Raw genomic sequence first — 57,671 nt, forward strand, 5'->3', positions numbered from 1 at the left:
TCCCATCGCCATATAGAAGCCAATATCGCAGTGAGAAAAGCGATTACCCCGCACCGAGTTATCCCGAGCACCATAGATAAAGATCCCTTTCCCCTCTTTACCAGGCATAACCTCCTGTGCCGGGTTGATAATCTGTTCAACCTTATTGGACTCGACGAGTGACGCTTTAGTCATATTGAGTAAGATGCCAAAATCTAACGCTTGCCATACCTTGTTATGGTGAAGGTGGATCTGTTCTGAGTTCATCAAGGCGTAACCACCGTCGACCCGATAGCTCTGATTATTCGCAGCCTCGTCAAATTTGGAGTACATATAGTGAATACCGTACTGCTGGTCAAAGAAGCGATTGCCAAACACCTTGCTACTCTCTGTCGACTCTAAATAGACACCGTCTCTGACCTGAGAGATAACATTGTCATTAATTACGGCGAAATGAACGTGCCTTAAGTGGATACCATCTCCCCTATCTAACTTAAAAAGCTCAAGGTTGCCCTTAATAACATTAGCGGTGATCTCTATATCTTTGACTTCACTGGCATAGATGCCGAAACCATCACCACTCATTTCGTTATTACTGACATGCAGACGATCAGCGCCCTTTAAACCAAGCACTGCAGCATCGCTCTCGTAGTGATCCGCTCCCCAGTTTTCTATCTTCAAACCCGCAATCGTGACATCAGGCGCAGATACGGTAAAAGCGCTTCCCTCACCAAGGGCGTCGATAGTCACCTGTTCGAGGCTAAAAATAGACAGGGTTTTATCGACGTTGAAATGCCCCTGATACAGACCCGCTTTCAATTGCAGTTGGTCACCAGACTGGGCATGTTGCAGATGATATGTGAGCGACTTGGCATCATTGATCTCAATAATCCTAGCCTGGGATAAACTAGTAAAAATCAATAATAGTATTAATAGTCCAGAGCGGAGCATGCATCACTCTCCAGAGACGTAACATGGCGGAAGCATAAATTATCTTAGTTCCCCATAATGAGTTCAAGGTTGATATCTTCAAACTGCAACACAGCTCCACCAAACTCTGTTGCAAACTGCTCAGCAGCCTCTTTGCTATTAAAAGGTGCCACGGCCGGCCCCATTACAGCCTGTTTGCTAGTACCGTACACATACCACGCTTGCTTAGCATCAATAAAGCTAGAGTCATCAGGATGCTGCCAATCCGTCACCGCCATGTCATGCACCATAAGCGCTGTAATTTGACGCTGATTCTCAGGCTGAAGCGCAAAGCTAAACATATCCCGCGTCGAGCAGAACTTAGGCACTAAGGTTTCACCTCTTAAGTGAACCTGACCTTTAGGTCCTGGGTACTTCTTTATCATCATGCCGCATTGGTGACAGCGGTCATGGGTGTTGATCGTTTCAGCTTGCTGCTTCACTGCAGCGACATCACCCTGACTACATGCAAAGAGTGATGGAAGAATTAAGCACAATATAAGGAATTTTTTCATAGCAGTTCCAACAAGCGATAGAGTGACTCAACACCTCATTTAGTACCTTGCAGGGAATAACCAAAGAGGTGTGAGTCATCGATAATAGCCTTGAGTGTTTTCTCTTTTTATCTCAGCGTGGCAATCCCACCTAATACTCACCTTGCAGGGACGGTGTATTAGGAGGGATACCTATCAAGACCCACTAGATAGCAAAGTTTTGACCCGCATAAATGATGAATAAACGTAGACACATCATGCCACTGACAGCACATACACCTGAGGCATAGAACGCCTTTGCTGAGTGACTAAAGCGTTTACTCGTTGCAAAGTTGAGCAGCAGCGGACCACCGAAACCGATACCGACAACACCTAGCCAGAACACTCCAGCCCATTCTCCAGTATGGAAAGCCGAGAAAGCACTTTGCATACCCGCATTACCACTAAATAGTGACATAGCGATCATGAAGATAAACAGGATTTCAGCCGCCATGATTGGCCATTCCGCGCCATGAAGCAGCTTCATATCTTGGCTGTGCAACTCTTCCTTAAACATCGATACTGCAAGCATTTTTGCACTTGCAGCGCCCGCTGAGATACCCGATGCAATAAATAGCGCAGGTAACACAGAGGTGTTGATTATTGGGAAGCGAATAAGTGCAGAGATCAAGAAGCCAGTATAAGCACACACCGCCATCGCCAAAATAAGCACGACCACTTCACAGGGGCGACGCACACCTTTTAGCTTCTCGATGATAGGCAGTAACACAGCTAGCGCTGGGATTTTACGGATCTCATCTTCAAACGCGAGCAGTGTAATTAAGGCAACCAGAGGGATATAAGCCGTCAGCGCAATCACACCTATCGACATCACTGAATTTAGGTTGTAGTAAACCAGTATTCGCCAGAAAAACAGTGGATTGGTTAGATCTAATACCAAACACAGCATGCCTAAACTAATTGTCACTAACGAGATCAGTGCAGCCGCTTTATAAAATGGCGTATTTTCAGTTTGCCCTTTATAGAAACGAATAAAAATCGCCGTTGCTATCGCACCACCTGAGATCCCTGCAAAAAATAGGTATACCGCAATAGGCCAGGGCCAAGCGATACCATCAGATAGCCCCATAGTGAATTCCATTGAACCATCCATCGCTATACCCCCACCTTATTATCGGAGAACGCCAGCATATTTGGGGAGCCCTCCATAGTGAACTCTATTGAAGCATTCATCTCTACACCCCCAGCTTATTAATCGCTATGTATCGTAGACTTAGCCTGGCGATACCATCGAGAGTGATTTTCATTGAAGCGTTCATCTCTACACTCCCAGCTTAACAATAGGTATGTATCGCAAACTCGGCTCGGTCCCAAAACCTGGCTTCATTCGCACAGAGTCCTTCACCCTAAGTAGCTTACTCACATAGGAGGTCGGATCGCTTGCATCACCAAAGATCAATGCATCATAACGGCACTGCTGAACACATGCAGGTAACTCACCCTTTGCAAGTTTACTGTTCAAACAGAAATCACAGTTATCGGCAACATCAGTCTCTTTATTGATAAAACGTGCATCGTAAGGACAAGCACCAATACAGTACTTACAACCCGCACACTTATCAGCATTCATGGTGACAATACCCGTTTTCTCATCTCTATGGGCTGCACCTGTTGGACACACAGTAACGCAAGGGGCGTTCTGACACTGTTGGCAAGAGACACGTACAAACTTACGTTCGCAATCACACTCAGTTTTGCCACAGTGAGGACACTTCTCACCAATCACACCACCAGATTGCTGCTCCAATAACATGCGAGACTTGCCCTCTGGTAAATGATTGGCCTTGTTACATGCCTCTTTACACTCACCACAACCTGTACACTTGTTTTGGTCGAATACCATTACATAGTGAGGCTTACTTGCATCAGACTCCTCTTTGACCGAGCTACACCCTAAGGGAGCTAGTATCAAAGAGCTGGCTCCTAAGCATTTTAGGAACCTCCGTCTCTCTATATTCTCACTCACATCATCCTCCATCTATCAGCTATTTTGCTGATCTGTTTTTTATTTCGGTTTTAGTGACTCTACTCAGTTGTAGTCACTGAACGATTAGATATATTTTGCTCGGCTTTCAAAATTGCATTATTAATTGACTCACGGTTGAAGCTTTGACTATCGCTTTTCAGTAGTAGCTGCCACTGCTCAATGGCATGCTCATAGTCACCATGAAGGTAGGCATGAGTTGCAAGCAGTAACCTTGATTGGTACTCATACTCATCGATAGCCAACGCCCTCTTTAATACTAAAGTGACGGCTAAGTTCATCTCACGGCCATCTCGGTAGTACAGTGCGCTAGCTTTCATGCCTAGGACTCCAGCATCCTCTCCAGTTAACTGCAGTAGCTCATCGAGCGTACTCACAGACTCGCTATAGAGCCCGCCATCAGCATAGGATTGAGCCAGATTTAATAATGCAATTTCATTGGTTGGTTGTTCACTTGCACGACGTGCATTTCGATTGATATCTGCGGCGATCAGATAATCAATACTTTCATCGACCACAGCCCTATCCCACTCAGAAAAACGCCCTAAGTGGGAATAAAGCGTGGTACAGATAAATATCAGTGCTATGGATAGTGCTGCGGGGATCTTGTAGTCAGCAGAGCTTGAACGCGGGGTCAACACCTGCAGATGCTCGGTTGAACTCATGTCTTCACAATGACGTAAACATTGGAGATGATGTCGCCATAGCAATGCTATAAAAGCTGACAGAGTAATTGCGATCCCAACAACAAGACTATTCATAAACACACTCTAAAACGGATTAATTTGCTCACACTTATTTGCTAATGGTGACTAGTGGCCCTTTCCACTCATCCCCATCATTCCACCCATGCCCATACCGCTAAGCCCCATACCGTGAGAGTTCTCACCTGGCTCCTCAACTTTTACCAACTCAACTTCAAAAATCAGTGTCGAACTTGGCGGAATAATACCGACTTGCTTGTCACCATAGGCAAGCTCTGCAGGGATTGAGAGTTTGAAGGTCGAGCCCTCAGGCATCAGGGTTATCCCCTCTTGCCAGCCTTCGATAACACTCATAAGCGCAAAGCGATTTGGCTCGTCTCTGTCATATGAGTTATCAAACTCAGTACCGTCAATCAGCATGCCCTTGTAGTGAACCGTGACGACATCTTCTGGGTTGGCTTTGCGGCCTTCACCTAGCGTAATGACTTCATACTGCAGACCCGATTCAGTCTCGGTAACCTTGGCGCTTTTTTTGTTGCTCGCTAAGTATTCAACGCCCGCCTTAAGGCTCGCCTGTGCAATTTGTGCATCTCTGGCTTCACGGGCACTGTTTAACTGCTCTGCACGTTGATTTAAAAGGGTTAAAATCTCCTCATCAGAGAACTTCTGCTCCCCCTTAAGCGAGTCCAGAACGCCTTGAATAACCTGATCAACATCGACATCCACACCTAACTGTGTCTGACTATATATCTGGCTTGAAACATACTTTCCTAATGATGCCCCTATGCTGTAGGACTCTTTTTGTAGGTCAGTGTTAGCCGCGTCATTTGCCATACTGAATCCAGATACAAACAGAGAGAGGCCAGTGATCACAGCAAGGGAAGTTTTAGTCATCTTTTTCATATCGTATTCTCATCTTTTAATCTAACTTGTTAATGCTTAGCTTTTCTGAACATCTTTCTGTTAAGGCTTTTCAGTGACTCGGTTTGATAAGCGCCACCCATAAATGCCGTCATACATATGCCTCACTCCGGTATAGCCCTCTTTCATTACAGCTCTTGCCGCAATTTCACTGGCATTACATAAGCGGTTAGCACAATAAAAAACCATGACGGTATCCTTGTTCTCTGGCAGCAGCTTTTTCCAATCTTTAACGTTGAAGTAGATAGCACCTGGGATATAACCTTCAGCCCAAAGCTCCAACGTATTTACATCATAAAAGTAGACTCCTTCCATACCCACTAGGGTTTCCGCCTCCATCATGGAGATAGGGTTAAGCTGGAACTCATAGACTTTGGCGGGGCCAAAATCTGAACCACTTCCAGCAAAACAGGTTGCAGTACTCAAGAGTAAAGCGATTGAAACTATGATTTGACCCAGTGCTTTTTTCATATTTATATCTCTTAATTACCTCGGTACTTTCAGCTGTATCGTCCGTGCTACACCATTGAGCACCGAGGTAAGGTTTTACTAACGAGTTAGGGCTTACTTAGCCGCGTAACCTGTACCATCTAGGATGTTTTGCGCTTGTGTTACATAAGTCAGTGCAGCATCTAGACGCTTCTGGGTGTAACGGAAACCGTGTACACCCCAAGAGCCATCTTTCTTGATGAGGTCAACTGTCTCTTGTGCCTTCTCAGCAAGCATAAGTACCTGAGTCTTGTCTTCAGTAGACAGCTTGGTGACTTCTAATAGCTGGTCAATACGAACAAGTGCTTGCTCAACCTTGGCGTAAACCTCTTTAACAGGGGTTTGCCACTTCATTACTTCACCGTAAATCTCTAACTGGTCTTCGTAATGTAGGCCAACTTCAAGCTCTGACTGGAACTGGCTGTGACAACCTTTGTTCTCTACAACGTCATGGTCAGATATTGCTGTACGAGCACAAGACCACATAAGATCTAGGTAGTTACGACCTTCTTCGTTCTTAGCAACTGTCCAACCTTTAACGCCATCTGGTCCGCCAGTACGAGGCTGACCTTCTGGTGGGTTAAGTGTCTTACGTGTTGGGTCAACGTCAATCTTCCACATGTGTGACTTACGAACGGCATCGAAACCAGCTTGATCAGGGAACTGCATCGCTTTGAAGTTCTCACAGCTACCCATGTTAGGCATGTGACAGCTCTGACAAGTCTGCTTGTTATGCGTGTCTGTGTTATCAGCAATCAAGGTTTGCGCTTCGTGACAATCTTTACAGTCTTTCTTCAGCTTTGGCTTAGTGAAACCAGACTTCCAATCGCCATCTGTAACTTCATGCGGATCGTGACATGTTGTACAACGCATACCTTTTTCGTAGTGCACAGAGTTATACATCTGCGAACCTTCGGTACCACAAGATGGACAAAGAGACTTCATCTTCACACCGAAGGCGTACTCACCCTTCTCTTGAGCTTCTGGCGTATCAGCTAGCGTATCGTCATACTGGAAACGCTGATGACAACGCTCACAATTAGATTGCATACCGCCAGTGCCACCGTCTAGATGACCACCTGCGCCGTGACACTCTTCACAAGCAATACCTTTAGAGATAGTGTGCTCTTGAAGCTTTTTAGGATCGCCCAGCGCATCGAAGTACTCTTGCTTGTTTTGAAAATCAAACTTAAACGTATGACAAACTTCACAGTAAGAACTCGCAGGCTGGAACAACATAGCTTCACGGTATTTAGCGCCGTATGAGCTCATGCCTTTCTGGTGAGAACCTGATGCACCAAAGGCTTCAAGTGTTGTAGGGAAGGCTGGAATTACATCGTTAATCTTCTTCGCCATCTCAGGGGTTAGCCACTCAGCCCAACCACGAGAGAACTGGTTAGCACCTGCAACCATCTTACCTGTGCCGTCTTTAAGTAGACCGCCTTCGATATGGTAAGTACCACGTACCATCCAAGCATCGATAAACCCATACTTAGTACGTGGTGTACCTACCGTTGCATAGATAGCATCAGGAGTAATACCATCAGGTAAAATAGAAGTATCTTTGGTGCCATACATCGCCTGCTCTAGGTCATTGTTAACCTCAGGGTGATCCCCAGGAAAACGAATTGTTTTAGCATGACGTGAACGCTGCCACTTCTCATATTGCGTAGCATGACATTCAGCACACTTCTCTGGACCAACGAAGTTGTTTGGGTAATCTAAAATTGATTTTGCACCTAAGCGATACTGCACGGCGCGAGGTGTTCCTGCACGCTTAGAGTATTTAGGGCTATGACCTGTATCTAAGTACTCTTCACCACGATCACTGATATGGTAATCACCAACTAAGTTGCCAGACTCTTGGTACTTAAACATTGGATGGTTTTCGAAAAGGAAATCAAATAACTCCTCCTCTTGCACGATATAATCATGCAGTGTTTTAACTCCATTAACCTGCTCTGTACCTTGGTAGTTGGCAATCGACTCTTTAGCCGTTTTTCCCATTTGAGGTATGCTGTCATATTTACCAGCAGCGTTCGCATTGGCAATGGCACCAAAACAAAACAGCACGCTTAGCGCTACCTTGTGTTTCCATCGTCTCATCATTCACTCCTACTTATCATTGTTTTATTTTTTTGCTTTTACCAGCATGTTTTTTCAACATGCTGTCACGAAATCTAACCGTTCACCGAACGTCTTGAACAACTGAGCAAGACCTATTTTCCATATAAAAAACAGTAAAAACCTGCTTAACAACACAGTTGAAAAATCATTAGAAGCAATTAGATGTAAAAGCAATATAAAACTTTAAATTCATAGGGTTAACCAGTTGCAAGTAGAACGTTTTAGATCTAAAAGAGAGATGTAAAAGGCCTTGAAGCAGCAAACAAGCTTAAATATGCTAAAAAACGCATGAGAGTTAAGAGGAGAGTTCAATTTATACTTGACATAAACATAGCTCCATTTGACAACAAGTCTGCTCACTATCACCTAAAAGCCTAAAGCTTAGGCGAGCCTATACCAGTGTCCTTGTCTATGCCTTCAAGGAGGGCTGGGGGCTTTCAAGCTGACTAATAACAATTGATACAGGGTTTTAGGTGCCGAAGCCCTAGCGAGCCCCCCTGAATGTGCCTATCGCGGTGTAACGCTAACCTTTAACGGTAAAAAATTGAAAGCAAAGTGAGTGTGGAAATAGAGAGCAGGAAGTAGAGAGTAGAGAGTAGAAAGTAGAAAGTAGAGAGTAGAGAGTAGAGAAAGATAGCAGTGTAAGCGTGTGCCATAAAGCTCTAAAGCCTAGTGCTTTAGAGCTAATACAAGATGAAGATGTGGGGTAATACTTAGCCCTACATAGGGCTAAATATCTACAGTGCTATAAGTAAACCAAGAGGAGATGCTACCAAACAGAGGGACAATCCAAACCGCAGTCTTGTCATCTTGATAGACACGATAGAAGTAGAGTTGTTTATCTTTAATATCACGCTTTCTTAGCTCACGATAAAAGGGGATGGCTGAGTCATTAAGCTGATCAGGTTTAAGCAGGTTCTTCTGTTGAACTTGTACCTGAAAAGCATCAATCTCAATGCCATCAACCGCCTCACTATACTGTTTAAACGTGCCACGGACTTGATACTTGATGGGTGTTGTTAAACAGTCTTGATCGGTAATACAGGTAGAGGAGTGAAACTCACCAGTATCGTCTGAGTTATAGATCAGCGACATACTGATATCGGCTCGAATGAGAAGCTCGCCTTTTACCGGAAAATACACATCGGTATGATAATGGTGCTCAATCAGCTTGCCCTCACCCTCTGCACTCGGTGGCAGCATGATACGGTTATAGCGAATTCGCTTCTCCATCTTCTTTGACAGCTCAATAAATTCGTGAATATCAAGCCCAGCAGGCTCTGAATCAATAGAGGTGACATTGATCAAGCCTTTCCCTTCACAGGCAGTGCCTATATCACCAGGGCAAATAGCCATGGAGTAGTTCTGACCATCTGTAGTGGCAAAAGCGTTAAAGCTATTAAATGGGGCCTCTTTACCTTCAACGGAACTCAGGTGCTTCTCCCACATTGAAGGGTGAAGGTGTTGTGCGCTATCGGTATAAATAAGCTGGGTACTGCCCTTAACCCCCGTAATATCAAGCTCAACTGTCTTATCGGCACTTAACTTAGACAGCTCCCGAGTTAGCTTGTGGTAATCACTGAAATACCAAAAAGTCACTAGAAGTAGCAGCGCAAGAACGATACCTGATATTTTGACTAGCAGAGAGACATCGATAATAGCCGAGCGCAGTGATTCTGCATCATTGACGGCAAGCATAGTAATATTTGATGCTTTAGATACATGAAGTTGATAACCTCGCCGCGCTAACGTTTTAAGCTGCACTTCCCGGTAAGGCTCAAGCTTTTTTCGTAAGGTACTGATGCATTGCGTTAAAGAGGTTGTAGCGACGACTCTATCAGGCCAGCCGGCTTCAAGTAGATCATCTTTTGAACAAACAGAATCTGAAGATAATAACAAACGTTTTAACACTGCAGACTCAGAAAAGGTTAATTTAATCGCCTGATCAGACTTTAGATCCACTAGCTGGTTTGCTGCAGCATCAAGTGATAAATATGGCGTAACTTTTAACACCTTAGCCCCCTAAATGTAATCTACTCATTAACCCTGACATACATGAGTATTTTACGCAGTTTAACGCATACTTGGTGTGACTGCTCACTCAAAAAGCGCAGTAACAATGCCAACTTAGCCAAGCAGGTCACAAATTTAGAGTTTAATAATATTACTAGGAGTTAGCTAAGGCTAGTCTCCTGCTAAAAGGGAGATATTAACTTGCTGATAACTGATCACGGCACCACCAAACTCTTGCGCAAATTGAGTTGCACTATCTTTAGTTTCAAATGAAGCAACCGCCGGCCCCATAACTGCCTTTTTACTTGTACCGTAAACATACCAAGCTTTAGTCGCATCAATAAAAGCATCATCTTGTGGCTTATCCCAATCAGTCTTTGCCATATCATGAACAAACAAGCCTGTCAGTTGACGTTGATTCTCAGGCTGAAGTGAAAAAGCAAACATATCTCTGGTTGAGCAAAACTTAACGCTATGCGCTTGCTGCTTGATAAACACCTGCCCCTTTGGGCCTGGATATTTAATGATCATCATGCCACATTGGTGACAACGTTCATGGTCTGTAATAGCTTCTGCAGTGTGGGTCGTTATTGGCTGGGCTTCTTGCCCACAAGCCATAAGTAGAGGCCATAAAACAGCCAGTATCAATAATTTTTTCATAGTAACTCCAATCACGACCTCTGTGCTTTCGGACAACTTATCACTACTAATAAGGGTGAAATAATCATAAGTTGCCCTACACACAGCTAATCTAGAATAGATAACTCAATCAGCCCACTGCTATACCTGCAGGGTAGTACACAGAGGCTGACATAGATAAAAGAGACTCGATTAGCAAAGTTGAGTCACTCAATTTACCTGACACACCTGGCATGATTGCAGGGATGTTCAGGGCGTCAGGCAATTATACCTATTGGTATATGACTCAAGACATCAGTAGGTGCGAATGTGGCCTTCGCACACTAGCAACGCCTATACTGCAAAGTTCTGTCCAGCATAAAGGATGAACAAGCGTAGACACATCATGCCTACAACCGCACACATACCAGACATGTACAGCGCTTTGGCTGAATGGCTAAATGTCTTACTGGTTGCAAAGTTAAGCAGCAGCGGTGCAACAAAGCCAATACCAACAACACCAATCCAAAATACGCTCGCCCAGTTACCAGTATGAAAAGCCGCAAACGCACTTTGCATACCCGCATTGCCAGAAAAGAGTGACATGGCTAACATGAAGATGAATAGGATTTCAGCCGCCATAATTGGCCACTCAGCACCATGTAAAGTCTTCATATCACCACTGTGCAGATCTTCTTTAAAGCCAGCAACCGCTATCATCTTCGCCACTGCAGCACCCGCTGATAGACCCGATGCAACAAACAGAGCAGGTAACACAGAGGTGTTGATAATGGGGAATCTGATCAAGGCAGAGATCAAGAAGCCAGTATAGGCACAAACAGCAAGCGCAAGCACCAGTACAGCCTTTTCAGCAGGTGCACGTAAGCCGCGCAGCTTGTCGATAATCGGCAACAAGAACTGCAGTGCTTTAATTCGCTTAATCTCATCTTCCATAGCAAAAAGTGTCACTAGTGCTACCAACGGAATATAAGCATTCAAGGCGATCACACCAACCGACATGACTGAGTTCAAGTTGTAAAAGACCAGAATTCGCCAGAAAAACAGCGGATTAGTCAAATCAAAAACCAAACAGATCATGCCTAAGCTGATTGTTACAAAAGAAGTCAGACACGCCGCCTTTAAAAATGGCGTATTTGTAGTCTGCTTCTTATAGAAGCGAATAAATAGAGCAATAGATAACGCACCGCCAGAAATCCCCGCAAAGAATAGATAAACGGCGATAGGCCAAGGCCATGCGATACCTTGGGATAGACCCATAGTAAACTCGATATTTCCATCCATCTTATACTCCTACCTTAACAATAGGGATGTATCGCAAACTTGGCTCTGTACCGAAACCAGGCTTCATACGAACTGAATCCTTCACTCTAAGCAGCTTGCTGACATATGAGGATGGGTCTTTTGCATCGCCGAAGATTAATGCATCGTATCGGCAGGCTTGAACACAAGCTGGTAGCTCACCTTTAGCTAACTTTGAATTCAAACAGAAATCGCAGTTATCAGCGACATCGGTCTCTTTATTGATAAAGCGCGCATCATAGGGACAAGCACCGATACAGTATTTACAACCGGCACACTTACTGGCATCCATAGTGACAATGCCTGTTTTCTCATCTCTGTGTGCAGCCCCTGTTGGACACACTGTCACACAAGGCGCGTTTTTACATTGTTGACAGGAAACACGTACATACTTGCGCTCACAATCACACTCAAGCTTGCCGCAATGAGGACACTTTTCACCTGCAACGCCACCCGATTGCTGTTCAAGCAGTAACCGTGACTTACCTTCCGGTAGGTTGTTGGCAGTAGTACAAGCAAGCTTACACTCACCACAACCCGTACACTTATTTTGGTCGAACACCATAGTGTAGTGGGGTTGATTACTCTCCCCCTCCTCTTTGACAGAGCTACACCCTAGCGGTGCAATGATCAAAGAGCTCGCCCCTAAACATTTAAGGAACCTCCGTCTCTCTAAATTTTCACTCACAGCATCCTCCGATATTCGCCATTAGGCGAATTATATTTTTAATAATTTGAATCATTTTTTAGCGATTAAATGCTTCTGTGCATTGTTAATCGCGAACTCAATTGCATTACGATTAAATGGCTGCTTAGTATTATCTAATAATATTTGCCAGTGATTTATAGCTAATTTATAGTCGTGATTAATATAGGCATCATTGGCTAATAACACTCTAGTGTTGAACTCTTGCTTATATAAAGCTAGCGCACTTTGTGTAAGCAGTTTCACGTCACTTGTCATTGACCTATGATTTTTATAATAAAGTGCTGTTGCTTTTAATCCGATAACTTCAGCATCATCATCCATATAAACCAACAACTCATCTAAAGCATCAATAGCTTCGAGGTATAGACCTCCATCCATTGAAACCCTGGCCAAACCCATGAGCACTGCTTTATTGTTCGGTTGCTCATTGGCTTGCCTTCTTGCTTTATTTATTTCTGCAGCGAGTAGGTAATCAACATTAATATCGGATCTAGCTAAATCAATATCATTATGACGACCTAAATATGAATAGGCGGCAATGACACTGATAATTACTGTTGCATTTAATAACAATACAAATGAAAAGCTAGCACCTTTATATTTAAAAGCATCAGAGAGGGGCTCATTAGAGTCACTAAAAAATGAAGTATATTTAATTCGATATAATGTGTGATGACAGAAAAAAGTCATCATCAACAAGGCACAAAGAACAAGTGTACTAATTAATAGTAAATTCATAATGCTTCTTCTCTTTAACTAAGCTGCTGGTACTTACTTGTGAGGGTTAGCACCCATCATGCCGCCCATACCCATGCCGCTAAGGCCCATACCATGAGAGTTCTCACCTGGTGCCTCGACCTTGACAAGTTCCACTTCAAACACCAAAGCTGAGTTAGGCGCTATCATGCCAACTTGACGCTCACCGTAAGCAAGCTCTGAAGGTATATTGAACTTATAAGTTGCTCCCTCTTTCATCAGTTGAAGCCCCTCTTGCCAACCTTCGATGACAGTCACTAACGAGAATCGGTTAGGCTCATCACGAGCATATGAGTTATCAAACTCAGTGCCATCAATGAGATACCCCTTGTAATGCACAGTCACAACATCATTAGCTTGCGGGGTTGCACCACTGCCTTTGTTAATAACTTCATACTGCAGGCCAGATTCAGTTGTTCTCACATCAGCACTTTTCTTGTTTTCTGATAAGAACTTCTCGCCAGCAACTAATGTTTTAATTGCCATCTCTTTATCCTTGGCTTCTCTAGCTGCATTTAGCTGTTCAGCACGGATATTGAGATAGGAAACAATATCTTCATTAGATAGTTTTGATTCACCTTTCAATGCATCAAGTAGCCCCTCAACAACGACATCAACATCAACATCGGCACCCAGTTGTGATTGGCTGTAAAGTTGACTTGAAATGTAGTTACCAAAAGAAGCACCTATGCTGTATGACTCTTTATTGTTATCAGGTAAAACCTCTGCTTCAGCCATACATTGCGTTGATAAAAATAGTGATAAGCAAGATAGTGCAACGATACTTTTCTTAAACGTCTTCATAAAATTTCTCTATTATTAATTAAGGTTTAATTTGGCCTAGCGAATTAATTCTACGCCTATGGTTTTTCTGTTTGACGGTTTGACAACCTCCATCCATAAATACCATCTGGCATCTGCCTCACACTGGTATAGCCAAGTTTCATTACCGCTCTTGCTGCTATTTCACTTGCATTGCACAGTCGATTAGCACAATAAAAAACCATTACTGTATCTTTGCTTTCAGGTAATAATTTTTTCCAATCTTTAACATTGAAATAGATAGCACCTGGAATATATCCCTCAGCCCACAGTTCCAATGTATTGACATCAAAAAAGTAAACTCCTTCCTTTCCTACTAACGTTTCTGCTTCCATCATGGATATATGGTTCAGTTGAAATTCATAATTTTTAGCCGGAGCCATATCTGAACCTCCACCAGCAAAACTATTTGGAGATAGTGCAGCTAAAAAGAAAGATAAAATAATTATTCCAAGTACTTTATTCATAGTAATTCTCTTATTTGCTTCGACCATATTGCTGTTTAGTTAATATGATCGAAGCGGGTAACAACTCAGTAGCTAGTGGGTTCTGATTTAGTAACCATTACCATCTAGAATATTCTGAGCTTGTGTAACATAAGTGAGTGCAGCATCGAGACGCTTCTGGCTGTAACGGAAGCCATGAACACCCCAAGAGCCATCTTCTTTGATTAGGTCAACGGTCTCTTGCGCCTTCTCAGCTAGCATAAGAACCTGAGTCTTCTCAGCAGTTGGTAGCTTAGTCACCTCAAGAAGTTGGTCGATACGAACAAGTGCCTGTTCAACCTTTGCGTACACCTCTTTAACTGGTGTCTGCCACTTCATCACTTCACCGTAGATCTCCATCTGATCGTTGTAGTGCATGCCAGTTTCAAGTTCAGACTGGAATGGACTGTGACAACCTTTGTTTTCAACGTTGTCATGATCCGAGACTGCAGTACGCGCACATGACCACATAAGATCTAAGTAGTTATGATCCTCTTCGTTCTTAGCAACAGTCCAACCTTTAACAGCAGAGTCACGCGGCTGACCAGCAGGTGGGTTCAGTGTTTTACGTTCAGGGTGAACATCAATCTTCCACATATGAGACTTACGAACTGCATCGAAACCAGCCATATCAGGGAACTGAACTGCAGTGAAGTTTTCACAGCTACCCATTGCAGGCATGTGACAGCTTTGACAGGTCATGTTGCTATGAGTGTCAGTGTTGTCAGCAATTGTCTTCTGTGCTTCATGACAATCAACACAATCTTTCTTCAGCTTTGGCTTAGTGAAACCAGATAGGAAATCACCATCAGTCACTTCATGTGGATCATGACAAGTCGTACAACGCATGCCCTTCTCATAGTGAGCAGAAGCAAACATCTGTGAACCTTCAGTACCACAAGATGGGCAAGCAGACTTCATCTTCACGCCAAAGGCGTATTCCATCTTCTCTTGGCCTTTCTCGGTCTCAGCAAGCTCGTCAACGAAGTTGAAACGCTGATGACAACGCTCACAGTTAGACTGCATACCGCCAGTACCACCGTCTAGGTGACCACCTGCGCCATGACACTCTTCACATGCAATACCTTTAGAGATAGTGTGCTCTTGTAACTTCTTGCTATCACCAAGCGCATCAAAGAACTCTTGCTTGTTTTGGAAGTCGAACTTGTAGGTATGACACATTTCACAATATGAGCTACCTGGCTGGAACAACATCTCTTTTTCGTACTTAGCACCGTAAGAGCTCATGCCCCACTGGTGAGACCCTGAAGCACCAAAGTCTTCAATCGTTGTAGGGAACTCAGGGATAACCTTGTTGATCTTCTTAGCCATCTCAGGGGTTAACCACTCAGCCCAACCTCGTGAGAACTGGTTAGCACCGGCAACCATCTTACCTGTACCTTCAGAAAGCAGACCATCACGAATATGGTAAGTACCACGTACTAGGTAACTATCAAGCAGACCATATTTAGTACGAGGAGTACCGATAATCGCATAAACGTCATCAGGCTGAATGCCATCTGGTAACATTGCTGCATCACTACCGTATAGGCGAGCAGACAGATCACCATTTGGTACTTCTTTATCGGTAATTTCACTTGGGAAGCGAACCACGTTTGCATGACGAGAGCGTTTCCACTTCTCGAACTGAACTGCGTGACACTCACCACACTTCTCAGGACCTACGAAGTTGTTTGGAAAATCCAGTGTTGATTTAGCACCAAGGCGATACTGAACTGCACTTGGACGACCTACTCGCTCACTATATTTAGGTGAATTACCTGTATCAAAATATTCTTCACCACGATCACTAATGTGATATTCACCAATAAGGTTACCCTCTTCGTGATATTTAAACATTGGGTGATTTTGGAATAAGAAATCAAAAAGTTCACTTTCTTGAACGACATAATCGTGAAGTGATTTAACACCTTTAGTTTCTTCTGTTCCTTGATAATTAGCAATTGCAGCTTTTGCTGATTCGCCCATTTCAGGAATGCTGTTGTATTTACCACCAGCGGCATTAGCACCCACTGCGGTGAAACAAAACAGCAAACCTGCGGCTGTTTTTAGTTTCCAGTTTTTCATCATCTCTCCTAGTTATCATCGTTTTATAATCATTCAACTAAGCAGCTCTCTTGTTTAGCCGAACAACTAGAACAATTGAGTTAACGCTATTGTCCATACCTAAATGATAAAAAAACATGAACTAAAACCAGATTTGTGAACACAGAAAACCCTGAGACTTTAAAACACCTAAAAATAAAATAATAACAACAAGATAGACCAACACAGCAGTGCTGTTTTTCAGATATTTTAGACGGCATTTAGATCTAAATAGATGTAAAAAACGTAACTTTAGATATGAAATAATACCAAAGGAGGATCTATCGATAATAAAGGATACAGGAGTCACAAAATTGATTGCTAATATACAATACCCTTTGCTTTAAGTTGAAAGGTAGAGTGGTTACCACTAACAAAACAGACCCGTCACCACAAGGTCAAACCTTAATAAAAACGACTAACAATATAATTAGAACACAATATATAAAGTAGCAATAAACATAACAAAAGATCAGACTGACTTAATTAACACCGACATAATTAATTAGGCAAGCTAAAATAGAGAAGTATCATTATGGTTCCAGAATTAGGCCTTATATTTTTAATTGTTAGTACAATTATATCGATATTACTTGGTATGATTACTTTTATAGGTTCATACAAGAATAACCATTACCTTCTTAGTTATGTTAAAACATTAACAGGAATAATGACCTTTTCCCTTTGCGCCTCTATTACTTGTTTGCTTATCTCTTTTGTCGTTGATGACTTTACCGTGGCATATGTGGCCAATAACTCAAATACTCAGCTTGCATTGATCTATAAAGTCGCAGCGATTTGGGGGGGACATGAAGGTTCGATGTTGTTCTGGGTTGTAGCTATGGCAGTTTGGGGCTGTATCATCACCTTCTCAGGTAAATATCAAGATAGAGCCTTTATCGGTCGCTTTATTGCTGTTTTGTCTTTTGTCATCGCAGGTTTTTGCCTGTTTATGCTGTTTACTTCTAATCCATTTGCAAGACTACTGCCTAACTACCCTATTGAAGGCAGAGATCTCAACCCTATCCTGCAAGACATTGGCCTAATATTGCATCCACCTATGCTGTTTTTGGGCTATGTCGGCCTTACCATATGTTTTGCCGCTGCCATTTCTGCACTGTTAGGTGAAGGCTTAACCAAACAGAAAGCGGCTTACTTACGCCCTTGGGCTATTACTGCCTGGGTATTTCTTACTGGTGGTAACGCATTTGGTTCATGGTGGGCCTATAACGAACTTGGCTGGGGCGGGTGGTGGTTCTGGGATCCAGTAGAAAATGCTTCATTTATCCCTTGGCTAGTCGCTACTGGACTCGTGCATTCGGTCAATATGACACATAAACGTGGGCTCTTTGGCTCAACAACTATCTTTCTCTGTATTTTAGCCTTCTCTTTGAGCCTACTTGGCACATTCTTAGTCAGATCCGGTGTGGTGCAGTCAGTACATGCGTTTGCTTCTGATCCCACTCGAGGCTTCTCTATTCTTGTGTTACTTCTCACTTATACAGGCGCTGCACTCGCATTGTTTGCCTATAAGTCTAGTAACCTTAATTTCAAAATCGACTTCTCTGCACTATCTAAAGAAAGCCTACTGTTACTCGGTAACTTGCTGCTCGTCGCCGCTGCGCTATCAGTACTACTCGGAACCTGCTATCCAATAATCTATGAAGTCGCTACAGGGGCCACTATTTCGGTGGGCCCGCCTTACTTTAATAGCATCTTTATTCCAATTGCTGTATGCGTATTTATCTTAATGGGACTGACCCCACTTATCAGGTGGCAATCGGCTCGGGTAGAAGCATTGCGAACTCCTGCAGTAATGGCCTTAATCAGCCTAACCTTAGCTTGTGTGTTCACCTTTACCAGCCAAGATGAGTTTTCTATATGGTTACTGCTTGGCGCTTTTTCTGTTTTATGGATTCTGTCCTGCGTACTACTGAGCCTGAAACAATTTTTATCCCACAGCGCTCACTCAAGCTATCAAGCTGTAGATAAACGCAGCCGAGCGCGATTCTTAGGCATGTGTTTTGCTCACTTAGGTGTTGCCCTCTCAGTGTTTGGCGCAACGTGCGTATCTAACTTCGAGCAGGAGGAGTTACTCAGGATGGGGCCGGGTAATGGCAAAGAGGTTGCAGGGTATACCTTTGTTTATGAAGAGACCCAGCACGTTGATAGAGCTAGCTTTACGGCCATTCAAGCCAAAATCATGGTGCTCGATAAGCATGAAAATATAGTCACCTATATCTACCCACAAAGACAAACTTTTAAAACCAATGCGATGGAGATGTCAGCTGCGGGCATTCACTCATCACTGTTTGGCGATCTGTATGTCTCTATGGGAGTGGCGTTAAGTGAAACTGAGTATTTAATTCGAATCAGCTATAAACCTTTCGTTAACTGGTTATGGATTGGCGCGCTATTTATGATGCTTGCAGGTTGCTCAATCATCTACAACTTACGTCCTGTAAAAAAGTCCAAACAAGCAAGGTGTGCGCGAAACATGCCCGGCCTACAAACCCGTGGTGAGGTGAAGCCATGAAACACATCGCCGTAGCACTGTTACTGGTTGTATTCACCTTTTCAAGCGCATTCTCATCGAGCTGCGCCGCCAGTGCTGAAGATAGAGTAATCCCTAAAGCCGATCCTATTACCTATACCAGTGAGCAAAAGCATAAGCTGAGATTAGAGATATCAAGAGAGCTTCGCTGCCCTAAATCAATCAACCAAAACCTGCTGGATTCTCAAGCTCCTATAGCCAGCGAGCTCAAAGCACAGATCTACCTGATGCTTGAGCAGGGCCATAGTAAAGTTGAGATAGTTAATTTTATGGTTGAGCGTTATGGAGAGAAGATCCGCTATATGCCATCTCTTTCAGGCGGCACTACCATCCTTTGGCTAGCCCCCTTACTCTTTGTCCTTATCGCGATTGCTAGCGTGTTCATATTCATTCGCCCAAGAATGATAAAACAGACAGAGCCAGTTCACCCTTCTCAAGTTGATGGAAGTCAATCATGATCAATTTTCGAAATGTCACATTATCAACAAAATTGGCGCTAGGGTTTACCTTAGCCAGCTCTCTATTGTTAAGCAGCATTACTGCAACTCAGGCCTCTATTCCAACCACTAAGGTCTACAGCACAGGAGATGCGATAGATAAACCTATGATCATGTCTCGGTTTATTGAGATGAGCTCAGCACGATCTGTACCTGACGTCTCATTTACGGACACCCAAGGTGATGAGATAAGCTTAAAGCAGTTCAAAGGCAAGGTGGTGATGGTAAACCTATGGGCAACTTGGTGCGCCCCCTGTATTAAAGAGATCCCGCAGATGGAGCAGATCCGCCAAGCTAACCTAAACAATAATCTCGTGGTTGTGCCTATCTCAATCGATGAGGAGCCCGAGCTGGTAAAACCATTTCTAATCAAACATGGCCTAGCCGATTATCAGACTTGGCTCGATCCAAACAAGCAGATAGATCAAGTGATGCCTGCAGATGTTGTTCCAGCCACCTACTTTTTTGATGGTTCAGGTAACTTAATCGGCTTTCTTAGAGGTTATCTCGACTGGGGTGATAAAGAGGTACAGCCCTATCTTGAAAAGCTAACGGCAAAATACGCAGGTAAATAAGGTTAAACAGGTTCTCACACCGTCCGGTATTTCTATCACTCTTTCACCGGACGGGTTTTTCTACTCAATATGACCTATTCAGCCTCTTCAGGGCGAAATTCAAGAATATCTCCAGGCTGACAGTTCAGATAACCACAGATACTGGCTAACGTCTCGAAACGCACCCCTTTTACCTTGCCCCGCTTTAACAATGACAGATTAGCTTCCGTGATGCCTATAGCTTTAGCGAGCTCCTTTGAACTCACTTTTCGCACTGCCATCATGACATCTAAATTAACGATTATTTGCATAATTTTTTCATCCAACACACGATAACGAACTTAGATAAACTCTTTGTTTTCGGCTTCAATTTCTCTCGCAGCCTTCAGCAGATAAACAATCAACAGCATCAACAACAGCGTCGTGATATTGCCAAAATCAAGCGGTAGCTCTAAGTGTGTCTTCTCATGAAACTGGCCATGGTAATAACCCGTCACTAAATGCTGGACTATTTCGATACAAAAATCCGCCAACTTAATCCAGACAAGCCACAGATAACAGGTCATTGCTTGCTGCCCAAAAAATAGCCCCTGTTGAAAATGACTCAGCAATTTCTGCAACCAATAAACACCCAAAATCAAACTGATTAAAATAGGGGATTGTATCGCTAGCAACACACTACGGCTCGCTCGATCATCAAACCAAAGCTCATTAAAAAGCATGCTATTAGCAAAGCGGATCTCATCATGAACCCAATAGCTATAGCCTAGGTAAACCAACACAACTGCAGTCGCGATTAAGACTACACCTCTAAAAAAACCACTGATCTTCATCAGCTTGTGCATATTTGCATTCATTGCGATAAATTTTCCCTGCCACTATTTTCAATAGATTATATCAGACAGAAACATTTCATCATAAAATAATATCAAATTATCGTTTTACAATAATTATTTTATGTAATAGGCTGATTAGCAATTCAAGAATAAAGGATCTGTAGCTAAAACAGATTAAAGTTTGAGCTGTTATAAAAGGAATGATTCATGAAAACGAATACAATTTTACCTAGCATACTGGCGACAACACTCGCCGCGACCTTGTTCGCTACGGGTTGCTCACAGACCCCATCACAATCAAAGCTACCGACTCAAACAAGCGCTCAACAGCAAGTTGCTCAGGTGCCACTTATTCCTGTTGAAGCTTTCTTTAATGAGCAAGGGATCAGCGGATTAAAAACCTCTAGCGATGGCCAATGGCTAGCCTTCTTTAAAGAGTACCAAGGTGCTAAAAATATCTACTTAATGCCTGCAGGCGCTGGTGTTGATAAAGCATTCCCCATTACCACCTCAAAGGAGCCTGTATTGAACTTCAGGTGGTCCAGTGAAGCTAATGAGATCTTCTATCTCAAAGACAGTGGCGGTAATGAAAACACTCAAATTTATAAGTTAACCTTAGATACTACACACACTAAGCCGGCAGCTAACACCACAGCGCTAACGAGCAACAATGAGATAAGGTATGACCTGCTCAAACAGGCAAAAGACAAGCCAGATACATTAGTGCTGATGTCTAACCAAGATAACCCGCAGCAGATGGATATCTATCACCTCAATATCAACTCTGGGGATATCAGTAATGTTTTTGCTAACACCTTTGGTTTCTCGCAAATCGAGGTTAATAAGTTAGGACAACCCGTACTCGGAACCAGCAGTAACCCAGACAATACCTCAGATCTCTACGCCAAAATCGATGGCAAGTGGGTTAGCCTCATCAAAACAGAATTTGGCGAAAGCATAGATATTCTCAGTTTCGATAGTAATAACAACCTTGCCTATCTCAGCGCTGATATTGAGGGCCGAGATAAGCAACAGCTGCTACGTCTAAATTTGGCAACAGGAAAGCTAGATACACTGCATAGTGACCCACTCGATGAGTCTGACGTCTCGGAAGTGATTTTCAACGATGACGGTGCGCCACTTGCCGTCTCCTATTATGGCGGCCGCCTGCGTACTTACCCGTTAGATGACGAGTTTGCTAAAAACTGGCAGAAGATTAATGACCACTTCAAACAAGACGTTGAGATAACCATCAGCGACAGAAATGAAAAAACCGGTCTATGGCAACTGCATGTCGCCAGTGATGTCGATATGGGGAGTGATTACCGCTTTGATACTAACAAGGGCAGTGTGACAGTATTGCTCAAGCAGGAAGCATCAATTGAACCTGAGCTGCTCTCTAAGCGTCAATCCATCACTTATCAGGCGCGTGACGGAGTAAGCATACAAGCTTACCTCACCCTTCCTAAAGGGCAGAGTAAAAACTTACCCACGGTTATCCTGCCCCATGGTGGCCCTTGGGCACGTGACTACTGGACGCTCAGCTCTGGTTACTTCAACCCTATAGCCCAGCTACTTGCTAATCGGGGCTACGCGGTTCTGCAACCCAACTTTCGCGCATCGACAGGTTTTGGTAAACGCTTCCTAAACTTGGGCAATAAGAACTGGGGCACAGGTAGCATGCAAGATGATCTCACTGACGGGGCAAACTACCTTGTAGAACAAGGGACTGCTGATAAGCAACGCCTAGGGATCATGGGCGCTTCATATGGTGGCTATGCTGCATTGGCAGGGGCAACCTTTACGCCAGATCTATACCAAGCCGTGATCTCATATGTCGGTCCCTCTAGCCTTATCACCTTGCTAGAGTCATTTCCGCCACACTTCCGTCCATACCTAGGACAGTTTTATAGTGCAGTGGGCGACCCTGAAATCGCAGCAGACAGAGAAGATATGCTAGCGCGTTCACCGATAAAGTTTGTCGATCAAATCAAGGCGCCACTGATGCTAGTACAAGGGGCGAACGATCCTAGGGTCACACAACTTGAGTCCGACAATATTGCGCGAGTGATGTATAAGCAGGCTCTTCCGGTAGAGTATATTCTGGCAAAAGATGAAGGTCATGGTTTTAGAAAGCGTGATAACAAACTGGCCTATATCGTCGCCATGGAGCAGTTCTTCGGCGAGCATTTAGGCGGTAGAGTCGATAAACGCGTCACGCCAAGTCTTGCCACTCACCTAAATACGCTTAAGGTGGATGTCAGCCAGTTGTAATTTATAGCGAGCCGAATAGCTAACTATTCGGCTCGCACTTTCATAAATTTTGCACTGCTTATCAATCATTAAAATAATACAAATTGCATCATCAAGGAGGTATACACTTGTCTATTCCAACAAAAACTTGTATAAATTGCCCCCATAAAAAGACAATCAACTGCTTATCAACATGCTTTCAATCAGAGCTATTATCCTTGCACTCTCTCTCTCGATATTTTGTTTCGAAATAGCAGCTATTTCAGAAGAAACTCAAGCAATTGATTTATTTAGCAATAGCCAGATTCCTCACTGTTCTATTTTAAGTGAAAACAGTACCGAACAAGGGATAAAAAAAGCAGAACTTCAGTTTATCTCATTTCCTGTGCTTTACGCCTTAACCAACAATACCGCATTCATATCCTCACCTTCCGATACCAAATTGAGATTGACGCACTCACTACAGATAATCTACTCAATCGCGCTTATTTTTATACTCCTACTTCTGTTTATGAAGCTGAGAACAAAGCGAAGAGAACACCGCAATGCTGCCAAAACAGTGCAAGCATCTGAAGAGAGGCTAAAACTCGCTTTATGGGCATCTGGCGATGGTATGTGGGATTGGAATATTGAAAAAAATGAGATCTATAGAAGTAATATCACTAACCCAGTTCTGTTTGGAAATAGCGCGAATACTCTGCTAAATATTATTCATCCCGAAGATCGCGATAAAGTCGAAAGCCTGCTCGAAGCCCATCTCGCAGGTCAAAGTGTCTTCTTCGAAGCTGAGTATCGTATAAAAAATGAAGATGGCAGTTGGATATGGTTATTAGACAGAGGCAAAGTCGCCGAAACCGATAGCCAAAATAGGGCCCTCAGAATGACGGGCACCCTAAGAGATATCACCACTAAAAAGCAGACTGAAAGTACATTGAGGTTATCCGCACAAGTACTTGATAGCATGAGAGAGGCCGTTATTGTTGGCGATCATAACCATCAAATAATCTCAGTTAACCCCGCTTTCTCATCCATCTCAGGCTTCTCTTTTGAAGAGGTCGTCAATAAGCACATTCTTGATTTTGCTTCGAATAAAAAAGCACTCTCACAATACCGAAAGATACAACGAGAGCTAGCCCGCAACCATTACTGGTCAGGAGAAAGCACCATAGCCCATCGTGATGGCAGCCAGATTTTAACTTGGCTTGAGGTCACTAAAATTGACGACCACCATGGCAAAAACGACTATTTTGTTGCTGTATTTAACGATATAAGCGCACGTAAAAAGGCCGAGGAAGATCTGCGTTTCTTAGCCAATTATGATGCATTAACAGGCCTGCCCAACCGCTGTTTATTTCAAGATAGAATTCAGCACGCGACTAAACAAGCTAGCAGAACAAACAGGCTTGTAGCGCTACTGTTTATCGACTTAGATCGCTTCAAATATATCAACGACTCTATGGGTCACCATATCGGAGATCTGTTATTAAAGTCTGTTGCCCAGCGTCTAAAAAGCATTGTGAGACAAGGTGATACCGTTGCTCGTATAGGAGGGGATGAATTTACCATTATTCTAGAAAACCTCAGCAAGCAAAGTGCAGCTAAGCAGGTGGCAGATAAAATTATTCAGGCCTTTAACACGCCATTTAATCTAGAAGGCAACAAGTTTTCAGTTTCCCCCTCGATTGGTATTAGCCTCTACCCTAATAACGCATCTTGCAGCGAACAGCTCGTCAAGTATGCCGATACCGCCATGTACCATGCAAAGTCTCAAGGACGTAACAACTATCAATTCTACCTTCCAGCCATGAATGAGGTCGCATCTCGGCACGTAGAGATTGAAGCAGGTTTAAAGCAAGCCCTCGACCGAAATGAGCTCTACCTTGTATACCAACCTAAATACACAGTCCTTGGACAGCAGTTAACAGGTTTTGAAGCACTGTTACGTTGGCATTCGACTGAATTAGGCCATATCAACCCTATGGAGTTTATTCCTGTCGCGGAAGAGATAGGTATGATTGAGAAGATAGGCCATTGGGTATTGAATCAAGCCTGCCAACAGCTGTCTCACTGGCATCATATGGGTTATACCCAGCTCAATATTGCAGTTAACTTATCGGCTAAACAGCTAAAGACAGAGCTCGTTGATATTGTCGAAGTGGCGCTAGGCGTCGCCAACCTTCCCGCTTCATCTTTGGAGTTAGAGATCACTGAATCCAGTATCATGAGTAACCCCACAGATGCGGTATCTATCTTTACTCAATTAAAAACTTTAGGCATATCACTGGCCATCGATGACTTTGGCACAGGCTATTCTAGCCTCAGTTATCTGAAAAGATTCCCTGTGGACACACTAAAGATTGATAAAGAGTTCGTACATGACATAGATAGCAAACAGGCTGATGCCACAATCACAACTGCCATTATCGCACTAGCAAAAAGCTTACAGCTAGAGGTTGTTGCTGAGGGAGTGGAAAATCAGCAGCAACTTGAACTGTTAACGGACCATGAGTGCGATCAAGTACAGGGCTTTCTGTTTAGCAAACCGTTAAAAGCGAATGCTTGCACAGCCTTACTGACTCCTGAACTTGTTCCAGAACGAGAATAGCTGCGCTTTGACAACAAAAAAGGCGCCGAAGCGCCTTTTACTATCTCAATAGGTATAAAGCTAAACTGGTGAGACTCGCTGCACCTGTTTGATCCAACCCGTTGGGCCTTCAAGCTTACCTTTTTGAATATCAGTCAACACCTGATACAGACGACGCGTATTGTCACCCACCTGGCCATCACCGACAGTAATGACTCTGTTATCTTCAAAAATGTATGAACCTACAGGTGAAACGACAGCCGCTGTCCCAAAACCACCTGCTTCAATAATTTCGCCCGACTCAACGTCTGCAATAAACTTATCTAGCATCACAGTCTCTTGGCGTACTTCACAACCAAGGAGCTCTCCAAGATCTAAAATCGACTGAGAGGTTATTGATTTTAAAATGGTATCGGTGAACTTAGGAATGATCACTGTGCCATCTTTTAAGATATGGAAGTGGTTCATCGCACCCACCTCTTCAATCTGCTTATTGTTAGCATCAAGATACAATACTTGAGCTGCGCCATATTCAGCCGCTGCTTTACCCGCTTTTAATGACGCTGCATAGTTACCCGCAGCTTTTGATGAACCGGTACCACCTGAAACTGCACGGTGAAAACGTTCACTGATAAGCAATCTAATCGCCTTATCGAAACCGTCAGCATAGTAAGGGCCGCTAGGGCTCAAAATGACACAGAAGGTGTACTGCTCACTGGGACTAACAGATAATCTGTCTTCAGTGGCAAAGATAAACGGACGAATATAGAGGCAGGCGTCTTCCTGCATTGGGAACCAAAGTCTATCAACATCTATCAGGGCGTTAATCGCCTCAATCTGTATGTCCTCGTCTAGACCTGGGATACAGATAATATCGGCAGATTGGTTGAGGCGCTCAGCATTTTTATCTAAGCGGAACGTATAGATCTCACCATCATCGTGCCTAAACGCTTTCGCGCCTTCAAACACAGACTGACCGTAGTGCAGTGCAATAGCACCAGGAGCGACCTCGAAAGGTCCATAAGGGACAACTCTTGGATCACGCCACTCCCCATCGCGATAATCCATTAAAAACATATGATCAGTTCTGAGATTACCGAATCCCACATTAGTTTCAGGCTCGAACTGTTCAGTACGGCGCTCAGACGCAGGTTTTAAATTATAGTTTATTTGCATTGCATACCACCTTGATTACTGAATAAGCAGCCTATGGATGCAAGCCTATAAAGTCAAGAAGTAAGGGCGTGACAATGCAGTGGTCCAGCCTTATGTGCGCATCAAGTTTTTCACTCTTTAACCCTGTTTATCCGCACAAGTAATAACCCATCACCTTTCAAACTATTCGACTTTGCTAGCATGATTGCAAGTTAGCTTTTGCCACCAGCGAATACATTCGCAACTAGCACCCAACTCACTGCATCAAACAAAGTAACTATTACTAAGCTTTGTGATTCACGTCATAGAAACATTACAACAATAATTGTTAACCCAATATAAAATTCACTTCACATTTTTTTAGTTACCAACCCGACATAAAATTAGCGATAAAACTTAATCCAGACTCCCCCGAAATAGGATTTAGCTCATAGGCTCATACCCCGAAACCCTATCGTGCTAGCTCAAGGTATAGCGACTCGCCATAACAGTTAATAAATAGCCCATTAGTAAATAGCCAATTATCTCAGAGTGTGGCAAGCCACTGACCCTGATTTGAGCTTATACAACTGATCCAAAAAATAAAATAGTAATAATAAATAGGTAATGATGATGAGAAGAACCACCCAATTTGTGTTGTCGATGGTGGCAACAGCAATAGCACTTTCAAGCTCTGTAACTTATGCAGAAGAGCAGGAAGATGGCATCAATATTGGCGGTGCAGTACGCGTTAACTACGCTTATAAAGAGTACGATGAAGCCTCAAAAAACAAGGGCGGTGACTTCACCTTCGATATTGCCGCAATTAAGTTTGATGGCAAGCTTGGAGACTGGGGCTTAGCCGCTGAGTACCGTTTCACCTCAAGCACTGACTTCATTAAATATGGTTACGGGTTTTACGACATCGACCCCCAGTGGCAGTTACAACTTGGTATCACTAAGGTGCCATTTGGTAACCGTGAGTTTATCTCAAACAGCTTTTGGTTTGGTCTACCTTACTACTTAGGCTTCGAAGATGATCACGATATGGGAGTTAAAGCGGTTTACGAAAACAATGGCTGGCATACTGATCTGGCTTTCTTCAAAAATGCGGAATATGGCCCTACTGAAAACAAGCGTTACGCAACTGACCTATACACAGGCGTCATTGCAGCTAGCGGTATCGAGTATCACAACGAAGAAACCAACCAATTCAACCTGCGCCAAACTTATACCGCAGAATATGAGGGTGGCTCTACTACACTAGGTGGCTCAGTGCAGTATGGTCAGATCTATAACAGCAAAACCGGCAACAATGGCGACCGTTACGCGGTAGCACTACACCTAGACAGCAGTTACCAAGGCTGGAACTTACAACTACAAGCAATGCAGTATGAATATGACGCGGCAGATGCCGTCGATGCGAACAAGATCGCGGTCTCGGTCGTCAGCTGGCAATATGAGATCGCTACCAAAGGTCAGGTCTATAGCGTAAATTTAGCTAAGAGTTTCCCGACCAACTGGGGTAGCTACAAGATATATAATGACTTTGGTTTGATGACGCCAGATGTAGCAGACAGTGATTATGATGACAGCTTACAAAATGTCACCGGCGTCGCTTTTGCTGCAGGCCCTACCTACACCATGTTCGATGTGATCTTAGGTAAAAATATGACCTTCTCAACCGCTAACAATGATCATGTCGGTCTGCCAGAAAATGGGGATGACTGGGATCTTAGGGTCAATGTTAACTTTGGTTACTATTTCTAGCCATCACAATTAGCATGTTTACTCAGGCCTTCGACACTCGTCGTAGGCCTTTAAAAATAAGGGCTTTAGAACGCCTCGTTGACGTTAAAGTAGAAGCCAGAATCACCATCGCCAAAGCCCATATCTAGCCTAAGATTCACATTAGGCTTAACTTCAAAGCGATAGCCAATACCAACATTGGGTAAGATCTCATCTGAGCTAAACTCACTGACTTTATCCGCCACCGTACCGACTCCTGCCCAAAACACCATACCGTTTCTGCCAGGTAGGTTGAGTCGATATTCAGCCTGAGTCAGTAGCATCTGTTTATCGCGATAACGCCCTGATGTGTACCCCCTTAAATGCCCGCCGCCTCCTAGCTTAGAGAGCTTATCCCACGGCACATCACCTTGTGTAAATCGACCGTGAAGTTGCCAAGCAATCACATTGCCACTACGGCCGACAGGCAGATATTCACTATAAAGGAAACTCTGTGACTCGAAATCAGTTTTACCGCCTAAGGCTTGACGATACCAGGCTGCATCTAACTGTAAAACACGCCCTTTTGATGGGTTGAGCACAGTGTCACGGGTATCGTAATTGATCATTACATTGACACCGACACTTCTCGAATCCTGAGCTAATATATCGGTATCAATATCTGACTCTAACAGCTCGATACTGCTCGCTTGTGCGTAGCTAAAATCAAAACCTGCGCCGATAAAGCTGGTCTCAGATAATCGCTCCAGCCACATAGGCCTGACTGAGAACTGCCTATTATTGAAGTCGCTACGGTTGTCATCATCATAATTATCTTGATAACCCACGCCATAGAAAACATCCGGTGCATCGGCAATTTCAGCATCCAGATAGAACCTACGCTGATCTTGATGCAGGAAGGTCTTGTTCGCTATGGTGACACCGAGGGCACCATTGGTCGAAGCGAAGCCATTTATCACCAATGACGATAGTTGAGTTTGCTTATCTTCGGGGTCGACACGATAGAGGCCGACAGCAGATAGGCCAATACCGAGATCCATCTCAGGGTTGTAAAAGGGGCCAGGAAGAAAACTAAAGTCGATCAGCTTATCTGGGTCAAACTCGCCATCTGCACCTAAGTTATTCAGGAAGTTATCTATCCAACTAAGTTCATCCTCAGGCACTGACTGATTAGCTTTTTCAAGCTTAGCTTCCGCTTCGTTATCAGCTTCCTCTGCAACAACCGAAAATGTCAGTAGCAGGGTAAGGATAATAAAAGGAGACGAAAACCTGTTAGCTTTCAACATTAGTTCGCTCCTCGCTGGTGAGCGTCTAGCTCCATACGATCGACTTGGGCATCATACTCAGCGATCTCTTTGAAAGACTCACTCGTAAAGCCATTGATCCACAGCGCTTCTGGAATATGGCTAAAGCTTGCCTGATATTTACCTGCAACAAATAGCCACTGCTGAGCAACCTTATCAATCTCTACCCCATGAATAACAGAAGGAAGAGAGAGTGGTTTAGCAGGCTCACTCATCGCCAGCAAGCCGGATAATTGCTCGCGCTGAGTGGATTGTTCAATCAAATCTGTGTCTACCAAGTAGGGAGCTTGATCATCGCCTAAATCATAGTGGCGCAATAACAGCATATATTTGCTCGGTAGTGCTTCACGAGAATCCCACCAGTGCCCATCAATCACATCAAACAGGGCGTTGGTCTGCGCTTTAGACACTGGACGCAACCAAGCTAATGACGCATTTAACCAGCTGGTCATATGTTGGTTGTATAACTCCCGATTCATGGTCAGGTTATTACTTAGCAGTGCAGTGGCAATCTTAGCGCCTAACATATTGGAGTAGAGATCTTCAGGCGAATAGGCTGATACCTCTTCAGACCAAGGCACCCAAGTACGATAGCCATGCCACTGTGCGACTTCATGGGCTTCTGCCATAAAATATGCAAGGCGCGCCGCCATATTAGCCGCAACCTCCTGTCGCTGCTTAACGCTCAGATGACTCACGTCAAATGCAGATAACTGGATATGCCTAGGGCCTATCTCCACAGGCAAGTCTATACGTGCTTCCTGTCCAAGTTTGCTATAGATTTTATAGAAGAGCGCCACGGCATTGTCGGCAGTATCTCTTACATGTGCCAAGTCGATAAAGCCACCTAGCTGGGTATACAGAATGCCATTGTTCTCGCCGCCACGGCGGCCATTTGGCGTGGCTTTTTGATGACTAAATGTACCAGCCTCATAAGCATGAGGGCCGATATCTTCTAAATTTATCGTATTAGACAAGCGGTAAAAAGGCACAGGGACTGAAGCCACTGTCACCTTTTGTGAATTGCCAAAAGCACAGCAGGGCCTTACTGCCTTTGGCATTCCCGCATTAGCAAACTCATGCAGCTCTACTTCATTCATGGTGGCCGAGTCAGGTTTATCATCCAATGCCGCACCGATGGCTAAGTCTGTAGGGGTGGCTCTGATCTGCCAGTCGTTACTGCTACAGCCCGTAATCAAGGCGATAAAGATGACTACACTCAGTGATGTTAGGCTGTTTTTCATTAGAATCTATACCCGACACTTAACATGCCACTGGTGCGAGTGCCAAAACCAATCTCTAGCAAGAGGTCGATATGTTTATTAATTGAGATCTGGCCACCGACTAGGCCGTTCCATTTGTCTTCTAGATGCTGGTTTACTTCAAATTTACCACCTGATAGAAAATCAAATTCGTTACCTATGCCGATATCATGCAGGTAACCGCTAAAGGTTTGCTCTACGTTTTGGTACATAGCACCAAACCAGATCTGCATATCGTTATTGCCATTTTGGAAACGGTAACCAGCTCGAGGAGATACGACTATGGTACTGATCTCACCATCGAGGATATCCAAGTTAGTGTTGGTGTAATTCACATCTAACAAGGCAAACCAGTTGCCAATACCACCCACTAAGGTGCCACCAACGCCATAGGTTAATCCTTTGAAATTCAATTCAAAATCGAAAGGTTCTGATTGAATATTGCATGGATTAAACTGGCAATATAAAGGTGGAAGAATCGATGACAGATCCGCATCAACTTGAACATTGGCTACACTACTGCCTTCTGTATGACCGAGCACAGCATAGAGATTAAGAAATGGCAGCAACCAAACGTCACCACGCAGCGTCAATGTTTGCGAATCTTGCAGCGCCTCAGAGCCTGTGATCGACAACATATCATCGATAGCCCCTAAGCCTGAAAAGCTAACCGAATCGACCACCAGAGGTTGATCCATCGTCATATAGGTCATGCTGAGGCCATAAGGTTTTGGCAACTCGTGACCTAAGTCTATCGCTTCTTGAGCCCAGATAGGCAAGGCTCTATTGTACTTTGTGTCAGCACTTTCGCGTTCGATAAGCTGCTTGTCTTCATCGCTATTTTCAATCGCGATCACTGAAAAAACAGTGAGTAGCCCGAGAAACAAGGCCACTCCCCTTTGAATAGAGTGGTTGAACATAATGAGATTTAACCTATTTAAATCGATTGCACTCAGCAGCTTAAGTGGCTGAGCATCGATGAGTGTTCTATAAATTGAGCTAACTTTTGTTAGCGAGTTTTGTCTAAGACAAATGAAAATGAATGAGCATTCATTTTATAGCGGCACTATGAAGCCAATCTGAAATGTTAAAAATAATAATTGCGAACTTTCAAATATGAGATTTACAGCACATTAGCAATTTGAATCGTCAGGCAGGTACACTCGTTCAACAAATGTTTAATCCTTATGTGGTATCACCTCACAGCGAATAAAAGCACCCATCAGCCTCTACGACTTAGCAGTAAATCCAGTCAGCGAGTCAAATGGGCCGCTCAGCTCTGTGTTCACGAGGGAGAAAGTTTCTTTGTGGATATGCCTCTTTAAGACGATATCTAGCATCAATGTTTGATCAGCTTTTATTAACTCATGCACGCTAATATCTTCACAGTGATACTCGGCGGCTTGATAATAACTAAAACCCGTATCGGGTCTGGCTATAATTTTAAAGCCTAATTTACCGTCGGCTATCTTGAGCAATTTACTTGAATCTAAATAGAGTGTGATGCAGTTACCATTCACACTGTTTTTCTGCTTATCTAACATAAATCCACTAGGTAGCTGGCCGGGGTGAAATGCCTTGCCACTAAGCAAAAATAGATCAAAGTCAGTCACTCTATGACCATGGTCATCGGTGACACGTACAACCAGCATGTTATAACTAGCCTTGCGCTTAACCATATTGGAGCGCTGCGCCATTAATTTCGACACTTGCTCATAATCACTAACAGAATCCACTGACAAGCATTGTAAAATAGCACTTACGACAGGCTTTCTTGACGCATTTCGTTTAGTGACTGAGTTCATTATTCCCATCTTACTTTGACTATGGCTAGCTCTAGGAATAATCTCAAAAGCACAGGGCGTCGCCGTCTGTATACCTGCCTTCATTGCCAGCTGAGAAACACATTCACCGTTGAAGCTATTACACTGAGTATCTTGCTGATGTAACTTGAGATGAGTAAAGTTCATATTGGCGGAGGCAACCCGGACCACACCATCGGAGCCTTTCTCTGCGGTATAGCTATTCACATAATCATATAAGGTTTTATCAATAGACTCCCCAGTCAGTACAAAGGGATAAGGGCCCGCTTCCCAGCTTTCCTGCTGAAGCCAGTGAGTATTCAACTCATACTGTCCATCACTGCCCAGCTCAAGCCAATCTAACACCTTCTGTCCGGGTTCAACGCCACTAAACCAAGAGGCTAGACGACTAATACGAGACTTTCCTATCTGAGCTAACGCAGAGCCATGATTTGCTGGAGCGAGCATCACCAAATGCTGTATAGGACATAGGTTCATGTTCTCACTATCGAAAAAGCGCGCAAGCCAGTTACGGATAACAGGTCCACCTGTAGAGTGAGTAATAACAGAGAAGGTTTCCCCCTCTAGTTCCCTTAAACGAGCCGACTCAAAGGCAAAGGCAATATCATCTAATGTCACCGCATCATTGAAACTAATATAGCGGCCTAGGTAGAGATGCTGGATTTCTAGGTTAAGATCATCACTAGCAAGTTTCATTAACGCTTCAGGTAGACCAGCATAAGTTTCCGTGTCTGTAACACTCCACCCATGAACGAAAACAAGCTTCATAACGACCTCAATTAAACATAAATTTCAGTCACTTAATATATCAACGCAGATAGAAAAAACAACGTTTATAGCGCTAAGAATAAATGTTTAGCAGGGCGATAAGACCCTATAGCCGACGGTAAAAGCCAATGAAACACAGACGATTAATAATAAATTAATATTCAGTTAAGGTTCAGCCTGCTTCACATAATATGCCCTCAACGAAACATACTTACCCTAAATGAGAGCACTTTTATGAGTACCCCAACTAGAAATAAAACGGTAATAATTGCAGCCCTAATCACCTCTGCGATCTCAATGCCAACCATGGCAGCTGATTGGTTTGTCGGTGGTGGTGTCGGTGCACAGCAAAATGGTTATGAAAAAGAGGTCACCGGTGGAGCTAGCATCCCTGAAAACTCACCAATCACATCGACCAGTGAAGAGAATGAGTTTTATATGATACGCGCCGGCGCATACCTCGATGATAATAATCGTATGTACGGAACGTACTCATACAATGCTGACGATAGCACCAGTCAACAAAGCTTCATCATCTCTTATGACTACTTAGTTCCACTGGGTAGCAGTAAACTAAATTGGTTTATCGGCGCCTCGGCAGGTGGCAACCATGTGAGTCCAGAGGCTGATAATATGAGCTCAGGCAATAACTTCGTCTGGGGTGGTCAAACAGGTATCATTTTCAATATTACTGAAAATCTCAGCACTGAACTCGGTTACCGCTATCTCGATCAAGATTACTCAGTAAGTAACGCACCGGATGAGCCAGTGGCCACGCCAAAAGCGACAAGTGAAGTCACAACTCTGTCGGCAACGGATTCTCAACAAGTTTACCTAAGTGTAGATTACCGCTTCTAATTTCCAGCAAACTCATCAGGTTAATAATCTTCCCGAGATTTAGCCTGATGGCATCATCGTCTAGCCCAATAATTAGTGGCTAGGCGATATGCTGCACTCTGATTAACAAAAAATTAGACTTTACTAAAAGACTACCTATCCCACGTCCAATCCCGCTCGTACCAAGCGTTAGCTCAAGATACCTACTCTTATATCAAAAGCATTAGGAACTCCGTTCCGTTATGTCATTCAGTTATTGTTCAGACTCATCGGATTAGTATGCCCTCAACGAAAACCGAATGACTTAAATTTAAGTCGCTTAAATCTAAGACGCTAAGCCCAATCCTTTTAAACAAGGAAAAAGAGCCAAAGCGACTCACATTTAAGTCACAGTAATTTTAAAGAGTGAGAATATATTATGAAAATCAAAACTATCGCATTAGCAACAGTAATCGCAACAGCAATGTCAGCTCCAGCAATGGCTGCAGACTGGTTCATCGGTGGTGGTGTCGGTGCACAGCAGAACACTTACAAAGGCTCTTCACAGGCCAATGTTGATCCAGGTTTTAACGCACAGAGCTTTAAAGAAACTGAAAACAATGAGTTCTATGAAGTTCGTGTTGGTGCATATTTGAATGATAACAACCGTGTGTACTCAACTTATAACTATAACTCAGACGATTTCAGCAGACAGCAGAGCCTCATGCTTTCTTATGACTATCTTGTCGGTCTAGGTGCGAGCAATAAGTTAAACTGGTTTATCGGTGCATCAGCTGGTGTGAACCACATTAGCCCAGACACAGATGAGCTTAGTTCAAAGAACCGTTTCGTTTGGGGTGGTCAAACTGGTCTAATGTACAAGATAAATGACCAACTAAGTACAGAGATTGGTTACCGCTACCTTAAGCAGGACTATGATGTATCTGAGACAACTCCAGTCCCATCTCCAACTGACAAAATTGGTTGGACAAACCAAGCATCACTAAATGACAGTCAGCAACTTTATCTTTCAGTTGATTACCGCTTCTAAGCAAAGCTGTTAATTAAAGCCCCGCAAGGGGCTTTTTTGTGCCTGCCTTTAAAGAGCGCTATGTCCGTAAGCGGCATATTTATCACTGATATAAAGATTGCACTTAGTTCAAATAACTCCCTCAAGTCCATTCAAACCCGTTAAAAATTTGTATTAACCCCACCCTGCGTGTAACAAGCACAAAAAAATCGCTTTTTCTTCCGATTTTCAGCGACTTTTTTCTACATTCAACATAATTAACTATTCACTACAGTACCCGCACTGATAGAATAATCAGACCATCCAGAAACTATTAGGACTCCCCATGAGCCTTGAACTACTGTCCAAGCTGGAGACAAAAATCCAAGCAGCACTTGAAACTATCGAGCTATTGAAAATGGAGCTTGAAGAGGAAAAACAGAAAGGGATTAGCTTGACTGAGCAAAACCAACAATTGAGCCAAGATTTAAACTCTTGGAACGAAAAAGTCACTGGACTTGTTGGCTTGCTCAATGAAGAAGTGAGCTAGTTAATAGCTTTATAGCATGAGCGAAGATTTAAGCCATCTTCGCTTCGCTACTTTGAGCCTCAATGAGCTCATTTAATTCTATGATGGCCTGCTTTACTTTAGGTACACTTTTCCTCGGTAATAAAAATCTCCCTTTTTCAAATTCTAATCGACCTAGGTCTTTAACCCAGATCACCCCAGATAAGAATATGCGCGCGTGTTTGACAATAAGCTTTGGTGCGTAAACAGGAAAAACTCTCACATTGCCTCCTTGTGCTGTACTTGTGCTTGCTTTAAGAAAATGAGCCCTGGCCACTTTGTATTTGTTGTTGGATCAGACTCTGTCTTTGACACGTGTTTTACCATGAGAGTTTCATTAAATTATGTTTTTTTTTGTAAATATTTGAAACCGTACCAGTAGCGGTAAAACTTTTTCTTGTCTATCAGACTTATAGCTAAGTCATTATTTTAAAATGTCACTTGCCAAAAAATTGACACCCTGCTAGATTAGAATGGTTACTCAGGGTAAAACTGAGCCCTATGGCTCGATGACCGTATTTCTTGCGACCAGGAAATACGGTTTTTTTTACGCTTTAAAAACTCGCCCACCCCCCTGCCTCACCTTGCATCAAGTCATTTAAGGCCTTATCGCAGCGCTTAATGAGAATAGGCTGACACAAAGTCGGTTGTTCAGCATCCATGGTCAACCGACATAACTCTCAGAAACAAGAAATCCAGACACAAAACAGATTAGTAACCTTGACCTACACGGTCTTAAATGTTCCATACATTTCAAAGACATTTCCCATATCCATATGGGGCAGATGTAGTGAATGCCAAGATGATGTCTGGAACATCATTGGCCCATGGCTAAACTGCATAACTCTTTATTACAAGAAGCCAGACACAAATACCAAAGCTATCCATCCATGGGCTTTGGCATAACTCTTTAATGCAGGGAAGCCAGACACAAAGCAGATTAGTAACCATCCATGGCTAATCTGCATAAGTGTTCCAGACACAAAAAAGGAGCCGTGAGGCTCCTTTTTAGATTTTAGTCTTACTCGACCGATATTACTTCATTGAAGTTAGGTAGTAAGCGATATCTAATAGTTCGTCATATGACTTAATAGCGCCTGTTTCTACGCGGTACTTGCCATTAACAACTAAAGCTGGAACACCAGAGATCTGAGCGTTCTCTGTCGCTCGCTTCATCTGTGACATCTGTGCACTGACCATAAACGAGTTAGCTGCAGCGTCGAAATCTTTACCGTCTACACCGTTGGCAATAAATACCTGACGGATATCATTGCGGCTAGTGAAACGTTGCTTCTTTTCATGAATAGCAGAGAAGATTGCCTTCTCTATCTTTTCATCAACTTTTAGCTGATGAGCAACAGCAAAAGCGCGAGACATCTCTACACCCATCTCTTTACCGATAAACTCAACATGCTTCTGCTTAAAGACCACACCTTCAGGCTTGTTAGCTTTAATTTGTGGCACTTGAGTCTTTGAGAAGTTGAAACAATGGCCACAATAGAAAGAGAAAAACTCAGTAATTTCAGGCTTAGCCGTTGCTGGTCCCTGATTGATCACTGTGTAGTGAACACCTTCTTTATAATCGGCAGCTAAGGCAGCCATTGGTGCCATTAACATAGCGACAGCAATTAATAATGCTTTTTTCATGGTGATTCCCTTATTTCTGCATTTCGCAGCGTATTTTGATAATTTGGAGGATAACATAATGTTCTTTCGAGTCTAGCTCAAGCCTATAAGTTCATTTTTCTGTTACAAAATGATAGATCAAACAGCTTATTAACCTTAATAACCCGGTATTAGACTCAAAGCTGGCTCATCTAAAACAGCCAATTGCTCTTTAAATCCTAAGATCTGTTGCTCCCAATACCTTTCTTCTGCATACCAAGGAAAGTTCATAGGAAAAGCCGGATCTTCCCAGCGACGACTCAGCCACGCATTGTAATGCAGCATTCTCATCGCTCTTAAGGGTTCTATCAGCTTAAGTTCACTGCTATCAAATTCGCAGAACTCCTCATAGGATTCTAGCAATATTTCGAGTTGCAGCACCTTCTGTGCACGGTCTCCGGTCAACATCATCCACAAGTCCTGCACTGCAGGTCCTGTACGAGCATCGTCAAGGTCGACAAAGCCAGGGCCGTCCGGCGTCCAAAGAATATTACCAGGATGCAGATCGCCATGAAGTCGAATTTGACTATGAGGCTGCCTAAACCAGATCTCTTTAGACTTTTCCAGCACTTGTTCTACGATAGTAAAATAGGGAGTAACTAATGAGCTAGGCACATGGCCAGACTCCTTTAACCAGCTAAGCGACTCATCGCCGAGCAGCTTAGGGCTGACGATATCACGATGAGCAAATTTACCTTGCTTAGAGAATTGGTGAATGCGACCTATAAACCTTCCGGTTGCTTCAAGCTGATCTAGGTTATCTACTTCAAACGAGCGTCCACCAATAGAGGGAAATAGCGCAAACTTAAACCCTTGATATTGGTGTAGAGATCGCCCATCAATAATCACAGGAGTGGCGACTGGTACCTCTTCATCCACCAGTGCTTGAGAAAAATCATGCTCCTCTTGGATCTGTTCATCAGTCCAACGCTCAGGACGATAGAACTTCACCACATAACGAACATTATTATCGCAGCGAAACTGATAAACTCGGTTTTCATAACTGTTGAGTGCTAACAAGCCTGTTTCGGGGTAGATGCCTAAGCTCTCAATGGCATCTAGAATCAGATCAGGTGTGAGCGCTTGGTAATGGAACCCTGAGCCCTTATCTGCTGTACTCATAAGTAACTCCGTAATAAACTCTCAAGGTATTCAAGTACCTCATAATCATCGTCTCGCTCAACGCTGAGCCAACAGATATCCCCATAGAACTCATAATTAAGCTGAATATAGGTTCCTTCAAAAAGAAGCAACCATTGATGTCTGTCGGCGCCATCATGCTGCTCAATCACTCTAGAGTCGATGGCGCGAGACAAAGGCTCGGCAAACTTTGCAAACTCATCAAAATTGATATCGGCTGCTATTGATAAGCTGCGCGCTTGAGCATCAAGCTTTAACTCGCTTAACTTCATTAATATATGTCTCTTCAAGCTGGGAGATAACTGCTGCAGACGAGTCTACAGCATTGAGAATTGTAAAAGTGCAGCTTCAGTGGTCGAGTTAACCACTCAAAGTCAGCTGGCTAGTGTACCAACTTGTCGACAAAGCTTTGGCAAGTTAATCCGCCAGTATCATTAGCCACACATAAGTGACCACACTGGTAACTTCCCACACCTGAATCACTAAGCCTTACTAGGCCAGAGCCTTTCAATAAGCACTGCTCCGAAGTCGAGTAATAACCAGAAATATGCGTGCTAAGTTCGGCATTTTCAGGGAGCTGCTCAACATCAGCGTAATAGAATAGAGTCCATTCAGGGTTTTGTGTACACGCAGTCAAAGACGAGATAAATACTCCTACTAAAACCCACTTCATGAATCTCATACAAACTCCATTAATTAACGGCAAAAAAATAGGCGAACCTTAAGTTCGCCTATTTTACACGTCTTTAAACCCGTTTGGGTAAACAATATCTGTCGCTAGATATTACCAATAGTTATTACTTCAAAGATTTAGCTTTTGCTTTCTCGATACGAGTAATACGTCCTTCGAAACCAGTTACGGTACCGTCAGTTAAACCGTACTCAATCGCCTTGTTACATACATCAATTGCGCTATCAAACTCGCCACTATCATTCAGTAGAGTAGAAAGGTGCATAAAGCCGACGCCCTTCTCTTTTGACTTAGTTTCAAGGGCTTCAAACAGCGATAGGTAATAGGGTGAAAGTGCCGCGCCATACTCTCTGTATTCAGCTTGCTTTCTCTGTTTATAACATTCTGCGATAGCCGCTAATAATCCAACATGTTTAATCGAATTACTTGAAGCACCTCTGTACTCAGACAGTGCCTGAGTCAGTTTATCGTTAGCCCATGATTCATCGGTCACAGCAACGGAAGCAACTTTTGGCTCTGGCTCTGGCTCTGGCTCTGGCTCTGGCTCTGGCTCTGGCTCTGGCTCTGGCTCTGGCTCTGGCTCTGGCACATCAGTTTGGGGCTCAGGCTCGACAACAGCAACATCTTGCTCCTGCTTAGGCTCTGAACCAAACTCTAGAGGCTGACTCTCCGATGGAGAGGACTCATCAGTTTTTTCATTGTCAGCCTTTTCTGCATCAACGGCTGATGAGCTAGGACTAACCTCAGGCTCTATAACATTATCAACCTGAGAAGCAGGCTGTTGGGTTTCTTCTACGGGTGAGTCATCGAAAACCTCTTTCTCAGCAGGCTTAGTTAGATCTTGCTGTTCATCTTCTGCTAGTCTTTTAGCGCGCTTATATAGATAAACACCTAATACAACTAGCAAAATAATGGCTATATATTTCATTGTCGTCCACCAGTGATTGACCTCAACCTTGTTTCAGGCTGTATGTATTTTATTCAAGTTTAGATAGTAACCGATATTAGTAATGCATTCTCTTACTTCAAATCAAGTATTTATATCTCTTTTTAACCCTATTTTTCAACTTTAAGCGCTTATTTACAACAATTCGCACAATCTAGGCTTGAATATGAATATCCATTCTGTCATTAAATTCATGCAGGCTCATTAAAATCAGATGAAATATAATTAAAGTTTAGTGCCGTTAAACCACTATTTTGTGCGCTTCTTCATAGTTTAAGCGACCATAATTGAAGCATACTCAAATCAAGTCATATAATACCCAAGTAAACTACTAAGGTATTAATCTTATCGATTTTAGCTCGATTGCGTTATCAGGATAGCATATGGAAACTCAAGAACTTCTCAGTGGAAAATTACTTAGAGAGTATCAAACCATCAAGGCTATGGTTCAGATCTACTGCAAAGCCCATAAGCAGATGGATAGCGCAGACTGTGACGAATGCCAAGAGTTTCTTGCCTATGCCCATACCCGCTTAGATAGATGCCCTTACGGCCAAGACAAGCCCACATGTAATAAGTGCCCAGTTCATTGCTATAAGCCGCACATGAAAGCCAAAGCAAGAGAGATAATGATTTTCTCTGGGCCGAAAATGTTACTGCCTCACCCGATAATGGCCATTCAACACCTTCTATCTGGCCGAGGCCCTGTGCCTGGAAAACCACCTGCACACCAATCTAATCGGCATATAAGAAAGCAGCAAGCTGAGCAATCATAATAAGCCCTTTAACTTAAGGGAGCAGCACATACGTTAAAGCATGTGCTGCAAAACTTGTCCTATCAGCTTTTTGCCAAGATGTATTGCATCTCAGTTATTGCCTAACTTTTATTGCCTAGCTTTACTCTACGATTTCGATTTATTTATTCATTTTAACTAAATTGTCGCTTTAATCATCTGCTGTTTATTTACTCTAATTAACTTGCTCTTGCTTTCAGTTGAGTTGACAATGAATTGCTATGAATGAATTTAGTGACTTTTTCTCACAGGGTTATTGGTGGTTATCACTACTCGGCGGTCTTCACTGCATCGGGCTGGGTCTTTATATTCGTTTTATCTATCGAGAGGGTAACGGCAACCACAAATTACTGGGTGGTATCTTTAGCTTATTGGCGCTGTATTTCTTTACTGGCATGCTTAACCGAGATAACTCCCCGGCTCCTATACACCTACTTTTTACGCTTATTGTTCCCGTTTACTTTCTCTTGATGCCACTCCTGTATCTCTACTGCTACCGAAGTTTGCATAATATTCGTCGCTCAATCAGCTTCTCGAAGCATTTTTACCTTGCTCTGATCGTTGCCGTTATTGTGCTGATAGCCGCTTTAGCCAGTAAAAACGTTATGCCAGAACCGAGTTTAATTGCATTAAGCAAAGAGACCAGATTGGGTTACATGGGCCAATTAGGCACCCTACTGCCGGGGTTACTCAGCATTCAAACCGCCACCTACTTTGTGCTGATAATACGCATGCTCATCAAAGCGCAAGGACATAAACCTAAGGTGCATCAAGAGAGCCTAAGGGATATAAAGTTTCGTTGGTTGTTAGTGCTGACCTTTGCAATGATGGCAAATTGGTTAATCCGCACCATACTTGTCATCCTTCCCTTCTATTTCGGCGATCAAATCTCCGAATTGACTCAAGTGTTTACCCGTTTAGCCCTACTACTAACCATCTATATTCTTGCTATCTATGGACTGCAACAGATAACCAGAGCCGCATACTTGAGAGGTAAACTCACCATAAACGTCGCTAATAACAGCAGTTTAAATAAGACAAACTCACAACTATTGAGCTCAGAAGAGTTGAGCTACCTGCACCAGTTGTTAAAAGAGGAACCCAAAAAAGATCAAGCAGATCATAAACTGTGATCTACTTGAACAAATATACCATCGCTTTTTAACTCACTATATTTCCGATCCAACCCTTTTACGCTATTGTGTCAGCGACAAAAATAATTATTACCAACCAAAGCATTCAGACATAAAAGGGATCAAGATGGGAAAGCTATGCCAAGTATCTAAACTTGCAGTGGTCACTGCAGGGTTGCTCCTAACCCCCTACTCACAAGCCGTAGAAAGAACTCATCAAATAACCACTGATGACTTTTTTGATATAGGTGGCATGCAAAGTGTTCAGCTCAGTCCCGATGGCAAGCTAGCGGTATGGCTTGAGTCTCGCTGGGATAAAGAGTTAGACAAGAGCCAAAAAGATCTGTGGCAGGTCAACACTAAAAACCGCAAGACGACTCGACTCACGTTCACAAACGAGAGTGAGTCTAGCCCTCAGTGGAGCCCGGACGGTGAATATATTTACTACTTAGGTAAGGTGACCCAGGAAGGAAAAAAAGCCCCCTTTAATGGTAAGAAGCAGGTTTTCAGAATCGCTAAATCTGGTGGTGATGCCGTGCCAATGACTAAAGAGGTCGAAGGTGTAAGTGCATATTCAATTAGCGGCGACGGCAAGAGCCTCTACTTTTTAGCCAATAAAACCGTAAAAGATAAAGACCTCTGGGCCTCAATGCGAGCAAGCCATAGCACGCCTAAATATGGCCACGGAGAACGCAAGACTAATCCATTATATAAACTCGACCTTGACCACTTTAAGCAACAGCTTATCTTAGATGACGACAAGGTTGTGTGGCAATTTAGTGTCAGTGACGATGGCAGTAAAATAGCCCGTATCACCACCTCAGATAACGAACTGGTCTACCTAGAAGGCTGGTCTGACGTAGAGGTTTTTAATACTAAGAATCAATCAAACAAAGTATTAGCAGACAAGGCATGGCGTGAGCAGGCTCCATCGCCTTACGGCTGGTTACTTGGGCTAGACTGGCACAGTGATAATGAGCAACTTGCGTTTAGAATCGACTTCGATGGCCACCCAGGTAAGCTCTTCATCAGTAATACAGAGACAGATAAGCTCCTTGAGATATCTCGCCCTGACGATGTCACACTAAATTCAGCCGATATTAACTGGCGCCCTAATAGCGATGAGATATGTTATCGAGGATCTGAGCACGCTCGAGTCAAACTGTTTTGTACAGAGGTAGACAAAGGTAAACAAGGCGACACTCGCACCGTAGTGAAAGATGATCTGGTTATTGGTAGCTATAGCTTCAGCCATAATGGCAAGAAGCTCGCTTTTAGTCATAACGGCTTAGAGCACTTCTATGATCTATTCATCGCTGATGCCGATAGCTCTCGCGCTAAATATAAGCGCATGACCAATATCAACCCACAAGTCGATAGCTGGATATTGCCGCAGATACAGATCGTCAAATGGCAAGCACCCGACGGTGCTACGGTTGAAGGTATCCTCGACCTGCCTGCAGGTTATAAAAAAGAGGATGGGCCGCTACCATTAATCGTTCAGATCCATGGTGGACCCACTTCGGCAACGCCATACGCCCTGCAACACAGATCATACGGCCGCTCTACTTTTACCGCCAATGGCTGGGCACTGCTCTCACCAAACTATCGCGGCTCTACTGGCTACGGTGACAAGTTTCTCACCGACCTAGTAGGTAAAGAGCACGATATCGAAGTCAAAGATATCATGGCAGGTGTCGATCAGCTTATCGCCGATGGTATCGCTGACGGTGACAAGATGGCAGTCATGGGATGGAGTAACGGTGGCTACCTCACCAATGCGTTAATCAGTACTAACACCCGCTTTAAAGCCGCCAGCTCTGGTGCAGGAGTGTTTGACCAGCGCCTTCAATGGATACTAGAGGACACACCAGGCCATGTAGTGAACTTCATGGAAGGCCTGCCATGGGAAAAGCCTGAAGCTTATAGCCATGGATCATCTTTGACCCGTGCGGATAAGATAAAAACCCCAACACTTATCCATATCGGCGAGAACGATCAACGTGTTCCTGTAGGTCATGCGCAAGGACTTTATCGAGCGCTGAAACATTATCTTAATGTCCCTGTTGAATTGGTGGTTTACCCAGGTGAAGGTCATGGCCTAAGTAAGTACCAACATCGCAAAGCCAAGATGGAGTGGGATCAGAAATGGTTTAATCACTATGTCTTAGATAATAGTGTCTTAGGTAAAAGCCAATCAGGTAAAACAACCGATTAAGCTTAATACCGTTCAGGGTTAATTCACTGAACCTAAGCTGACACACATAGATAAAAGCGCCTTCAAAGGCGCTTTTTATTGCCTACAGCATTCTCATCAGACCAATAGCTGGGTATGCTGTGATTATTGCCGTATTTTTTGAAAAGGAGCCAAAAATGAAAAAGTTTATCTCTATCATCTCCAGACTATCAGTGCTTTGTGCCACTCTATTTATTTCTCAAGTCGCGGTAGCAGATGAAAGCTACGCCGAAGCCATAGCCAACTTCAAACAAGCCAGTGATACCCACAAGTTTTTCGATAATGCTTATGGCTATGCCATCTTTCCAACAGTAGGAAAAGGCGGTTTTGGTATAGGTGCAGCTTATGGCAAAGGACGTGTGTTTAAGGGGAATGGCTATACTGGCGACACCAGCTTAACCCAAGTCTCTCTTGGCTTTCAGATAGGCGGACAAGCCTATAGCGAAATAATCTTCTTCAGAGATGCCAAAGCCTACAATGAATTTACTAGCGGCAGTTTCGAATTCGGTGCCCAAGCCTCAGCAGTTGCCATCACTATCGGTGCTAATGCCCAGGCTGGCACCACTGGTAACTCAAGCAGTGCAGGAAAAGCAGCGGCAAAAGCGGCCTACATTAACGGAATGGCAGTTTATACGCTAGCCAAAGGCGGCTTGATGTTTGAAGCAGCCCTAGCAGGACAATCGTTTACTTTTGAAGATAAGTAGTCTTCGATGTTATTCGCGCTCTAAATTAAAAAAGCCTGCAGCTAATGACTCGCTGCAGGCTTTTTAGTATTCAAACCCAGAAAATTCTATGCGCAGGAGGTCATCAATTTTTGCTAGCCCCCATAAACTGCACTCTTGTCGGGTATATTTGCCCTTTGCTATTCATGCTTTGCATTATGCGCATCATCAAATCATCTAATTGAGCTAAATCTTCAGCGCTCAAAGCAGCGACCATATCGTTCTCACGCTTATGCAATACAGGCATAATCTCCTCAACCAGCAACTTACCTTTTTGCGAAAGTTTAACTAATTTACTGCGTTTATCATCCGGATTTTCACAGCGCTCAATTAACTCCTCTTTTTGCAGACGGATAAGAACTTTTGTCAGACCACCAGAGCTAAATAGCATGCTTTGATAAAGATCTGTAGGCGAAAGAAGATGCGGCGGAGGGTTACGGCGCAAGCTGCACAACAGATTGAAATCTGAACTCTGTAACCCATAAGATTCGACACACTCTTTAATTAATTGAATAAAGATATTGTTAACTTGCGTCAGCCGCAATAAAGCCGGGTATGAGGTGGCTGCACACTCAGGCCAATTCGCTTCATTTAGCTGCAAAATGTCTTCCATGCACTTTTCCAATGGCCCTACCTCTCACTTTTGTTTATTGCCCATCATTATATCTTGCGAGAAAGATAAACTCCACTTAGTATCTTTCCAGAAAGATACTTTTGCGACAACATTAATTGTTGACATCAGCACTTAATGATAGAGTTTAAACCTTAATAATCAATGCATTACAGTAAATCCTGACGATATTCCTTTTAAAGTTTTGCTGATTATTACTGGTTATAGATATCGATACAGATTCAGTGAAGTAGATATATCGTGATTTTTTGGGTTTATAAAACCCGTTAAGCGAGGCCGTCCTTAAACAGAACGTTTCTAAAACCGACAATTAGTAACTGTCGGTTTCACAAAGTAGCTCATGCAAGCACCACGACTAGCTGCGGCCATGTTTATGCTGCTTACAACGCGATGTTTAACTCAATGCCTTCTCTGGGTTTCAAACACGAGATAGCTTCTTTGACAATGAAAAAAGCTACAAACTCACGATATAAAAATTTGTAGTAGTTACTGACAATAAAAGCAATTTACCCATTAAGTGTTGTCAGGCTCAAACCATACAAGATCTGAACAGAAGATCCGCTGCTTGAACGAAGAACTGATTTTTTTATTACACAAACAGGCTCATCGTTTAAGTGGCATAACTAGCGCTCTTCGAAGAAGGAGCGTATATAACAAAGAGAGTGATGAGATGGGAATGTTAAAAGCAGCATCCTTAACAATGATAATGGGGCTCACCGTAGTTGGTTGCGGTAGCGACGACTCACCTGATATAGAAAATAGACCACCGGTAGCGGTACCTGACACAGCTACAGCTTGGGCAGAAGGCGACCCAATTCGCATCAAAGTGCTAGCCAATGATTATGATCCAGATGGCGACGCTATAGAGTTAGTCGATTTTGTTATCACTGATGGCAGTGGCACTGTAGTCCAAAGTAATAATGACTTACTGTTCACACCAGAATCTGCGGGTACGACACATATTAACTACAGCATAGCCGATACACATGGTGCAACAGACTCAACCACTGTAACGATTACTGTCACTAACCCCGAGCCAGAAGTCGCAGAATATGTCGGTTCTAATACTTGCATTGGTTGTCACAGCGATAAAGCTACCTTTTTTGAAACCGGACATAACTTTAAGCTAAATAAAGTTGTCGACGACAAAGCACCAGAATATCCATTCAGTTTCATAGATGGTGCAGTTGAGCTTATGTATGGTGCGAATAACAGCACTGGTACTCCTAATGATTGGAGTGACATTAGCTACGTCATCGGCGGCTACGACACTTGGGCGAACTTCCTCGATAAAGACGGCTTCATTCTTACTGGAACTGGAGTCGCTGTATCTATGCCACAAAATGGCGAAGATATTTCAATCAATCATATGCAGGGGTACTTGCCTGACGCCGCACCGGATTCACAACAATTCGACTGTGGTATTTGCCACTCAACGGGCTGGAAGGACTACACCCCTGACTCAGATCTAAACCCTAATCATCAAGATGGTCTAAAAGGGTTTGCAGGCACTTACAATCAGCCTGGTATTCAATGTGAAGCTTGTCATGGTGCAGGTAGCAAACATATTAAAACTATGTCGGCAGATGATATTTCGCGTGTTGCGACTGGACGTCTAACCGCTGATCTAGTCAAAGATGACATGGGTTATGGTTTAGCGATAACCTGTTCAGAGTGCCACAGCAAGAAAACTAACCGTCACTATCCAGACTTTGTAAGTGAACACAACAATGACTTTGGTGGTGACAGTATTGGTGGCCGTACTATTCCGTATTTCGACGGTGGACGAGTAGCCGGTGATGCGATGTTAGGCTTAGATGCTAATACTGGTGAAATGACTGGTAAGAAACATGAAATGGCCTGCCATACTTGCCACAATCCTCACCGCTCAAAGGCCAATGAAGATCAGCCTGGGCATGAAGATGCAATGCTAAAAGACTGTACTGATTGTCATGGTGACAAAAGGTTTACCCCAGATCTTGAAGTGCATGAATTTGTAGCAAAATGCACCACTTGTCATATGCCAAAGAGCAATCACTTTTTTAAAATTAACCTAGAGTACCCTTCGGCTAGCCCCGAAAATTATTCTGATGATGGGATGTACGTACAGCCTTGGAATGTCGCTAAAGATAGTTGTGGCAGCTGCCATGATGATTACGATGATCGAGCTGCAATGATTGAAAAGATGCACCAATAAGTAAACGATTTAACTCGATAAAAAATAAAAGCCAATTCGCTTATGCTAATTGGCTTTAATTATTAAAAGTCATATTAATTATAACTACTTATGTCCCCAAGGCACTGGCGGTAAATCAACAGGCTTAGTCAGGTCAAAATCTACTCTAAAATCGCGATTCTCGCGTGTTAGACGGTAAGTAAACTCTTGTGGTTTGATATACATATGCCACACATTCGTTATTGAAACATCTAGGCCGTTTTCTCTGAAGTTATTGATAGAGTGAGCATCAACAGGGAAAGATTGCTCGCTAGGGCTCCCCATATCTCCCGTCATTCCGCCATACATAGTCACCTTGTCTTCACTGCCATCTTTATGACGATGGTCATGGGCTAAGTGCAAACCATATTGCGTTTTAGTGATCACCCAAGTGCGTGAGTGATCTTCACCAACATGAAAAGGAACTTTAAGCTGGGTGTCACTGCACTCACGCACGTGCATCACGAGTTTCTTCCCACTGAAAGCTGAATCGACTGTATTGCCAGCGGTTACTGTACCTTCAAACGCCTTACCACAATGCGCGGCGATGCTATCAAAAAACGTATCTTGTTCGCTTGTTGTTGCCAATGCTGGCATCGCTAACATAGAGGCTGAGGTCAGTAATAAAGCTAGGTGTGAGTGTTTTGTTGTTTTCATTATTATCTCCATCAATTTGTGCCAGACAGCCTAACATAATGAGATAAATATTAACTTAAGCTCTAATAATGAGTTTACTTACAGGCTAGCTATAAAAAACCCCTCAGTGAACGGGTACTGAGGGGGCTGATTGGTGGATCAGAAAGGGTAAAGCACTATTGTCGATTAATCATTTGCCTCAGAGGCTGACTAAACTTTCACAACTCGCACAGGGATCCCATGACGACAGTTGGCTCCAGTCCAATAGTCGTTGAGCATACTGGCAGAGCCACCACGAGTTGGATCAGTCGGGATCATCTGGTTGATTGCAACACCACCAGCTCGCTGAGTGAGCGCCGGGATCTTTTTCCCATCAATGACACGATCGTCTCCGCCAAATCCCTCACTGTGACCAAAGCCATGGGATACACATACCGCCTCTTTAGCTACGCCAGAGTCAGTTTGCAGTATGCCTACAGCGGGTTTCCCGTTTGCCGTTATCAGCTGAACATTGTCGCCATTAACTAAGCCCTGCTCACTGGCAGTCTCTTGGTTCATATAGATGTAGTTTGTCGGGCTTATCTCTGCAATGCGTTTATAGGCAACGGCATAGTTTGAGCGCACTGTAGCCTTATAACTTGAGAACAACAGAGGGTATTCCGACTTTGGCCAATGGCTCTCCCAGGTGTCACCATTCCAGAATTTATGCTCTTGGTAGGTGACAGTGCCGGGGTAATGCTCCCCTGAATAAGCATGACGCAGCTGTGCAACAGCCTCATGATAAATCTGCAAACACTTGGCGCCCGCCCCTTTTACAAACTCACCGTCGTAACGCTCATCCGCCACATAGTATCCACCTCTTGATAGGAGGGACTCCACTTGAGCCGTTTCAGTTGGGGTCAGCTTAGAGAGCAATGGTTTCATTGCGTAATCTAAACCAGCCCACTCTCTATCTTCTGCAGTCACTTTGGGCAGGCTTTCACACTGAGAAGCCACATTCGCTAGATATTTCCCATGCCAATCTTCAAAGCACAAGAGATCAGCGTGCTGACCGTCGGCATGGGCGATAGCCCCTTTACCAAAACCTGGTAGCTCCATCTCTAAGGCGATATCGATGAGTAACTGCTCCATGCACACATGCTGGCCTCGCTCATTTTTTACTGTTCTTGGTGTCACTAATGGCGCAGCGGCAACGACCCCTAACATATGGGAGCCCCACATACGGTCTGCGGCGTACTCCTCCAACATAGAGCGATCTGGAATAAAATAATCCGCATAGCGGTTCGTTTCATTCATATGGCAATCAATACCCACAATTAACGGCAGACGTTTTGGATCTTTAATACTCTCAACCACCTCCTGACTAATTGAGGCTGCACTATAGAGAAAGTTATTGCGCCAGTTAAACAAAGCCTTAGCCTGATAGGGATCGGCATTAGCATGGCTTGTCCACTGCTCGGCGGCATTCATTGCTGGCAGAACTTCATGCCAAGGTGTACTTGCAGGATAAGGATTTTGTCCTTTAGCTCGTTTCTGCTGATACTCAGTCGAAGACTCATACGCACCATCACGGCAGGCATTAACAACGCCATCTAAACTGACACCCTTTTCGATATTAGCGAGATCGTAACGCCCCTCTAAGCCACCGATCGGACCATTACCATAAATAGCGCCACCTTTAGCATCATGAGAGCCCACTAAGGTATTGAGCGTTGCCCAGATCCAGCCCATTACAAAGCCATCAGATGAGTTAGTGCCGCCATTACCTGCCACACAGGCCTTACGACCATAATGAGCTAAGTCTTTGGCGACTTGACGCATCTCTTTCACTGAGATGCCTGACTGCTCGGCATAGACCTGCATACTTGTTCGCTGCGCCTCTAACTTCAGCAAGAGCAAAGAGGAAACCAGCTTAACCTTACGACCCTTTTTATCCTTGACCACCTTACTGACAAACAGCTCAGCTTTATCGCCATCCTCTGCAGACACCAACGTTGAGCTAGAGGACTTAATGATTAACGCTTCATCGCCGCCAAGGCCGAAATCAGCCGCTTTAGCAAAACCTCTGTAATTAGGGTGAGTCGGCTCCATCACCACAAGGTGACCCGCATTGGTAAAATTAAGCTCACCTGCAGCTTTTGCAGCCTTCTCGCTCGCTCCTTCAAGATGGGTTCTATTGAACCACTCCTCTTCAAGCATGGTGCGAATAACACCAAAAGAGAATGCTGCATCTTGACCCGGCTTAACCGCTAACCATTTAGCGTTGGTATCTGCAGCAACTGTGGTACGCAGTAGCGGATCGACGCAGACATACTTAAACTTTCTATCTACTCGGCTATCTGCAAGCCCACGCCCGACTCGGTTAAGGCTGGCACCCGATGAACCTGGGCTGGTGCCCATAAACAGACCATACTCAACATTTTCCCAGTCAACATCATTAAGCCACTCTTCAAACCCTGCAGCCATACCTAAGCTGTAGCCAGTCGCTTGCGCAGCGCCGCAATAGGCATGTTTAGTCCCTAAGTTACTCGTGCCCCAAGCTTGCTGCATAAAGCGGGCATAGAAACTGCCGCGCAAGGTATCTTCTGCACAGAAGGTAGCAAACAGGTGGTTCGCTGCACTGCCAAACTCAGGAAAGCCTGGTTTTACTGGCTTATCGAGCTGACGTATCGCAGCTAAACCTTCAACATGCCCCTCTCCAAACAGGTCCCCACCCTTTACAATTTCAGACAGTGCCTGTTCATAACTGATTGTGATCCACTTGCCTTCACCACGTTTACCCGCTCGCTTGAGTACCTGACTCACCCGACGCTCATCATCAACCGAGTCGGCACAGCTTGCGCCCTTAGCACAAGTCGTGGCGCGATTGGCCAGCCCCGCTTCACCAGCCATTTCGATATAGCTTTGCTTCACGCTCACCTCAATGGGCAAGGGAGAGCCTGAGTTGTTCTCGCAATAGGGGTTACCACCTACTTTCAGTACCTTGTCACTTTTCTCATCAATACGAACACGTAAGCCACAGATGTTGTAACAGCTAAAGCAACGTGAGTATGCCGTCCTCACTCCAGCCGTCTTACTCCATTGACCCTCTGCACTTTGCGAGCACTCAGGTGGAATAGGATGACCGAAGCGAGCCACATCTTGACTGCGCTTAGGATGAATGGGTTGAGTTTTATCACCACAACCCACTGTTGCTGCGGCGACTGACACGACACCCGCTTGGGTTAAAAATTTACGTCTATCCATTACGAACTCCTAGCGCTGCCATTCGAGAAAATTAAGCGACAAGATCTCTTGATCATCTGCCTGCTCAGGTAAACCGATATAGAAAATATTGGGCTGAGTGCCAGCCTCAGATAGCATGGCGTACACCTTATTATCTTTCACTAACTGGGATACCGTACTGGCAGGATCATTGAGATCCCCAAAGACCCTAGCCTCACCGATACAGGTCTCGACACAAGCAGGCAAAAGGCCGACTGACACTCGGTGAATACAGAAATTACACTTTTCAGGCGGGGACTCTAATGTGTCATCTTTGCGTCTTGCGCCATAGGGACATGCATCGACACAAAGCTGGCAATGGATGCACTCATCATGGTCGATAACCACAATGCCATCCTCTTTACGCTTATATGTTGCCTCTACAGGACACACATAAACACATGCTGGGTTATCACATTGATTGCACTGATTCGGTACCGCTAACGTAGATATTTGACCTTGTTGCTCAATACTTGCCTGATTAACTCGCGTTCTCCCACGCCCTGTATCTGTCTGGTTCTCCATCGCGCAAGAAACTGTACAAGATAAGCATCCGGTACAGCGGCGAACATCAAAAACCATAGCCAAACGTTTTTCTGCAGTTTTTGCTTGTAGTTGTGCCACAGGCACAATCGACAGCATGGCACCACCAGCAGCCATTTTTAATATGGAACGTCTATCCAACATAATCCACCTCACACATAAACTATATTTATATATAGCCAATATAAATTGACCTTTATTTTAAAATACACATATAAATATAAATTAATAACTGGAATTAACTTTTAAATTAAGCAACAAAGCAGAGCTCACACTTTAAAAATAAATTAAAAAAACATGAAATAAATTCCAACATAGTATTTTTGGAAGGGATAATATCAATATAGAGATAATCCAGTGGTCGACAATATTAAACACACCAAACAAGGTTAGACATCAACACCTTTCAAAACAATAACATAGGCAAGAACACGCAAATCACCTTTTATATTTAAGCAAACAAAAACAAAGGCTAATGCTATTCACCAGTAAAATTCGATTATTGATATTTGCATTTATCAATAAATGAAAAGTGAGATTAATATCAAAGTAAGAATAATAACCATATTAAAAGTGTGACATATAACACTGTATTACCTTAAACATACATAGATGATAATAACCAATAACAAATCAACAGAAATAAACCATGAATAAAATAGACCAATTAAATTACAATCAATTAAAAGTGTTTATTTCAATATATGAACATGGTCAAAGTCATCAAGCTGCAAATGAATTAGGCATGACAGCATCAGGTGTAAGCAGAACCTTAAAAATATTACGTGATATTTTTAAGGACTCACTCTTTATACGAAGATCATCTGGTTTCGTCGCCACTGAAAAAACCCATCAGTTAATCCCAATGGCAAAGTCTTTAGTAGAGCAATACCAGAAAATTGAGATGCAGCACTCAGTCTTCACTCCCGCTGAGTCTGGTGGTCAATACATCATTCATGCTTATGACGAGTTTGTTTACGCAGTAAAGAAAGTAATACGTGATGAGATACTGCTCGAAGCACCTAACCTTCGTTTTGATGTGCGTGTTCTCACTCACGACTGCAGTATGGAACTCGCTAACGGTGATATGGACTTCGTGGTGGTATATGAAGGATTTAATGGCAAAGGATTAAATTATGAGATGTTTGCAGAAACTGACAGCCTTTATCTACTTGCTAGAAAAGACCACCCAATACTGTCCCAGCCATTAACGCTAGAAACCATCTCTCACTACTCCTGCCTTGAGATAGATAACTACGACGATCTGACGTGTCCACTTCTGGTGAATTTATGCCGAGAGCAGAACCTCATCATGGAGGTTGAGGGCTACACAGACAGCCTAGCTTCAGCAATGAGGTTACTCAGTGAAAGCGATGCTGTGACATTGAGCTGTAATCAATTCACACGTCAGTTTGTCAAGATGCTCCCCCAGATCCAATACGTCAAATTACCCGATGAGTTAGCTCAAAGGTGTCGAATTAGACGGAGAGAAAACCGAGAGATAGGTAACTACCTGCTATTTGGAAATACCAATAATTCAGCCGCTTTTAACTGGGTTAAATCCAAACTGATCTGTGGACTCGAGAGAGAGTGGCGGCTCGCCAGCGATGAATAGATCCCAAGCAGTAACAAAGCGATAAGTGGTTAATCCCTGCAATAGATTAGCCCTTACCAATCAAGCCCCTAGGAGGTGAATACCCATACATAAAACTGATATGACTAAAGAGTGAGTTAGACCCAAATAATATTGAGTGAGCAAAACATGTATCGACACCATCAAGCTACGCCTGAAGCCTGAGTCATACATATCGACAAAGCTAGAACACTGGCTTTGCAAATAAAAAATAAACAGTGAATAACACTGACAAGATGGGGAACAAATATGAAGATTAACAGACGCACCTTCCTGCAGGGAGTAGGAGCTAGCTCCGTTGTTAGCTCTCTGTCAGGCTTGATGCCTGGCATTGCCAATGCAACGGAACGCGGCGGGGCGCCAGATAAACTACTCAAACGTGAAGGTAAGATTGTCTACCATACTTGTCAGCGCAACTGTGCTGATCGGTGTCTGCTTAAATTTACCGTTCAAAACGGCCGTATGACCTATGTTGAAGGTGCTTCAGAGATGAAGAAGATGGGCACCTCTCCTTGTGTGAAAGGCCATGCCTATGTGCAGTACACCTATGCCGCAGACCGAATTTTACACCCTATGGAGCGCGCAGGCGCAAAAGGCGAAGGAAAATGGCGCCGCATCAGCTGGGACGAGGCTTATGCAAAAATCGCTAGCCGTTTACAGCAGATCATTAAAGAGCATGGTGCTGACTCCATTTTGCCATACAGCTATTCAGGCCACGAAGGCGTTATTGGGAAATACGGCGGACCTAGCCGTTTCTTTAACGCTGTAGGGGCTCGCAAGCTAGATCGTAAAGTGTGTGTTTTCGCCGCCTATGAAGGCCTGAAGTCTGTGACTGGTACTTACCAAGGTCCAGATCCATACGACAATATCTACACCAACTGTTATATCTCTTGGGGCCAAAACGAAACCGCGACGAACGTACACGGTATTAAGTTTATCAACCAAGCACGAGACAAAGGTGCAAAACTCTTGGTTGTAAACCCAATGCGTACGCCTATCGCATCTCAAGCGGATATCTGGCTACAGCCAAAACCAAGCACAGATACCCATCTTGCTACCGGTATCATGAAGTACTTGATTGAAAACAACTTAGCCGATCTTAAGTTTATCGAAGCTAACACGCTCGGTTATCAAGACCTACTCAAACGCCTTGATGAGATGAGTTACGACGAAATTGAAAAGGTCACCGGCGTACCGAGAGAGAAGATGTTCAAGTTCGCTAAGGTCTACGGCGAATCTGAGTTATCTGTTATTCGTTTAGGCTACGGAATGCAGCGTAACTATAACGGTGCTCGTATGTCCCGTGCTATCGCTATGATGCATGCTGTAGCAGGTCAGTACGGTAAGATTGGTAATGGCTTTATTTATGACAACACCCAAGCGGATGACAGCTTAAATTACTCCAAAGGGCGTGCCGATCATATCCACCCTAATGGCGACACCGTAGGCCATGTCAACATGACAGAGATTGCCAAGGCCATTCACCCGACAAATCCTACCGCTTATGGTAAGCCAATCAAGCCTATTAAGGCTGTGATTAATTACAATGGTAACTTCGTTTCAGTCGCACCTGATTCCAACGCCTGTCGCCTAGGGGCAATGCGTGATGACCTGTTCTTAGTGGTTCATGATTTCTTAATGACAGATACCGCAGAACTTGCCGACATCATAGTACCATCGACAACTCAGTTCGAGTTCCCAGATATGGGTACTGATTACAACTGTTACCACATGCAAACCTCTGAAAAAGTGATTGAGCCTTTAGGTGAATCTAAAGATAACTGGATCTTCTTTAAAGAGTTAGCCGCTCATATGGGGCTAGATCACCACCCTGAGATGCGTGTCGATTATGAACAGATATTGCGTGACTTCTTAGACACTGAGGAGCCCGCCTTCAGACACAACAACATCACTTACGAGCAGATCATCAAAGATAAGTTCGTCACCGTTTACGATCAACGTCCCTACTTTGGTGATGGCAAATACAAGACTGACAGTGGCAAGATTGAGTTCCACTCTCAGATGATGATTGACGCCGGTTACCACCCAGTGATCGACTTTGGTCTGCCTGAAGATGAGATGATCCCAGAGGAGAAGAGCTTACCGTTTAGGATGTTATCTCCAGCGATCCCTCAGCGTGCCAACAGCTCATTCTACAACGTGAAGTATATTCGTAACTTCCCAGCATATATGGCCAAGATCAACACTGAAGACGCCAAAGAACTAGGGATTAAAAACAACGACACGGTCAGACTCAGCAATCACAGAGGCGAAGCATTCTTTGTTGCACAGGTTTCAGGCCAGGTTGGACGCGGCACAGTTATGGCACCTAAAAATAACTGGCGCCGTATGGATCCCCAGGGCAGAGCCAGCTGTACCAACAACCTCACCACCGACAAATTGACCGATATGGGCGGCTGCTCAGCCTACCATTCGACCAATGTCGCGCTAGAAAAAGCCTAAGGAGTAAAAGATGTCTATTAATCAAAAAGTGGGCTTTGTCTTCAGACAAGAAAACTGTGTCGGTTGTGGTGCCTGTACTGTTGCCTGCCAGATCCATAACGAGCTGCCTGAGAACCATAGATTCCGTAAGGTGGATCGCTATGAGGTACAGCGAGAAGATGGTGCGGTAGATGTGTGGTTATCTCACTCCTGTATGCATTGTGAAAACCCCGCCTGCTTAATGGTCTGTCCGGCTAAGGCTTATCACGTAAGAGATGACGGTATCGTAGTGCTCGATCGTGAAAAGTGTACTGGCTGTGGCCTGTGTGCAAGCGCCTGTCCATATTCAGCCGTCAGTATCCGTGAAGACGATGGTAAGGCGGACAAGTGCAACATGTGCGTTGAACTACTCGATCGCGGTATGAAACCTGCCTGTGTGACTGGGTGTCCTGTGCAGTGTATCGAAACCGGCAACATCGACGAGGTGTTAAAGCGACCTTCAGCGAGCAAAGAGGGGATCGGTTACGGCGATTGCATCACGAAACCTAACATGGTGATTATTAAGGAACGCGCATAATGACAACGCAATATGGCCCGTTGGCAATGACTTACTTTGTCTATAAGTCGATGATTTTCAACCCTTCTAGTAATGAAGCTTTAGCTGGGTTAATTGAGCACCTAAACGCTAATAACCCAGATAGTCTTTTACTTAA

51 protein-coding genes (2 of these 51 running past the window's edge) are annotated in these 57,671 nt (G+C 43.8%); 18 read left to right on the top strand and 33 right to left on the bottom strand.

Features of this window, described 5'->3' with window-relative positions; all coding sequences use genetic code 11:
• The 16 genes from nosD to BM736_RS11865 all read right to left on the bottom strand — a co-directional run.
• On the bottom strand, positions 1-930 hold the 5' portion of the coding sequence (nosD, locus tag BM736_RS11790; RefSeq protein WP_076412246.1) for a nitrous oxide reductase family maturation protein NosD. 321 nt of this gene lie to the left of the window's left edge; only the first 930 of its 1,251 coding nucleotides appear in the window; the start codon lies at positions 928-930; the stop codon falls past the left edge of the window.
• Between the two features lie 44 nt (positions 931-974).
• The gene (locus BM736_RS11795; RefSeq protein ID WP_076412249.1) at positions 975-1,463 is read right to left on the bottom strand and encodes a nitrous oxide reductase accessory protein NosL; all 489 of its coding nucleotides are present in this window, start codon (positions 1,461-1,463) and stop codon (positions 975-977) included.
• A gap of 184 nt (positions 1,464-1,647) precedes the next feature.
• Positions 1,648-2,595 (bottom strand): NrfD/PsrC family molybdoenzyme membrane anchor subunit, encoded by a 948-nt coding sequence (gene nrfD, locus BM736_RS11800; protein WP_076412252.1) that lies wholly within the window; start codon positions 2,593-2,595, stop codon positions 1,648-1,650.
• A gap of 168 nt (positions 2,596-2,763) precedes the next feature.
• Positions 2,764-3,468, bottom strand: a complete 705-nt coding sequence (locus tag BM736_RS11805; RefSeq protein ID WP_076412531.1) for a 4Fe-4S dicluster domain-containing protein — start codon at positions 3,466-3,468, stop codon at positions 2,764-2,766.
• A 59-nt stretch (positions 3,469-3,527) separates the two neighbouring features.
• Positions 3,528-4,247, bottom strand: a complete 720-nt coding sequence (locus tag BM736_RS11810) for a nitrite reductase (RefSeq protein WP_076412255.1) — start codon at positions 4,245-4,247, stop codon at positions 3,528-3,530.
• Positions 4,248-4,298: 51 nt separating this feature from the next.
• Complete coding sequence (locus BM736_RS11815; protein ID WP_076412258.1) at positions 4,299-5,093, bottom strand: FKBP-type peptidyl-prolyl cis-trans isomerase; 795 nt, start codon at positions 5,091-5,093, stop codon at positions 4,299-4,301.
• 60 nt (positions 5,094-5,153) lie between these two features.
• The gene (locus tag BM736_RS11820) at positions 5,154-5,582 is read right to left on the bottom strand and encodes a rhodanese-like domain-containing protein (RefSeq protein WP_076412260.1); all 429 of its coding nucleotides are present in this window, start codon (positions 5,580-5,582) and stop codon (positions 5,154-5,156) included.
• Between the two features lie 93 nt (positions 5,583-5,675).
• On the bottom strand, positions 5,676-7,706 hold the full coding sequence (locus tag BM736_RS11825) for a multiheme c-type cytochrome (protein WP_076412262.1): 2,031 nt from the start codon (positions 7,704-7,706) through the stop codon (positions 5,676-5,678).
• A 750-nt stretch (positions 7,707-8,456) separates the two neighbouring features.
• Complete coding sequence (locus BM736_RS11830; protein WP_076412264.1) at positions 8,457-9,740, bottom strand: winged helix-turn-helix domain-containing protein; 1,284 nt, start codon at positions 9,738-9,740, stop codon at positions 8,457-8,459.
• A 171-nt stretch (positions 9,741-9,911) separates the two neighbouring features.
• Positions 9,912-10,400, bottom strand: coding sequence for a nitrous oxide reductase accessory protein NosL (locus BM736_RS11835; protein ID WP_076412266.1), 489 nt, complete (start codon positions 10,398-10,400; stop codon positions 9,912-9,914).
• A 312-nt stretch (positions 10,401-10,712) separates the two neighbouring features.
• The gene (gene nrfD, locus BM736_RS11840) at positions 10,713-11,660 is read right to left on the bottom strand and encodes an NrfD/PsrC family molybdoenzyme membrane anchor subunit (protein WP_076412268.1); all 948 of its coding nucleotides are present in this window, start codon (positions 11,658-11,660) and stop codon (positions 10,713-10,715) included.
• A gap of 1 nt (position 11,661) precedes the next feature.
• Positions 11,662-12,366, bottom strand: coding sequence for a 4Fe-4S dicluster domain-containing protein (locus BM736_RS11845; protein WP_076412271.1), 705 nt, complete (start codon positions 12,364-12,366; stop codon positions 11,662-11,664).
• Between the two features lie 51 nt (positions 12,367-12,417).
• Positions 12,418-13,125: a hypothetical protein gene (locus BM736_RS11850; RefSeq protein WP_076412273.1), complete on the bottom strand. Its 708-nt coding sequence runs from the start codon at positions 13,123-13,125 to the stop codon at positions 12,418-12,420.
• A gap of 33 nt (positions 13,126-13,158) precedes the next feature.
• Positions 13,159-13,947 carry an FKBP-type peptidyl-prolyl cis-trans isomerase gene (locus tag BM736_RS11855; protein ID WP_076412275.1) on the bottom strand — a complete coding sequence of 263 codons (789 nt, stop codon included), beginning with the start codon at positions 13,945-13,947 and terminating at the stop codon, positions 13,159-13,161.
• 56 nt (positions 13,948-14,003) lie between these two features.
• Entirely contained in the window at positions 14,004-14,432 is a 429-nt protein-coding gene (locus BM736_RS11860; RefSeq protein ID WP_076412278.1) for a rhodanese-like domain-containing protein, read from the bottom strand.
• A gap of 87 nt (positions 14,433-14,519) precedes the next feature.
• The gene (locus BM736_RS11865; protein WP_076412281.1) at positions 14,520-16,538 is read right to left on the bottom strand and encodes a cytochrome c3 family protein; all 2,019 of its coding nucleotides are present in this window, start codon (positions 16,536-16,538) and stop codon (positions 14,520-14,522) included.
• Positions 16,539-17,091: 553 nt separating this feature from the next.
• Between BM736_RS11865 and BM736_RS11870 the strand changes: the two genes are divergently transcribed.
• The 3 genes from BM736_RS11870 to BM736_RS11880 are packed head-to-tail and all read left to right on the top strand — an operon-like array spanning position 17,092 to position 20,182.
• Positions 17,092-19,092, top strand: a complete 2,001-nt coding sequence (locus BM736_RS11870; RefSeq protein ID WP_076412283.1) for a heme lyase CcmF/NrfE family subunit — start codon at positions 17,092-17,094, stop codon at positions 19,090-19,092.
• Positions 19,089-19,568, top strand: coding sequence for a cytochrome c-type biogenesis protein (locus tag BM736_RS11875; RefSeq protein WP_076412285.1), 480 nt, complete (start codon positions 19,089-19,091; stop codon positions 19,566-19,568). Before BM736_RS11870 ends, BM736_RS11875 begins: the two co-directional genes overlap by 4 nt.
• Positions 19,565-20,182: a TlpA disulfide reductase family protein gene (locus BM736_RS11880; protein ID WP_076412288.1), complete on the top strand. Its 618-nt coding sequence runs from the start codon at positions 19,565-19,567 to the stop codon at positions 20,180-20,182. Before BM736_RS11875 ends, BM736_RS11880 begins: the two co-directional genes overlap by 4 nt.
• A gap of 74 nt (positions 20,183-20,256) precedes the next feature.
• Here BM736_RS11880 and BM736_RS11885 read toward each other — a convergent pair whose 3' ends face one another.
• Entirely contained in the window at positions 20,257-20,472 is a 216-nt protein-coding gene (locus tag BM736_RS11885) for a helix-turn-helix transcriptional regulator (protein ID WP_076412290.1), read from the bottom strand.
• 30 nt (positions 20,473-20,502) lie between these two features.
• Positions 20,503-21,018: a DUF2975 domain-containing protein gene (locus tag BM736_RS11890; protein WP_076412292.1), complete on the bottom strand. Its 516-nt coding sequence runs from the start codon at positions 21,016-21,018 to the stop codon at positions 20,503-20,505.
• A gap of 186 nt (positions 21,019-21,204) precedes the next feature.
• Here BM736_RS11890 and BM736_RS11895 point away from each other — a divergent pair, with 186 nt between their 5' ends.
• On the top strand, positions 21,205-23,271 hold the full coding sequence (locus BM736_RS11895; protein WP_076412294.1) for a S9 family peptidase: 2,067 nt from the start codon (positions 21,205-21,207) through the stop codon (positions 23,269-23,271).
• A gap of 172 nt (positions 23,272-23,443) precedes the next feature.
• Positions 23,444-25,855 carry a GGDEF domain-containing phosphodiesterase gene (locus tag BM736_RS11900; protein ID WP_076412296.1) on the top strand — a complete coding sequence of 804 codons (2,412 nt, stop codon included), beginning with the start codon at positions 23,444-23,446 and terminating at the stop codon, positions 25,853-25,855.
• A gap of 60 nt (positions 25,856-25,915) precedes the next feature.
• Here the strand turns inward: BM736_RS11900 and BM736_RS11905 are convergent, their stop codons facing one another.
• A complete protein-coding gene (locus BM736_RS11905) occupies positions 25,916-27,010 on the bottom strand; it encodes a branched-chain amino acid aminotransferase (protein ID WP_076412298.1) in 1,095 nt (364 codons plus the stop codon).
• Positions 27,011-27,598: 588 nt separating this feature from the next.
• Here BM736_RS11905 and BM736_RS11910 point away from each other — a divergent pair.
• On the top strand, positions 27,599-28,738 hold the full coding sequence (locus BM736_RS11910; RefSeq protein ID WP_076412300.1) for a hypothetical protein: 1,140 nt from the start codon (positions 27,599-27,601) through the stop codon (positions 28,736-28,738).
• Between the two features lie 65 nt (positions 28,739-28,803).
• On the opposite strand, the gene BM736_RS11915 is transcribed toward BM736_RS11910, so the two are convergent.
• From BM736_RS11915 to BM736_RS11930, 4 genes are all read right to left on the bottom strand, one after another.
• On the bottom strand, positions 28,804-30,003 hold the full coding sequence (locus BM736_RS11915) for a BamA/TamA family outer membrane protein (RefSeq protein WP_076412302.1): 1,200 nt from the start codon (positions 30,001-30,003) through the stop codon (positions 28,804-28,806).
• Positions 30,003-31,265: a DUF4056 domain-containing protein gene (locus BM736_RS11920; protein WP_076412305.1), complete on the bottom strand. Its 1,263-nt coding sequence runs from the start codon at positions 31,263-31,265 to the stop codon at positions 30,003-30,005. Before BM736_RS11920 ends, BM736_RS11915 begins: the two co-directional genes overlap by 1 nt.
• Positions 31,265-32,203: a virulence protein gene (locus BM736_RS11925; RefSeq protein WP_256717816.1), complete on the bottom strand. Its 939-nt coding sequence runs from the start codon at positions 32,201-32,203 to the stop codon at positions 31,265-31,267. Before BM736_RS11925 ends, BM736_RS11920 begins: the two co-directional genes overlap by 1 nt.
• Positions 32,204-32,512: 309 nt before the next feature.
• Positions 32,513-33,874 (bottom strand): triacylglycerol lipase, encoded by a 1,362-nt coding sequence (locus tag BM736_RS11930; protein ID WP_076412307.1) that lies wholly within the window; start codon positions 33,872-33,874, stop codon positions 32,513-32,515.
• Positions 33,875-34,108: 234 nt separating this feature from the next.
• Here BM736_RS11930 and BM736_RS11935 point away from each other — a divergent pair, with 234 nt between their 5' ends.
• The 3 genes from BM736_RS11935 (at position 34,109) to BM736_RS11945 (ending at position 36,249) form a co-directional block, all read left to right on the top strand.
• Entirely contained in the window at positions 34,109-34,732 is a 624-nt protein-coding gene (locus BM736_RS11935; protein ID WP_076412310.1) for an outer membrane beta-barrel protein, read from the top strand.
• A gap of 397 nt (positions 34,733-35,129) precedes the next feature.
• Positions 35,130-35,741 carry an outer membrane beta-barrel protein gene (locus BM736_RS11940; protein ID WP_076412312.1) on the top strand — a complete coding sequence of 204 codons (612 nt, stop codon included), beginning with the start codon at positions 35,130-35,132 and terminating at the stop codon, positions 35,739-35,741.
• Between the two features lie 304 nt (positions 35,742-36,045).
• The gene (locus tag BM736_RS11945) at positions 36,046-36,249 is read left to right on the top strand and encodes a cell division protein ZapB (RefSeq protein WP_076412313.1); all 204 of its coding nucleotides are present in this window, start codon (positions 36,046-36,048) and stop codon (positions 36,247-36,249) included.
• 28 nt (positions 36,250-36,277) lie between these two features.
• Here BM736_RS11945 and BM736_RS11950 read toward each other — a convergent pair whose 3' ends face one another.
• From BM736_RS11950 to BM736_RS11975, 6 genes are all read right to left on the bottom strand, one after another.
• Entirely contained in the window at positions 36,278-36,490 is a 213-nt protein-coding gene (locus BM736_RS11950) for a DUF1107 domain-containing protein (protein ID WP_076412316.1), read from the bottom strand.
• Positions 36,491-37,302: 812 nt separating this feature from the next.
• A complete protein-coding gene (locus tag BM736_RS11955) occupies positions 37,303-37,914 on the bottom strand; it encodes a thiol:disulfide interchange protein DsbA/DsbL (RefSeq protein WP_076412317.1) in 612 nt (203 codons plus the stop codon).
• A 135-nt stretch (positions 37,915-38,049) separates the two neighbouring features.
• Positions 38,050-39,054, bottom strand: coding sequence for a serine/threonine protein kinase (locus BM736_RS11960; protein ID WP_076412319.1), 1,005 nt, complete (start codon positions 39,052-39,054; stop codon positions 38,050-38,052).
• A complete protein-coding gene (locus tag BM736_RS11965; RefSeq protein WP_076412321.1) occupies positions 39,051-39,344 on the bottom strand; it encodes a DUF3630 family protein in 294 nt (97 codons plus the stop codon). Before BM736_RS11965 ends, BM736_RS11960 begins: the two co-directional genes overlap by 4 nt.
• A 110-nt stretch (positions 39,345-39,454) precedes the next feature.
• Positions 39,455-39,754 (bottom strand): hypothetical protein, encoded by a 300-nt coding sequence (locus BM736_RS11970; RefSeq protein WP_256717818.1) that lies wholly within the window; start codon positions 39,752-39,754, stop codon positions 39,455-39,457.
• Positions 39,755-39,869: 115 nt separating this feature from the next.
• A complete protein-coding gene (locus BM736_RS11975; RefSeq protein WP_076412323.1) occupies positions 39,870-40,691 on the bottom strand; it encodes a hypothetical protein in 822 nt (273 codons plus the stop codon).
• A 401-nt stretch (positions 40,692-41,092) separates the two neighbouring features.
• On the opposite strand from BM736_RS11975, the gene BM736_RS11980 reads away from it, so the two are divergent.
• The 4 genes from BM736_RS11980 to BM736_RS11995 all read left to right on the top strand — a co-directional run bounded on the left by BM736_RS11980 (position 41,093) and on the right by BM736_RS11995 (position 45,576).
• Positions 41,093-41,485, top strand: a complete 393-nt coding sequence (locus tag BM736_RS11980) for a nitrous oxide-stimulated promoter family protein (protein WP_076412325.1) — start codon at positions 41,093-41,095, stop codon at positions 41,483-41,485.
• 239 nt (positions 41,486-41,724) lie between these two features.
• The gene (locus BM736_RS11985) at positions 41,725-42,636 is read left to right on the top strand and encodes a hypothetical protein (RefSeq protein ID WP_076412328.1); all 912 of its coding nucleotides are present in this window, start codon (positions 41,725-41,727) and stop codon (positions 42,634-42,636) included.
• A gap of 127 nt (positions 42,637-42,763) precedes the next feature.
• On the top strand, positions 42,764-44,854 hold the full coding sequence (locus BM736_RS11990; RefSeq protein ID WP_076412330.1) for a S9 family peptidase: 2,091 nt from the start codon (positions 42,764-42,766) through the stop codon (positions 44,852-44,854).
• Between the two features lie 155 nt (positions 44,855-45,009).
• Positions 45,010-45,576 carry a YSC84-related protein gene (locus tag BM736_RS11995; RefSeq protein ID WP_076412332.1) on the top strand — a complete coding sequence of 189 codons (567 nt, stop codon included), beginning with the start codon at positions 45,010-45,012 and terminating at the stop codon, positions 45,574-45,576.
• A 103-nt stretch (positions 45,577-45,679) separates the two neighbouring features.
• On the opposite strand, the gene BM736_RS12000 is transcribed toward BM736_RS11995, so the two are convergent.
• A complete protein-coding gene (locus BM736_RS12000; protein WP_076412335.1) occupies positions 45,680-46,207 on the bottom strand; it encodes a MarR family winged helix-turn-helix transcriptional regulator in 528 nt (175 codons plus the stop codon).
• 694 nt (positions 46,208-46,901) lie between these two features.
• Between BM736_RS12000 and BM736_RS12005 the strand changes: the two genes are divergently transcribed.
• Positions 46,902-48,422: an Ig-like domain-containing protein gene (locus BM736_RS12005; RefSeq protein WP_256717820.1), complete on the top strand. Its 1,521-nt coding sequence runs from the start codon at positions 46,902-46,904 to the stop codon at positions 48,420-48,422.
• Between the two features lie 84 nt (positions 48,423-48,506).
• On the opposite strand, the gene BM736_RS12010 is transcribed toward BM736_RS12005, so the two are convergent.
• From BM736_RS12010 to BM736_RS12020, 3 genes are all read right to left on the bottom strand, one after another.
• Complete coding sequence (locus tag BM736_RS12010; protein ID WP_076412341.1) at positions 48,507-49,097, bottom strand: hypothetical protein; 591 nt, start codon at positions 49,095-49,097, stop codon at positions 48,507-48,509.
• Positions 49,098-49,286: 189 nt separating this feature from the next.
• The gene (locus BM736_RS12015) at positions 49,287-52,322 is read right to left on the bottom strand and encodes a molybdopterin-dependent oxidoreductase (RefSeq protein WP_076412343.1); all 3,036 of its coding nucleotides are present in this window, start codon (positions 52,320-52,322) and stop codon (positions 49,287-49,289) included.
• 9 nt (positions 52,323-52,331) lie between these two features.
• Positions 52,332-53,027 (bottom strand): 4Fe-4S dicluster domain-containing protein, encoded by a 696-nt coding sequence (locus BM736_RS12020; RefSeq protein ID WP_076412346.1) that lies wholly within the window; start codon positions 53,025-53,027, stop codon positions 52,332-52,334.
• Between the two features lie 505 nt (positions 53,028-53,532).
• Here BM736_RS12020 and BM736_RS12025 point away from each other — a divergent pair.
• From BM736_RS12025 to BM736_RS12040, 4 genes are all read left to right on the top strand, one after another.
• Positions 53,533-54,498, top strand: a complete 966-nt coding sequence (locus tag BM736_RS12025; protein ID WP_076412349.1) for a LysR family transcriptional regulator — start codon at positions 53,533-53,535, stop codon at positions 54,496-54,498.
• A gap of 267 nt (positions 54,499-54,765) precedes the next feature.
• Positions 54,766-56,979, top strand: a complete 2,214-nt coding sequence (locus BM736_RS12030) for a molybdopterin-dependent oxidoreductase (protein ID WP_076412351.1) — start codon at positions 54,766-54,768, stop codon at positions 56,977-56,979.
• A gap of 10 nt (positions 56,980-56,989) precedes the next feature.
• Entirely contained in the window at positions 56,990-57,535 is a 546-nt protein-coding gene (locus tag BM736_RS12035) for a 4Fe-4S dicluster domain-containing protein (RefSeq protein ID WP_076412353.1), read from the top strand.
• Positions 57,535-57,671, top strand: the beginning of a protein-coding gene (locus tag BM736_RS12040; RefSeq protein WP_083700110.1) for a molecular chaperone. 451 nt of this gene lie beyond the right edge of the window; the window shows 137 of its 588 coding nt (coding positions 1-137); its start codon is at positions 57,535-57,537; the stop codon falls past the right edge of the window. The genes BM736_RS12035 and BM736_RS12040 overlap by 1 nt, the downstream gene beginning before the upstream one ends.

It is taken from the genome of Shewanella sp. UCD-KL12, assembly GCF_001957125.1.
GTDB lineage: Bacteria > Pseudomonadota > Gammaproteobacteria > Enterobacterales > Shewanellaceae > Shewanella.

Bases quoted from the DNA above. Each gene is read 5' to 3' on its own strand.
- BM736_RS11945 (WP_076412313.1), top strand. From the start codon at position 36,046: ATGAGCCTTGAACTACTGTCCAAGCTGGAGACAAAAATCCAAGCAGCA.
- nrfD (WP_076412252.1), bottom strand. From the start codon at position 2,595: ATGGATGGTTCAATGGAATTCACTATGGGGCTATCTGATGGTATCGCT.
- BM736_RS11850 (WP_076412273.1), bottom strand. From the start codon at position 13,125: ATGAATTTACTATTAATTAGTACACTTGTTCTTTGTGCCTTGTTGATG.
- BM736_RS11825 (WP_076412262.1), bottom strand. From the start codon at position 7,706: ATGAGACGATGGAAACACAAGGTAGCGCTAAGCGTGCTGTTTTGTTTT.
- BM736_RS11900 (WP_076412296.1), top strand. From the start codon at position 23,444: ATGCTTTCAATCAGAGCTATTATCCTTGCACTCTCTCTCTCGATATTT.
- BM736_RS11890 (WP_076412292.1), bottom strand. From the start codon at position 21,018: ATGAATGCAAATATGCACAAGCTGATGAAGATCAGTGGTTTTTTTAGA.
- BM736_RS11815 (WP_076412258.1), bottom strand. From the start codon at position 5,093: ATGAAAAAGATGACTAAAACTTCCCTTGCTGTGATCACTGGCCTCTCT.
- BM736_RS11835 (WP_076412266.1), bottom strand. From the start codon at position 10,400: ATGAAAAAATTATTGATACTGGCTGTTTTATGGCCTCTACTTATGGCT.
- BM736_RS11895 (WP_076412294.1), top strand. From the start codon at position 21,205: ATGAAAACGAATACAATTTTACCTAGCATACTGGCGACAACACTCGCC.
- BM736_RS11925 (WP_256717816.1), bottom strand. From the start codon at position 32,203: ATGTTCAACCACTCTATTCAAAGGGGAGTGGCCTTGTTTCTCGGGCTA.
- BM736_RS11875 (WP_076412285.1), top strand. From the start codon at position 19,089: ATGAAACACATCGCCGTAGCACTGTTACTGGTTGTATTCACCTTTTCA.
- BM736_RS12010 (WP_076412341.1), bottom strand. From the start codon at position 49,097: ATGAAAACAACAAAACACTCACACCTAGCTTTATTACTGACCTCAGCC.
- BM736_RS11855 (WP_076412275.1), bottom strand. From the start codon at position 13,947: ATGAAGACGTTTAAGAAAAGTATCGTTGCACTATCTTGCTTATCACTA.
- BM736_RS11905 (WP_076412298.1), bottom strand. From the start codon at position 27,010: ATGCAAATAAACTATAATTTAAAACCTGCGTCTGAGCGCCGTACTGAA.
- BM736_RS11980 (WP_076412325.1), top strand. From the start codon at position 41,093: ATGGAAACTCAAGAACTTCTCAGTGGAAAATTACTTAGAGAGTATCAA.
- BM736_RS12030 (WP_076412351.1), top strand. From the start codon at position 54,766: ATGAAGATTAACAGACGCACCTTCCTGCAGGGAGTAGGAGCTAGCTCC.
- BM736_RS11915 (WP_076412302.1), bottom strand. From the start codon at position 30,003: ATGTTGAAAGCTAACAGGTTTTCGTCTCCTTTTATTATCCTTACCCTG.
- nrfD (WP_076412268.1), bottom strand. From the start codon at position 11,660: ATGGATGGAAATATCGAGTTTACTATGGGTCTATCCCAAGGTATCGCA.
- BM736_RS11970 (WP_256717818.1), bottom strand. From the start codon at position 39,754: ATGAGATTCATGAAGTGGGTTTTAGTAGGAGTATTTATCTCGTCTTTG.
- BM736_RS11955 (WP_076412317.1), bottom strand. From the start codon at position 37,914: ATGAAAAAAGCATTATTAATTGCTGTCGCTATGTTAATGGCACCAATG.
- BM736_RS12000 (WP_076412335.1), bottom strand. From the start codon at position 46,207: ATGGAAGACATTTTGCAGCTAAATGAAGCGAATTGGCCTGAGTGTGCA.
- BM736_RS11975 (WP_076412323.1), bottom strand. From the start codon at position 40,691: ATGAAATATATAGCCATTATTTTGCTAGTTGTATTAGGTGTTTATCTA.
- BM736_RS11885 (WP_076412290.1), bottom strand. From the start codon at position 20,472: ATGCAAATAATCGTTAATTTAGATGTCATGATGGCAGTGCGAAAAGTG.
- BM736_RS11990 (WP_076412330.1), top strand. From the start codon at position 42,764: ATGGGAAAGCTATGCCAAGTATCTAAACTTGCAGTGGTCACTGCAGGG.
- BM736_RS12005 (WP_256717820.1), top strand. From the start codon at position 46,902: ATGTTAAAAGCAGCATCCTTAACAATGATAATGGGGCTCACCGTAGTT.
- BM736_RS11795 (WP_076412249.1), bottom strand. From the start codon at position 1,463: ATGAAAAAATTCCTTATATTGTGCTTAATTCTTCCATCACTCTTTGCA.
- BM736_RS11940 (WP_076412312.1), top strand. From the start codon at position 35,130: ATGAAAATCAAAACTATCGCATTAGCAACAGTAATCGCAACAGCAATG.
- BM736_RS11860 (WP_076412278.1), bottom strand. From the start codon at position 14,432: ATGAATAAAGTACTTGGAATAATTATTTTATCTTTCTTTTTAGCTGCA.
- BM736_RS11920 (WP_076412305.1), bottom strand. From the start codon at position 31,265: ATGAAAAACAGCCTAACATCACTGAGTGTAGTCATCTTTATCGCCTTG.
- BM736_RS11865 (WP_076412281.1), bottom strand. From the start codon at position 16,538: ATGAAAAACTGGAAACTAAAAACAGCCGCAGGTTTGCTGTTTTGTTTC.
- BM736_RS11985 (WP_076412328.1), top strand. From the start codon at position 41,725: ATGAATGAATTTAGTGACTTTTTCTCACAGGGTTATTGGTGGTTATCA.
- BM736_RS11935 (WP_076412310.1), top strand. From the start codon at position 34,109: ATGAGTACCCCAACTAGAAATAAAACGGTAATAATTGCAGCCCTAATC.
- BM736_RS12035 (WP_076412353.1), top strand. From the start codon at position 56,990: ATGTCTATTAATCAAAAAGTGGGCTTTGTCTTCAGACAAGAAAACTGT.
- BM736_RS11810 (WP_076412255.1), bottom strand. From the start codon at position 4,247: ATGAATAGTCTTGTTGTTGGGATCGCAATTACTCTGTCAGCTTTTATA.
- BM736_RS11880 (WP_076412288.1), top strand. From the start codon at position 19,565: ATGATCAATTTTCGAAATGTCACATTATCAACAAAATTGGCGCTAGGG.
- BM736_RS12015 (WP_076412343.1), bottom strand. From the start codon at position 52,322: ATGGATAGACGTAAATTTTTAACCCAAGCGGGTGTCGTGTCAGTCGCC.
- BM736_RS11965 (WP_076412321.1), bottom strand. From the start codon at position 39,344: ATGAAGTTAAGCGAGTTAAAGCTTGATGCTCAAGCGCGCAGCTTATCA.
- BM736_RS11870 (WP_076412283.1), top strand. From the start codon at position 17,092: ATGGTTCCAGAATTAGGCCTTATATTTTTAATTGTTAGTACAATTATA.
- BM736_RS11820 (WP_076412260.1), bottom strand. From the start codon at position 5,582: ATGAAAAAAGCACTGGGTCAAATCATAGTTTCAATCGCTTTACTCTTG.
- BM736_RS12020 (WP_076412346.1), bottom strand. From the start codon at position 53,027: ATGTTGGATAGACGTTCCATATTAAAAATGGCTGCTGGTGGTGCCATG.
- BM736_RS11995 (WP_076412332.1), top strand. From the start codon at position 45,010: ATGAAAAAGTTTATCTCTATCATCTCCAGACTATCAGTGCTTTGTGCC.
- BM736_RS12025 (WP_076412349.1), top strand. From the start codon at position 53,533: ATGAATAAAATAGACCAATTAAATTACAATCAATTAAAAGTGTTTATT.
- BM736_RS11910 (WP_076412300.1), top strand. From the start codon at position 27,599: ATGATGAGAAGAACCACCCAATTTGTGTTGTCGATGGTGGCAACAGCA.
- BM736_RS11930 (WP_076412307.1), bottom strand. From the start codon at position 33,874: ATGAAGCTTGTTTTCGTTCATGGGTGGAGTGTTACAGACACGGAAACT.
- BM736_RS11960 (WP_076412319.1), bottom strand. From the start codon at position 39,054: ATGAGTACAGCAGATAAGGGCTCAGGGTTCCATTACCAAGCGCTCACA.